The sequence below is a fragment of the Pelagibacterium mangrovi genome (assembly GCF_036662815.1).
Lineage (GTDB): Bacteria > Pseudomonadota > Alphaproteobacteria > Rhizobiales > Devosiaceae > Pelagibacterium > Pelagibacterium mangrovi.
The window spans coordinates 112,343-168,948 of record NZ_JBAFXA010000006.1; the positions used below are offsets into that span (position 1 = coordinate 112,343).

Here is a 56,606-nt window from a genome sequence, read left to right on the forward strand (position 1 = left end):
CGCTGGTGCGGCAGTTGCGCACGCGGTCGACTCTTGCGCCATCCCAATGAAAATCGAAATGATCGCCCTGGATCGGTGCCGCCATCAGGTCCGGCCAGAAGATGCCGACACATTCGCCGCCGGGGCAACGCACGCTGCGGTAAACCACGCCGTTGCTGCCTTCCCCGCGCAACTGCCTGCCCAGCGCCTGCGAGGGGGCGTAGTCGTCGGGCCGGTGACAATCTTCGCGTTCGCGCACATCGTGAAGCGCGAGATCCAAGGGGTTGACCAATATCCGGAACTGCGACGTCCACCCCGGCGTCTCATTGCTGGCGGCCATGGCCCTTCCGTGATGGTAGGCGACCTCGCGGATCGCCACCTCTTCCCTGTCGCCGGCGCTATAGACACCATAGGTTCCGTCGGTGAACCGGCCCGGCCTGTCGGTACTGACATGGACGAAGGGCGCCATGAGGAAGCTTGCGCCCGGCCCGCCCACGCGCCGCGCCGGCGGGATAAGATCGAGCCGGCCGATATGCTCCCAAATGCGCGGATTGGTCTTGGATTCGGCCGACGCCAGCGCCTCCCAGTCGGCGGGGTCGGCGATATCCTCGAAAAGATCGATAGGCGGGTGGATCGACCGGATGATCCTGTAGGCGCGGTCCCAGCGAATTTTCGCTATGGGAACACTCACCAGCCACCCCGTTCGGCGTCGAGATAAGACCGCACGCGCGCCAGCGCGAAGATGCTGCCCTCGGCCATGATGTCGACCGGCGCGCGGCCATTGAGCGCCGCATTGGGTTTGCCGACCCAGGCATAGCCCCGCTCCGGATCGGTAAACAGATAGCGCAGCCCCTTGTGGATGCCCATGAGCAGGGAGAGCCGCGTCGCCAGATCGCGATCGATCCGCCCCACTTCCCCCGCCTTCCAGCGCGCATAGGTGCGCGCCGCCAGGCCGCCGAGGATTTCCCGCGCCTTTGCGTCTGAAACATTCCAGCGGGCAAAGAGATTGACCACCGCCCGCGCCATCGCGGCAGCCTCGGTATCCGTGATCTGCGGCTGTTCCGGCGCCGCTACCGCTCGGGGAAGTTCATGCAACATCATCATTCACCTTTTGGCACAAAATAGGCGAAATGATGCCATTTGGCAAGAGCGCAGATAAAAGAACCCAAGCACGGGCGGTTTGGCTGACGGGATTGGTGTGGGGCGATAGGGTAGCCTCAAACTCAAGCTTGTCATTCCGGGATTTATTCCCGGAATCCAGCAGCGGCATTTCCATAGCCGCCAACGCCAACCGCTAAAACCGCAATTCCGACGTCACTTCCAGCGAGCGGTCGTCGCGCACCGCCACATCCGCCGCCGGCTGATGGGCCGCCAGCGTCCTGTCGCGTTCGCGGATGAGGCTGGCGATTTCATCCTCATGGGCCGCCAGCACCGCCGTCAGCCAACGGTTGACCAGATAAGAGGGACGCGGCATGTGCACGTCGAATTTTTCCAACAAGGTGATGGTCGGCTCGGCGTCGAGCCAATCGTCGCCCACCACCCATTGGTTCACCGTGAACAGCCGCACCAGTTTGCCATAGGGATCGACCCCGACCGCAATCAGGTGATGGATCGGTCCGCCGACGCCCTGGGGCCGAACGAAGCAATGGAAATGCCCATGTTCGGTGGCGCCATCCGGATCGTCGGCCGGATGGCTGTGATAGAACCATTGCGCGCCCGTCGCGGGATCGAACACGTCGTCCTTGGGGTAATGCGTCCATGTCGAAATGTCGGACGCGTCCCGCAGGGTTTCGGTCAACACCGTGAGCCCGCCCTTGGCGAGCACGGCTTCGCAGAAGGCGATTTCGCGCTGGGCCTGCTGGCGGGCATCACTCATCAGTCGACCACGAGATCGGGCGCCTCGGTGGCGCCTTCGGGCATCGGGGCCGGAGGCGGCGGAGGAGGCGCCAGTTGCGGTTCGGCCTGCGGCATGGGGGCCGGCGGTGGAGGCGGAGCCGCAAGCTGGCGTTCGCCTCCTTCGGGCATGGGCGCGGGCGGTGGCGGGGGTGCCGCCAGAGGCGCGCCCGCCGCGCATGGTGCAGCGGCAACCGGCGCACCGGCGGCACAGGGAGCCGCGGCGACCGGAGCGCCCGCCGCGCAGGGCGCACCGGCCGCGCAAGGGGCGGCGGGTCCAGCGGTCCCCGCCTCGCTCTGGGCTATGGGGTTTTCGGCCCGCGCGACCGGATGGGCGACATGGTCGGCAATGATCGCGGCGGTTCCGACGGCCAGCGCCGCGCCGAAAAGCAGGGTATTACGTCCGGTCATCATTTCTTGGCAAATCCATCGAGTCCAAACAGCGGGCGAGCCCAGATGCCGACCATCGAGCCGACAAAGGCACACAGGAACCACAGCCAGCCATGCAGGCTTCCCGAGGCGATGCCCGAAAACAGCGCGCCGATGTTGCAGCCGAAGGACAGGCGAGCGCCATAGCCCATCAGAATGCCGCCGACGGCGGCAGCCAGAAGCGAGCCGAACGGGATTTTCGCCTTGGGCGCGAACTTGCCGGCCAGCGCGGCGGCCAATCCGGCGCCCAGGATGATGCCGAAATCCATGACCGAGGTGTTGTCGGTCAGAACCGATGAATTGAGCGCCTGGGCCTGGGCCGGCCAGGTCCAGAACTCCCATGTGGCGACGGGAATGCCCGCCGCATCGGCGATCTTGGCGCCCCAGAGGCCAAACCCATAGGTGATCGACCAGGGGTGGCCTGCGACGAGCAGCGTCGCGATGTTGAGGATGGCCAGCATCAGCCCTGCCCCGACAAGCGGCCAGGGACCGTACAGCAGCCAGCTCCAGCCAGGACGGCGCGGTTCGGGCTCGCTTTCGAGATTGCCGTGTGCCCGTTTTTCAATAACCGCGCTCACGATGGCGACCAGCGAAAGACCGATCACCGTCACCCCGATTGCGGCGGGAAGCCCGAACTCGATACGCAGGTCGACGATGCCCATATTGGGCTGCAGCAGCCACCAGGGCAGATGTGCGGTGCCCAACACGGCACCCACGATAAAGAACGCCAGCGTCACCAGCATGCGCGCCGAACCGCCGCCCACCGTAAACAGCGTGCCCGATCCGCACCCGCCGCCGAGCTGCATCCCAAAACCGAAGATCGCGGCCCCGACGATGACCGACACCCCGACCGGACCAACGGCGCCGACCAGCGGCTGTCCGCCGAGATTTCCCGCTGCCAGCAGCGGCATCATGGCCAGCGCGGCCACACCGATCATCAGCATCTGGGCGCGCATGCCACGGCCGCGCTTTTCCACCACCATGCGACGCCAGCCGCCGGTAAAGCCGAAGGAGCCGTGATAGAGCGCGGCACCGAGCCCGCCGCCGATGAGGAACAGCGTCGCCTGGCGCAGGTCCACGAGATACCAGATGGCGATAAAGCCGAGCAGAAGGCCCAGTCCCGTCACCAGCGTCGGCGCGCGGTCGGAAACCGCCGCCGGGAGATAGCTGGGACGTTCGAGTGCGACGTCAGACATTTCGATCTTTCAGTAAAGGGTTATGTGCTTGAAATGAAAAACAGATGCCCCGAAATCCGGGGCATCTGCAAGGTCAAGGGAGAGTTTGACCGAACTATTCCACCGGACGGGCCGGATCGAGGGTCCATTCGGCCATCGAGCCATCGTACATGGCGGCCTTTTCGTTGCCGAGAATTTCGTGCAGCCCGAACCAGGCGACCGAAGCCCAGTGACCGGTGTTGCAGAAGGAAATGTTTTCCTCATCTGCACCCACGCCGACAGCTTCGAGCAACGCGGCAACCGTCTCGGGCTGCGCGAACCGGGCATATTCGGCGCTGTAGAATTCCGAATGGGGAATGTTGACCGAACCGGGGATGGTGCCGAGGGAAGCGACCACCGGGCTCTTGGACTGGCCTTCGAACTGCTCGACGGGCCGGCCATCGATCAGCGGCACGCCGTTTTCCAGAGCGGCCAGCACGTCATCGGTCGTCGCCCGCAGGCTTTCCTGCACATCGGCGACGAATTCCGCCGCCTCGGGTTCGGCGAGTTCGGCCACGCGTTCGCCGCCAGCCGCATCATATTGCCGCCAGCCGCCGTCGAGGATCGAAACCTCCTCATGGCCGAGATATTTGAAGGTCCAATAGACGCGCGTCGCGCCGCCGATTTCCGAGGAATCGGTGCCCCAGGGCACGATCACCACGTGATCGTCGTCATCGATGCCAAGACCGCCGATCAGTTCCGCCACCTCTTCGACGGGCGGGATCTGTCCCGGCACGCCCTGCACTTCGGTGCGCCAGCCGGCAGAGGCATAGGGCGCGACGACGGAATTGGCGATATAGGGCAGATCGCCCAGATCGGTGCCCTCGATATCGTCGCGGATGTCGACGATGACGAGGTTTTCGGCACCCGAATTGGCCTTGAGCCATTCGGCATCGACGAGCGGCCTGATTTCCGACTGGGCGACGGCCGGCGCGGCGAGGACCGCGGCTACGGCGAAGGCTGTGAACGCCAGACGCATTGATTTTCTCCCGGATGTGTTGTTGCCCGCATAATCGCGCAATGCCGGTCAAAGTGCGAGAACTGGGCGATCAAAATTGCCGCGTCGCGCAAAAAAGCCTGCCCTCAAATGCTCCCCAGTGAGCATGGCTTGCCCATGTTCCTGAAAACGCTACCGAACCGGTAGAGCTTGCGCCGGCAAAACAGGGTGCTAGAGAGGAACGATATTCCTCCCCACGGCCATCCATGCTCGCTCTCATTTTCTCAGCCCTGCTCCCCATCGCGCTCATCATCGCCCTGGGCCATCTGCTCAACCGCTTTGGTTTTCTGGGGGCGGCGTTCTGGCCGCAGGCCGAGCGGCTGGCCTATTTCATCCTCCTGCCGCTGCTCTTCGCGCACGGGCTTTATCGCGCCGATCTTTCCGGCGTGCCCATCCCGCTCATCGCCGCGGGCCTTGTCGGCCCTGCCGTCCTCGGAACGCTGGCGCTGCTCGCCGCCAACCGCCTCACCGGCTTCGATGGGCCTGTGCTCACCTCGGTGGTCCAGGGCGGGATACGGTTCAACAATTACGTCGGCGTCACGGCCGCCGTGGGCCTGCTCGGCGTATCGGGAGCAGCGCTCACCGCCGTCGCCAATGCCATTCTCGTGCCCACGGTCAACATCATCTGCGCCCTGGTCTTCGCCCGCTATGGCACGCGCCAGCCCAGCGCGCTTGGGGTCGTCAAATCCATCGCCCTCAACCCGCTGATCCTGGGCTGTCTCGCGGGCATCGTCCTGCGGCTGACCGGCATTGCGCTCCCCGCCGGCATCGAGGGCTTCATGCAGGCGATGGGTCAAGCCGCGCTGCCCATAGGCCTCCTCTGCGTGGGCGCGGCCCTCAACTGGGATGCGCTGGGGCGCGGGATCAAACCCGTTCTCGTCGCCACCGCCACCCGGTTCGTGCTGGTCCCCGCCATCACCGCCGCCATTTGCATCGCGGTCGGACTGACGGGTCCGGCGGCGCTGGTCGTGCTGCTGATCCAGTGCCTGCCCACCGCCTCGTCGGCCTATGTCATGGCGAGGCAATTGGGCGGCGACGCCCCTCTGATGGCCGGCATCATCGCCTTCCAGACCGTGGCCGGCGTCGTAACGGTGCCAATCACGCTGGTGCTGCTCGCCCCGATGATCGGCGCGGGTGTCTAGCTTGCATCTATCCTAACGGATCGACACATATCCGCCCTTGAGCCCATCCTTGGAATAAACGATCTGCCACAGATGCACCCAGCGCGCGCGGAACGCGGCGGCGCACATCAGCAGATAGTATCGCCACATGCGGTAGAACCGCTCGCCATACCGATCCTTGAGCTCAGGCCACGCCGCCTCGAAGCGCTCGTGCCAGACCATCAGCGTGCGGTCGTAATCGGCGCCGAAATTGTGCCAATCCTCCATGATCAGCTTGCCCTCGACAGCGCCCGTCACCTGCCGGGGCGATGGCAGCATGCCATTGGGGAAGATGTATTTTTCCAGCCACGGCTCGCCCGAGCTGCGCGTCAGGCTTCCGCCGATCGAGTGCAGCAGGAACAGCCCGTCATCGGGCAGCAGATCATGCACCTTGGAGAAATAGCTGTTGTAGTTCTTGAAGCCCACATGCTCGAACATCCCCACCGAAACGATGCGGTCGAAATGCCCGTCGAGCTCCATATAGTCCATCAGTCTGGTTTCGATCGGCAGATTGCCGCGAATGTCGTTGGCCAGCGCCATCTGCTCTTTCGAAACCGTGATCCCAACGCCCGAAACGCCATACCGTTCGGCGGCGAACTTGAGTAGTCCGCCCCAGCCCGATCCGATATCGAGGATACGCATCCCCTCCTTCAATCCAATCTTGCGGCAGATCAGGTCGAGCTTGGCTTCCTGCGCTTCCTCCAGCGTTTCGGCGTCACGCCAATAGCCGCATGAATAGATCATACGCGGATCGAGCATGCGCTTATAGAGGTCGTTGCCGATATCGTAATGTTTCTCGCCCACTTCGCGCACATTGAGTCGCTGCGGGTTGAGCAAAATGCCCTTGATGGCGAGGAACGCCAGGGCGAAATCGAACTTGATCTTGCTCTGAAGCTGTCCGGTTAACACGCGATAGAGAAACTGGTCGACAGCGCCGGCATCCCACCAACCGTCCATATACGCCTCGCCCAGTCCGAGCGAGCCCTGCGTCATCACGCGGTTATAGAGGCGATCGTCGTGCACCTGGATATCCCAGGGCCTGCTGCCGCCGATTTGGATGTCGATTTGAGAAAGAAGATCGGTGATAAAAGACTTGAACTTTGCAGACATGGGGCCCGCTCAAACAAATAGTGGCGCGCGAGAGCGCGGGGAGAAAAGACTCCCACCTCACTAAAATTTGCTCGCGTTGTCCAGTACCTATGGAACCCAGTCTTCGGCGGGCTCGCTCGTCCCCGAATAGCCGTCTTCATCATCGGCGGTTTCCAGAATACCGATGAGCTCGGCGACTTTTCCCGTCGGAAGATGGTCCCCGTCATTGACCAGGGCTTCGTCCGACTGAACCCAGGCCAGCGCCTTGGCGAGTTCGGCCGCACTGGCGTCGGTGGCGGCGATTTCGGCGGCAAGCTGGTTGTCGATCGGGCCGAGCAATTGCTCGATTTCCTCGCGCGTAATGGCCATCGCACTCTCCCTTGATGGCGTTCACTCCCATCCAATGCCCGAGCGGGCGAGCGGTTGCAAAACGACTGGCGTTCGGCGCTCCATCGAGTCACTCTCGCGCGGCCCAATGCAAAAATTTCGCCCGGCCTGTCGGCAATCGGCATCCGGAACCGTCCTCGGCTTACAGGGAGTTAAGCCATGCTCTATGCGATCCTTTGCTACAACGACGAAGCCGCCGTCGGCGGCTGGTCGAAAGCCCATGACGACAAGGTCATGGCAGACCTCCTTGCCGTTCAGAAACCGCTCGTGGAAGCGGGCAAGATGGGCCCCGTCGCCCGCCTGATGCCCACCACGGCCGCGACCACGCTGCGCAAGACGGCGGGCGAACCCATGGTTCTGGACGGACCTTTCGCCGAAACCAAGGAACAGTTCCTCGGTTTCTATGTCATCGACGCGGAAAGCCTCGAAGAGGTCGTGCAGGTGGTGCGCGACCTGGCCGAGGCCAATCCGGGCATGGGCTCCTATGAGATCCGCCCGGTCCGCGACTTCTTTCCCGGAGCCGCACCAAAGTGAACGACAAGGAAGCCGACTGGATAGGCCTGACCCTGGCAGGCGCCCGCCCCAGGGCGGTCGCTGCCCTCTACAGGTATTTCCGCAACCTCGACATGGCCGAGGAAGCGTTCCAGGAGGCTTCGCTTCGCGCCCTCAGGTCCTGGCCCAGGAACGGTCCGCCGCGCGATGCGGCGGCCTGGCTGATCCTCGTGGGCCGCAACAGCGGCATCGATACCGTCCGTCGCCAGGCCCGCTTCACCGAACTGCCCGACGAAGAGCGCATCTCGGACACTTCGGACGCCGAAACCGACATCGCCGACAGGATCGACGAATCCCATTACCGCGACGATATCCTGCGCCTGCTTTTCGTCTGCTGCCATCCGGACCTGCCGGCCACCCAGCAGATCGCGCTGGCCCTGCGCATCGTTTCGGGCCTGACCGTCAAGCAGATCGCCCGCGCGTTTCTGGTTTCCGACGCGGCCATGGAGCAGCGCATCACCCGCGCCAAGGCCCGCATCGCCAAATCCGGCGCCAGCTTCGAAACCCCTGACGCCGCCGACCGGGCCGAACGCGTGGGCGGGGTCGCGGCCATGGTCTATCTGGTCTTCAACGAGGGCTACACCTCTGCCGGCGAACGCGCCGACACCCGCAACACCTTTTCCGCCGAAGCCATCCGCCTGGGCCGATTGCTGCTCGGTCTGTTTCCCACCGAGCCCGAACTGATGGGCCTTCTGGCGCTCATGCTCATTCAGCAATCGCGCGACGCCGCCCGTTTCGATGCCGATGGCAACATCATCCTGCTCGACGATCAGGACCGCACGCTTTGGGATCGGCGCATGATCGACGAGGGCCTGGCGCTGATCGACAAGGCCATCCGCCATCGCAGCCCCGGCATCTTCCAGATCCAGGCCGCCATCGCCGCCCTCCACGCCCATGCCGCCAAGCCCGAGGATACCGATTGGGAGGAAATCGAGCTGCTTTATCGCACCCTCGAAACGCTCCAACCCTCTCCCGTCGTCACCCTCAACCGGGCCGTCGCGGTTTCCAGGCTCGCCGGCCCGCAAGCCGCGCTCGACCTCATCGAACCCCTGGCCGACGCGCTCGGCGGCTATTTCTACTTCCACGGCCTGCGCGGGGGATTGCTCAAGGATCTGGGCCGGATCGAGGAGGCCCGCACGGCTTTCGACATCGCCATCGCCCATGCCAACACCACGGCCGAGGCTGTCCATATCCGCGCCCATCTCGACAAGCTGGGCGGTCCACCCTCAGCGTAGGTAGAGATTCAATTGGTTCGCTTATCGATTCAGGTGTATCGTTTCCTGAATCCGGATTTCACCCTTAGCGATTGATTTTACATCGCTTTTTACATCTACTCGGGAGGAGGCCCAACATGAAGATCAACCCCTATCTCAACTTCGCCGGCGACTGCCGCGCCGCTTTCACCTTCTATCAATCCGTCTTCGGCGGCGATCTCGAACTCACCGCCCACAAGGATACGCCCTCGGCCGAACACGTCCCCGCCGAGATGCAGAACCAGATCATGCATGGCACCCTGAAAATCGGCGACGCCATCCTCATGGGTTCCGACGCCCCGATGGCCAGCGCCAATTCCTTTTCGGGCACCTACATCTCGGTCCACCCCGACGCCGTCGAAGACGCCGACCGTATGTTCGCCGCGCTCAAGGAGGGGGGAACCGTCGAAATGGATCTCGAACAAACCTTCTGGGCCAAACGCTTCGGCATGCTCCGCGACTGCTGGGGCGTGAAGTGGATGTTCAACGTGGAGTGAGGTTGGCGTGTGGGGCAGCCTCAGAGCCCCACACAACCGCCAGAAGCATGCCCCGACCCTTCCCACACCCCCACCGCTGTCACCCCGGGTTTATCCCGGGGCAAGGTACGCTCGCCGCCCTCAGCTTCTTCTCCAACACGTACCAAGTGCCCCCCCAGCCGCGCCGCGCTCGCCGCACTTTTCCTTTTTTGGGGAAAGAACCGACCCCGGCGCGCATACCTCGCCCCGGGATAAACCCGGGGTGACAAGCGAGTGTTTGAGGCAAGACTAGGGGTGGGCAACGCCGGGTGCTTGACGCACTGCTCTGCCCCCTCTCCAGCCTGTCATTCCGGGATTCATTCCCGGAATCCAGCTTCAGCCCCGCCACTCGCTTCACCGTCAAGACCATCCACCCCGCAGCACCGGCCCCAGTTCCCCTTCTCCCCTTGAGGGAGAAGGTGGGCCGGCGAAGCCGGGTCGGATGAGGGGTGCGCTGAGCCTGCGCCAAACGCCCTCTTCAAAAACTTATCCCCGCTCCCTAAACCCGCGCCATACTCCCCCTCACGACCCCGCGCTTATGGACGCAAGCGCAACGAACGTTTGGGCGGGATCGGTTCGGGTCCGTTGGCGGTCGCGTCAGCGGAGGCAGAAACGTTCCCAGCGCCGACCCACGGCACGGTCGAGGGTGTACTGGCGAAAGCCAGCGGGGATTGGCCCCAGCATGAGAGAACGACCAGGCCCAAAACCCCGGATGCATGGGGCGATGACCGCTTCATACTAACTACCAAAGCACGAGGCGCTCATCGCCCCATGCCGTCTTAAAATCGTTCACAACCGCAGCGGGCACCGCGTGCGGGGCATCGGCACGCCTTACCCGCCATCCTTCCAGCGGATGCGATAAAGGTCGAAGCGGCGATCGCGGAGGTTGCGCACCGCGCCCTGTGCCCGTGCCCATTGCAACGTCGAGACGTTGAGATCGGCGACCACCACCATCTCCACATTCTCACTCGCCTCCGCCGCGATGCCGTCACGGGCGAAAGGCATGTCCGAGGGCGTGTAGATGGCCGAATGGGCATAGTTGATGTCGAGATTGTCGACATTGGCGAGATTGCCGGTGATCCCCGAGGTCACCACATAACACTGGTTCTCGATGGTTCGCGCCTGGCAGCAATATTTCACCCGCAGATGCCCCTGCCGAGTGTCGGTGCAATAGGGCACGAACATGATCCGCGCGCCCTGATCGGCCAGCCGCCGGGCCACTTCGGGGAATTCGCTGTCGTAGCAGATCATCACGCCGATCGGTCCGCAATCGGTGTCGATCACATCGACGGTGTCGCCACCGACGATGCCCCAATAGTCTCGCTCGTCGGGCGTCGGGTGCATCTTTTCCTGCGCGTGGATCGTGCCGTCGCGCAAAAAGACGTAACAGACGTTCTGGATGTCCTCATCCTCGGTGACCGTGGGGTGGGACCCGCCGATGATGTTGATGTTCCATTTGAGCGCCATCTGCTGCATGCGCTCGATGAATTGCGGGGTATATTCGGTCAGCCGCAGGATCGCGTCATGGGGCGGCAGTTCCGGTTCGCTCGACAGCAGCATGAGCGTGAAGAGCTCGGGAAAGACCAGGAAGTCCGATCCATAATCGGCCGCCACCTCGGCGAAATATTGCATGTGCTCGAAAAACGCATCGGCGTTTTCGAACCGGCGCGCTTCGAGCTGCACCGTCGTCACCCGCACCGTCTCACGGCTGCGCCGATGGGCGGGCCGGCTTTCGTCCTCCTCGTCATAGCGCGGATTGCGCCACACCATGAGCGCGGCGTGCCCGCCCGAGGCCTTGTCGTCGGGATGATAGTGGCGCAGCAGCATTTCGGGCTCGAACCCCAGCTTCATCTGGAAGCTGGCCACCGGATCGCGCACTTCCCGGTCCTTGACCGCCTGGAAATACTGGCTGATGCGCGGGTATTCCTTCTTGTTGCGCCGATACCCCGGCAGCCGCCCGCCAAACGCGATGCCCTTGAGCCAGAGTTCCTCGCACAGGCGCTGGCGCGCTTCATAGAGCCGGCGCCCGATCCGGTTGCGCTGCCGTCCCGGATCGACGCAAACCTCGACGCCATAGAGCCATTCGCCCTTGGCGTTGTGCAGGCTCGCATAGCCCGCACCCGTAATGTTCTCCCAGGTGTGCTGGCGGAAAATCTGCTTTTCGCTCAATTGCAGCGTTGCCGCATAGCCGACGATCTGGCCATCGAACACAGCCACGAATTGTCCCTCGGGAAAGGCGTTGATTTGTCCCCGGATCGTTCCGGGGAGGTAAGGTCCCTCCTCCGGATAGACCCGCTCGGTGAGCTTGATGATGGCCGGGATATCGCGAATCTTTGCAGTCCGCACCTCGAGGAGAGGTTTATCGGAGAGTTTGGGCACGGGGCGGAAACCTTCAGACAGAACAGTTCAAATGCTTTTTGCCGGCAGCGCGCCGGCCAATGCAAGCACAACGCGCCACCAATCCATTTGCTCCCCACCCTATTGTCGCATTTCCTCGGCCACCAGTTCCATCGCCCGCTCATGGATCGCGCGCCCATCGATCCCGACTGCCTCGGTTTCGGCGAACCAGTTGTCGATGGTCGCCTGCGCGGCCGTGCGCCAGCGCTCCGTCTCATCGGCGTCCAGCGTCACGATGGAATTTCCAGCGGCGACGGCTTCGTTTCGCGCCACCACATCGTCAGCGTCATTGGCCGCCCCGAACCGACCCGCCCATTCGATCCCCGAATTGGCATCGACCACCGCCTTGAGATCGTCCGGCAGTCGATCATACGCCTCCTGGTTCATGACGAAGGCAAAGGTCTGCGTATAAAGCCCGTGATCGCCCGAAAATTCGGTATGATGCCTTACGATCTCGCTGGTCCGCAGCGCCAGCGTCACCTGCCAGGGTATCGTCGTCGCGTCGATGGTCCCCCGCGAAAGCGCTTCGGGCACATCGGGAACCGGCATGCCGATGGGCTCGGCGCCAAAATCGGCCAGCATGGCGCTGATGACGCGCGACCCGCCCCGGATCTTCATTCCATTCAGATCCTCAAGCCTTTCGATCGGGTCCCGCGAATGGAACAGCCCCGGCCCGTGCGTGTGGACCGCGATCAGCCTGACGCCATCGAATTCGTCCATGGCGTTTTCCTCGACGAAGCGCTGGAACGCCCGCGAGGTGTCTTCGCCATTGGTCACCAGAAACGGCATCTCGAAAACCTCCGATTTTGGAAACCGGCCCGGCGTATATCCCAGCACCGTCCATGTGAGGTCCACGACGCCGTCCCGCGCCTGGTCGAAAAGATTGGCCGGCGCACCGCCCAGGATCATCGAGGGATAGAATTCGACGGCGATCCGGCCGCCCGACTGTTCCTCGACGGCTTCGGCCCACGGGATCAATCCTTCGCGCGGCACGCTGTCGGTCATGGGCAGGAAGTGATGCAGCCTGAGCGTAACCTCCTGCGCCGAAACGGGCATGACGAGGCCAACGCCGATCAGCGCCGCCGCAACAGATTTTCTGGTGAACATGAAAGGTCCCTGCATGCGCGGGACCAGCAAGGATGCCTCTCACCCTGTGCGAGTTCGATCCCGCTCCGGGTCCTGGACATGGCAACCCGGGCATCGGTTCCCCCGATGCCCGGATTTTCTAGCGCAAGCTTATTCGGCGCTCAACCGGAGAATTTCGCCGGCTTCGGCGTCGGTCACGAGATAGATCGCATCATCGGGACCCTGGACCACATCGCGTATCCGGTGGGGGAAGTCGTCGCCGAACAGGAATTCATCACCGACCACCTCTTCGCCTTCGAGATCGACGCGAATCAGGTCGGTCCCCGCCAACGCGCCGATAAAGCCGTCTCCCTGCCAGTCGGGGAACATGTCTCCCGTGTAGAACAGCAGACCGGAGGGAGCAGGCGAAGGCACCCAGGTCCGTTCGGCCGGAACGAGTTCCTCGGGAAGCTCTTCGGGCGGATTGATGGGATCACCGGAATATTCGGTCCCCTCGGTCAGCAACGGCCAACCGAAATTGCCACTCTCCACGACCTTGTTGAGCTCGTCACCACCGCGCGGCCCGTGCTCGGCCACCCAGAGCTGGCCGGTATCGGGATGCAGATCGGCACCCTGCATGTTGCGGTGTCCATAGCTCCAGATTTCGGGCAGCGCCCCCTCGGTATCGACGAACGGATTGTCATCGGGAACCGTGCCGTCGGGCAGAATGCGGATCACCTTGCCCAGATGCGAGCCGAGGTCCTGGGCCTGGACACGGAATTCGGCGTCCGAGCGTTCGCCGGTGGTGATGAACAGATATCCATCATTGTCGAAGGTCAGCCGCGAGCCAAAATGCAGCGTCGAGGGGATTTTGGGCTGCTGAGAGAAGATCACTTCGACGTCGGTCAGCTCGGACATGTCCTCGCTCAAGACGCCGCGCGCGACGGCGGTCGAATTGGTCCCCGCTTCCTCGCCGGCCTCGGCGAAGCTGAGGTAGACATAGCGATTGGTCTCGAACTCGGGATCGAGAGCGACATCGAGCAACCCGCCCTGTCCTTCGTAAACGACCTCGGGCACGCCCGCGATCGGATCGGAAATTTCGCCATCGGCGGTCACATGGCGCAGATTGCCGGGCCGCTCGGTCACCAGCATGCTGTCATCGGGCAGGAAGACCAATGCCCACGGAAATTCCAGCCCTTCAACGAAAGGCTCGAGCGTGACCGCTCCGTTTTCGGTTTCGTAAGTCTGGGCCACGGCGGGGGTTACCAGTGCCGTCGCGCATGCCAATGCAATAAGAGATTTTCTAAACATAATCGGCCTCCTCAAAGTTTATTACGAACACGCAATAAGGGAGGGCGGAAGTTTGTTCCGACAATGGCAATCACGAAAAATTCAGAGAAAAATCAATAGCTCGTGCCGCCTGCCCTGCCGAACCATGTCTCGTAATCGGAAACCAGCAGGTGGATTGGGTCCATATCCTCTTCGATGGCCGAGAACCGGCCGATCGGGTCGAGGAAGGTGTTGTCGGTACGGTCGTCATTGACGGTGGAAACCTCGCCTATGAGCACGTCCCCGCCCTCGCCCCAGAATTTGTGCCAATTGCCCGGCAGCAGGGTTACGCTCTCGCCGGGCGAGAGTTCGAGGATACCGCCGGCCGGCAGGACGCGGGCGACGCCGTCGGTGAAAACCGTTACCTCTCCGGTCGTATCGATCCCCGTTCCGGTTCCATCGTCATTATAAAGCTGGAGCGCGAGCGTCGCCCCGCCCCGGTTGATAATGTCCTCGGCCTTGATGGTATGCCGATGCATGGGGGAAATCTGATCCTGGCGCGAGATCATGATCTTTTCGGCATAGAGCATGCCGCGCCCCTTATCGAGATCGGCGGCGTCGCCATTGCGGACCGTGAACAGGAACAGACCCAAGGCGTCGAAATCGCCCTGGCCGTAATCGGTGACGTCCCAGCCGAGCCCCGCGGTAACGATATTGCCGATCTGGTCCTGCCGATCCTTCATTTCGGACGGCGTCCAATAGGCGAAGGGGGGCAGGATATAACCGAAGGAGCGGATAAACTCGTCGGCTTGGGAAATGATTTCGTTGACGCGCGACCGCTTCATTCGGGCTACTCCAGATGTAACTCAATAGGTCTGCGCCAAATGGCTGATCCTCAAGGTGTTTTTGAGATCGTCCAATGTCGGCGCCGCGCCTTTTCGAGGGGTGAAGCTAAGCGTAACGCCACGACCCGGCAAGAGCGTCACGCAGTTGTCCGAAAAATATCCAGCGCAATCGGTCTGGGCAGTGACAAAGAAGGCACAGGCGTCCGATTGCAGGGTCAGATGATGGCGGTTGCCCTCGCTGGTCCAACGGGCATTTATCCCCGCTTGGGGAAGATCGTAGTATTTGTAAGCGCGCGGGAAAAAGTCGTTGGTTCCGATAAGGACACCATCCCGGCCGCGCCATTCGAACAGCAGAAAGCCATCCTCTCCCACGGCTTCGAGCGGTACGCGAACCAGTTCGGACGCCGATTCAAGTCCGAGGGAAATGTCGAGTCGGTGCAAGGATTTGGCTTGGCCGTCCATGCCGACAAGAAAGATTTCCAGCGCGATGTCGCGGGCCGCCGGACCGTCGTTCATTCCCTTGAGCACGATCTCCTCGCCCTCGGGCACGGCAACGACATTGATGGGAGCGAAGAAGCGTTTGGCGAGATAATGAAGCAGCTTCCACTGCCCGCCATAATCGAGGCTCGACCAGCTTGCGACCGGCCAGATGTCGTTGATCTGCCAATAGAGCGTGCCCATGCAGCGCGGCTTGGTGGACCGCCAGAATTCAATTGCGGTCTTGATCGCCAGCCCCTGCTGGATCTGGGAGAGGAACACCATCTCCTCAAACCCTTTGGGAAAACGGAAATAGCGGCACATGGTTTCGAGAATGCGAGCATTGCCGCCATCGTTGCGCTGATGGGTTTCCATCACGGGAGAGGACGGATTGCGATCACCCGGTTCGGTGAAGCTCTCGATGATTTTCATCGAGGTGAAGGACTGGAAACCGAACTCGGACGCGAAGCGGGGCTGAACGGTGCGATAATGCTCGAACGGTTTGGCCGAGTGCCAGACGTCCCAGAAATGCATGTCGCCACGCGTATCGACATGCCATCCATCGGCGAAATCCATGTAGCCGAGCGAGGGAGAGGATGGCCAGAACCGGCGCTGCGGGTCCTCATCGGCCACGATGTCGGCAAGCAGCTTGCTCATGCGGTCGTAATTGGCCAGATGGCGGTCGCGGTTGGCTCGCGTTTCGGGATACCAGTTCAGCGACCCGATAACCTCGTTGTCGCCGCACCAGATGGCGATCGAGGCATGGTGGGAGAGCCGGCGCACCTGCTGGGTGATCTCGGTCGCCACGTCGGCGAGAAAAGGACGATCGGACGGATAGGGCATGCAGGAGAACATGAAATCCTGCCAGACCAGCAGGCCCAGTTCGTCGCAAAGATCGTAGAACCAATCGGGCTCATACTGCCCTCCACCCCAAACACGCAACATATTGTAATTCGCGGCCTTGGCGCTTTCGAGCAGGTCCCTAACCGTTTCCGGCGTGATGCGCGACGGGATGGCATCGGCGGGAATCCAGTTTGCGCCCATCATCGTGATGTCGCGGCCGTTGATGCGGCATTTGAAAGTGTGGTCGATGGCGTCGGGTTCGACCACCCATTGAAGCTCGCGCAGCCCGATCTTGCGGGTCGTCACCTCGCCGTCGACATTGCTGACGAGGTCATAAAGGGGCTGATCGCCCTGCCCGCTCGGCCACCAAAGACGCGGATCGTGAACGATCAGCGTATGCGTAAAGGCATTCTCGCCTTTGCGAAGCACAACCGGCCCACCGATATTTTGCCCGTCGAAGCTGTGAGTGAGCGTGATTTCACCATCTGCGAAAGCGTGAACGCGCGTCCTGATTTCCAGCCTCACGGCCCCGTTCTCGTGGTGCTGGTCCACCTGAACGCTTTCGGTGCGTGCGAGCCGCGTGCGGCGCAATTTCATGGTGCCGTAAACGCCGGTGGGCATGAGGCAGATGCCCCAATCCCAGCCGGCATGGCATGCGGTCTTGCGTACGAAATTGAGGTGGGCGACCTTCTGGTTCATCGCCGCGTAAGGGATCGCAAAAGGATGGGCGTCGGCACGGGCCTGGGCTACATCGGGCACTGCGGCGAATGCAATCGTCAGCGTGTTCTCGCCCGCGCGCACCTTGCCGGTGACGTCGATATCGTAGCGGATGAACTGGTTCTGCGTCGCGGCGATCGCTTCGCCGTTGAGCAGGACAGTGGCGATGCAATCGACCTCCGAGAGCGTCAGCGTCAAAAAGCCGTCCGCCATTTCAGCGGGCACGTCGAATGTGCGCTCGACGGTCCAAGGGGTTTCATACACCCAGGCGACAACCTCCTCATTCTGGCCGAAATAGGGATCGGGAATTTCACCGGCCTCGAGCAGCGCCGTATGCACGTCGCCCGGCAGGTCGATTTCCCCGCTCCAGCCGCGCTCGGGAGCAACAAGAGTGAAGCGCCCGCCGAGATCGATAGCGGTGTAATCGATTGCAACTTTGGAATGGACGTCGGCCATAGCGTGCTCCTCATTGCGCTGGGGGCTGATCGTAGGGCGCGGTTACGCGCCATCCAAGGGCCTTCTACTCCAGCCCAATGTGGCGTTAAATGGGAAATCGCCCCAAGCATGTGCGCAGGAGGAAGCCATGCCCAAGCCCGAACGCGACAATCCCGGCTTGCCGCACCTTCCGCCTACCTATCCGGTGGCTTTTCTGGCGTGCGCGATAGTGCTCGATTGGCTGTTTCCCGTATCGGTTCTGCCCGCGCCGACCCTCATTTCATTCCCGACCCTCGTCGGCGCGGTACTGGTCGCCGGCGGACTTGGGCTCGATGTCTGGGCCTATCGTGTGATGCAGGCCGCCGGGACACATGCCGAGCCATTCAAGCCGACCACGACGATAGTCTCCCATGGTCCGTTCAGCATCACCCGCAACCCGATGTATGTTGGCTTTCTGCTGACATATACCGGCCTTTCCATTGCCTTCGCGCTCGAATGGGGATTGCTCGGCCTGCCATTTTTGTGGCTCGTCCTGGATCGGGTGGTCGTCACGCGCGAGGAAACCTATCTCAGCCGCAAATTCGGGCCGACCTATGCGCATTATCTGACGCACACCCGACGCTGGCTCTGAACGGCTTATTCGGCTGCGTCGTCGAGATCGAGAAAGCCGCCCGACTGGCGTTCCCAGAGGCGTGCGTAATGGCCGCCCCGCTCCAGCAATTCCTCGTGGGTCCCTTCCTCCACAATCCGGCCGTGGTCGAGGATCACCAGCCGATCCATGGCCGCGATCGTCGAGAGCCGGTGGGCGATGGCGATGACGGTCTTGCCTTCCATGAGTCTATCGAGCTGGCTCTGGATCGCGGCTTCCACTTCGCTGTCGAGCGCCGAGGTCGCCTCGTCGAGGACCAGGATCGGGGCATCCTTGAGCAGGACCCTCGCGATGGCAATGCGCTGGCGCTGACCGCCCGAGAGCTTGACGCCGCGCTCGCCCACCTGGGCGTCGTAGCCGCTGCGACCACGATTATCCCTGAGGTCCATTATGAAATCATGGGCCTCGGCGCCTTTTGCTGCGGCGATCATTTCCGCCTCGGGCGCGCTAGGTTTACCGAACATGATGTTGGCCCGCACCGAACGATGCAGAAGCGCCGTATCCTGGGTAACCACGCCGATATTGGCGCGCAGGGATTCCTGGGTCACACCGGCAATATCCTGCCCGTCGATCAGAATACGGCCGCTCTCCACGTCGTAGAAGCGCAACAGCAGGTTGACCAGCGTCGATTTTCCGGCGCCCGAATGACCGACAAGCCCGATCTTCTCGCCCGGCGCGATGGAGAGGTTAATGCCCTCGATGATCCCGCCTTCGCGGCCGTAATGGAATTTCACGTTCTCGAAATTGACCGCCGCCCGGTTCACCTCGAGTGGCTCGGCATCTGGCGCGTCAACGAGATCGAGCGGTTGGGCGATGGTCTCCATCGCGTTCTGGGCGACACCGAAATGGCGCATCATGCCGTTGAGCTGCCCCATAAGCCGCATCTGCATCATGTTGAGGCGCAGGACGAGGCTCAGCGTAAAGGCGATCGCGCCCACGGTGATGGCGTTGGTCGACCAAAGCTGGATCGAAAGCGCGCCGAAGGCGGCGATCATCACCGCGCTCAACAGGCCCATGGCGGCGCGAAGCCCCGTGACGAGGCGGGCCAGCCGGGTCGCCGAATTCAGGAACCGCTCGAAGCCCTTCTTGACGTAGGTGTCGTTGTCCTCGGCGTTGCCGAACAGGCGCAGCGTCTGGATATTGGCAAAACTGTCGGTGATGCGCCCGTTGAGGATGGACGCGTTTTCGGCATTCTCTGCCGCCCGATTACGCATGCGGGGCACGAAATAACGCGCCATGGCCAGCACAATGCCGATCCAGATTACGACGAGCGCCGCCATGCGCCAGTCGAGCTGGGCGAAAAGGAAGATCGTGGTGCCGGCGAAGATGGTCAGCGCCCATCCGATCTGGATGACGCTTGCGACGAAATCATTAAGCGATTGGGCTGCCTGGGACACTTTGGTGACCAGCCGACCGGCGAAATCGTCGTTGAAGAAGCGAACCGACTGGCGGGAAACATAGGCATAGGTCTGCCAGCGCACCATCGTGGTAAAGCCGCGCCCGATGGTTTGTTCTTCGACAAGCGCCTGCAAGGCGGGCGCAATGAAGCGACCGATCACCACGACGCCGACCATGATGGCCAGTTCGGTCCCATGGTCGGCGATGAACCCGCTCCAGCCGCTCGCGGCATCGCTCGATTCCATGAGATCGATGAGCCGGCCCATATAGAAAAAGAACAGGGCTTCGAACAGCGAGGTCAGCCCGGTAAAGACCAGCACCGCCAGATAGGGCGCCTTCGCCTGGCTGATATAATACCACAGGAATGCCCAGATCGTGTCAGGCGGCTGCACGTCGCCCTTGTGGTCGAACGGATCGATCCAGGTCTCGAAAACCTTGGAAATACGGGCGGGAAGGCTGAGAGAGTCCTGCTTCATATCGGTCAAAATAAGAACCCTTTCAGGATATATCAAGATATATCTTTAACCCGACCCGCCCGTCTCGTTCATTGTGCCGCGACCTCCTCGACATCCGCATCGATAAAGCCGCCGGACTGCCGTGCCCAAAGCCTTGCATACGTACCGCCGGTTTCCACCAGTTCGGCATGCGTGCCCTGCTCGACCACCCTGCCCTCTTCAAGGACGATCAGCCGATCCATCGCCGCGATGGTCGAGAGCCGGTGGGCGATAGCGATAACGGTCTTGCCCTCCATCAGCATATCGAGCTGGCTCTGGATAGCGGCTTCCACTTCCGAATCGAGCGCCGACGTCGCCTCGTCCAACACCAGGATCGGTGCATCCTTGAGCAGAACGCGCGCAATCGCAATGCGTTGCCGCTGCCCGCCGGAAAGCTTGACGCCCCGTTCGCCCACATGGGCATCATATCCGGTGCGCCCCTTGGCATCGGCGAGGCCCAGGATGAAGTCATGGGCTTCGGCCTGCCGCGCGGCGGCGAACATTTCCTCGTCCGTCGCATCGGGCCGGCCGTATTTGATGTTTTCGCGGACCGAACGATGCAGGAGTGAGGTGTCCTGCGTCACCACCCCGATATTGGCGCGAAGCGAATCCTGGGCAACGGAGGCGATGTCCGTTCCATCGATCAGCACGTGCCCACTTTGACGGTCATAGAAGCGCAGAAGCAGGTTGACGATTGTGGATTTCCCCGCGCCCGAACGCCCCACCAGTCCGATCTTTTCTCCGGGGCGGACGTGCAGGTTCAGCCCTTCGATGACCTTGGTGGAGGACGCGTCACCCTTCTTGCCGTAGTTGAAGGCGACATCCTGAAACGCGATATCGCCCTTCACCCGCTCCAGACGCGGAGCGTTGGGTTCGTCGGCAACGATGGCGGGCAGCGAGAGCGAATTGATGCCGTCCCGCACCGTGCCGATATTTTCGAACAGCGCGGACATTTCCCACATGATCCACTGGCTCATGCCCTGGAAGCGCATGACGATGGCAGCGGCAGCGGCCACCGCACCGGCGGTTACAGTATCGCCGAGCCACAACCAGATGCCCACGAAGCCCACGGCAAACAGAAGCAGCCCATTGAGTATCGTGATCGCCTGATTGAGGATGGTGATGTATCGCATCTGACCGTGGACGGTCTGCAGGAACTCATCCATTGCCTCGCGGGAATAGCTCTCCTCGCGGCTCGAATGGGAGAAGAGTTTCACCGTCGCGATATTGGTATAGCTGTCCACGATTCGCCCGGTCATCATCGACCGCGCGTCCGCCTGCCTTTCCGAGATACGGCCCAGTTTTGGAACGTAATAGTAGAGCAGTCCCGCATAGGCGACGACCCAGACGACAAAGGGGATGGCCAGCCAGATGTTGTTCATCGCGGCGAGGACGACCGCGCCAACGAAGTAAACGACGACGTAATTGAGCACGTCGAGCAGTTTCATCACCGTTTCGCGGACCGCGAGTGCCGTCTGCATCACCTTAGTGGCGATACGACCCGCGAACTCGTCCTGGAAATAGCTCATCGACTGGCGAATGAGATACCGGTGCGCCATCCAACGAATGCGTTGGGGGAAATTTCCCAGCAACGTCTGGTGAATGATGAGGTTCGAGATAAGCCCGAGCGCAGGCAGAACGACGAGTACGAAAACGCTCATCCACAACAGCGTCATGCCCTCATCGGCCAGAAATGTTTCCTTGTCGGCGTCGGAGAGCCAGTCGATGACGCTGCCCAGAAAGCCGAACAGGGCGATTTCGCCCAACGCGCCGAGCGTGGTGAGGATCGCCATAATGGCGAGCGGCAGCTTAACGCCTTCGGTGTAGTGCAGGCAGAAGGCGAGCAGCGACCTGGGCGGTTGCGCGGGCGCCTGCGGCGGATAGGGATTGAGAAGGTTTTCGAACCAGCGGAACATCGGAATTACCCGAGGGAAGAGAAACGGCATCGCCGCCCGCGCCTTCCCACATGCGCCGACGGAAATCGATCGAATAATTTAACAAGCTAAGACTTGATAAATTCACCGACGGCGATCGTCAAGTCACGCTTTGAGTGCAAGGACGGTTTTGCCCGCGCCGATCCGACACAGATCGACGGCGTCGCGGGCCGAACAGACTACCATCTTGGAGCGCGAGTCGCATGGCATTGGCGTGACAGACGCCCCAAACCCGGGCTGTCCACAGGCCCGATCATCATGGTTAACAAAGTGGAAATATTTTTCACAGGCCCTAAGTGACTCTGCCGACTCCATAATTCCGGCTTCGCACCGAGGCGGCAAAAAATGCCTATGGACAAGAGTCAATGAGCTGATTCAAAGTCTTAGCATCACTCAATCGGTGGGGGCAGCCACGTAAGACTGGTTGGTTCGAGCATGGGATCGGCGGACACATCCGGCGTCAGCGCAAAGGGATTCGAGGCAGCGCCGAACGGCGCGTCCGGCTGGACGTTGGCGTTGCCCCAGGTTTCGTTTCCCACGCTTGCGGTTCTGATCGTCACCATCGCCTCCGCCGGGTGCTTTCTGGCCTATGACATCGTGCGGACCGAAGCCGATCTCCGCGAGCGGGCCGCACTCGTCGCGGCATTGGCGGCTACCCAAATCGATCCCGGCCAATTCGACACCCTTTCCGACGAAGCGATCGCCATTCCCCCTGCATTGGCCAGTGACGCCCATGTGGAAGTCAGGGACGAGGACGGCGCGCTCGTTTTCAGCACCTTAGCGCAGTCCAGCACCGGCACTTCCGAACTCGCGGACTATATAGGGGCCAATGCAGCCCTGCCCGGTAGGCGGGGAGACATCGCCGTTTTCCTCCCGAGGGCATCGATACTGGGCGATCTGGCTCTGCGACACGGCTGGATCGTTGCGGCGCTCCTTGCCGGCCTTTTCCTGCTGTTTCGCTCATCGAACCGAGGTTTTCACCGCTTCGCCGCGCCTGCCATCGAGGCCGTGCCCTATGGGCTGGCGCATTGGAGCGAAGATGGACGGCTGGTTTGCATCAATCCCGCCTTTGCCCGGCTACTGCAGCTTCAACCGTCCCAGACCGCGCCGGGAATACCCTATTCGGCGATTACCCGTACGATCGCGGGCAAAATCTCGGCGCGGCCAGTCCTCGATATGGCACGTCAGCGGGTCGTCGAGGTCGAGCGCGGCGACGGCTCCGTGCTCATGCTCGATGAGCGCCCCTGCCCTTCGGGTGGGTTCGTCACCATCGTCACCGATATCACCGAGCGCAAGGCCGCCGACCGCATGCTGGGAGCCATCCGCGAGGAGCAGCGCACGCTCGCCCGGCGCTTTCACGAGGAAAAGATCAGGGCCGAAGCGTCGAGCCGCGCCAAGACCAGCTTTCTGGCGCATCTGTCCCATGATATCCGGACGCCGCTCAACCACATCATCGGCTTTGCGGACATGATCCGGCTCGAAACCTTCGGACCGCTGGGCGATGCGAAATACAAATCCTATGTTTCCGACATCAAGCGCGCCGGCGAAAAGCTGCTCGAATCCTTTGGTGAAATCCTTGAATTCGCCGAACTTGAAGGCGGGCGTAAATCGCTGAAAAACGATCCGGTTTCGCTCAACGAGCTGCTTTCTGGTTGTTCGGCCCGCTTTGCGAACCGCGCGTCACAAGCGGGCGTCCGCCTCCAGATCGCCGGCGAAGCGAGAGGATGGCTTTCCGCCGATCGGCATTATCTCGATCGCATGTTGGCCAATCTCATTGAAAACGCGCTGCGCTTCACGCCGCAAGGCGGACTGATCCGGGTCGCTGCATGGCCAGCCGACGATGGCGTGGTGCTCGAAGTCACCGATACCGGCGCCGGGATGACTGAAGAGCAGATGTCGCGCCTCTCCCAACCCTTCGCGCTTTCGGATGCCGCATTCACCCGCACCCATAACGGCATTGGGCTGGGCATCGCCATTGCCCGTGCCATCGCCGAGCAGAGTGGCGGACGGCTGGCCATCGATTCTCTCGAAGGCATCGGCACCACTGTCGCCATCTCCCTGCCCCTGGCGCGTGACGTCGAAATACCCGATGCGCCGATGGCCATCATGTCGGCACGTGCCGCCTAGCCCTTCATCCGCGCATAGAATTTCGCCGCCGCGGCGCTCACTTCTCCCCGCATGACGTCGATATCGACCTCCAGCCGCGAGAATTCGGGATAGTTGGCTCGCCTCGCCACCAGCTCCCGGAATGCGGGCGTCCATCCTTCGTCCTTGAGCGGATCGACGAGGCAGGCGCTCATCAATTGCAGTATGTTGCTGTAGGTCGCGTGGATTTCCGCCAGCCGCTCGCCCTCGGGCAGGATTGCGGTTTCGCTCAGGCGCAGCAGCGCCCGCGCCGGCGGCGCTTGCGGAATGGCGAGCGTTTTGCCTTCGAGAAGTTGCGCGGTCTGGGCGATGAATTCGAGATCGACCAGCCCGCCCTCATGGAGCTTGAGGTCGAAGGGATGGCGCGGCGGCCGCTCCTTGGCCATAAGCGCACGCATCTCGATCACATCGGCAACGATCTTTTCGCGGTCGCGCGGCAGCACCATGATCTGCGTGATTTCGTCATCGACGGTTTGTGGCAGATCGGCATCACCGATGAACAGCCGTGCCCGGGTCAAGGCCAGATGCTCCCACGTCCAGGCCTCGTCGCGCTGGTAGGAGCGGAAGCGACGAAGGCTCGTCGCCAGCGGCCCGGAATTGCCGGAAGGCCGGAGGCGCATGTCCGCCTCATAGAGCACCCCTTCGGCGGTCGGCGCCGAAATGGCCGCGATCAGGCGCTGAGTGAGGCGGGTGAAATATGTCGAAACATCAAGCGCGCGCTCACCGTCCGAACCGGCGCTCCCTTCCGGCACGTCGTACAGCAGAATGAAATCGAGGTCCGACGTCAACGTCATTTCCCGGCTGGCCATCTTGCCGAAGGCGAGCAACCCCACTCGCGCACCGGCGATCACCCCGTAGCGCCCGGCAAAGTCCTCACGCACGGCGGCGAACAGCCGGGCCAGCAGCGTTTCGGCCAATGCCGTAAATTGCCGCCCCGCCTGCTCGGCCGACAAAGTTCCCCCCACCAGCCCCGCCGCGATCAGGAATTTCTGCTCCTGCCCGATGATGCGGGCCCGATCGATCAAATCCTCGAAACTGCGCGCCTCGGCCAGGAAAATATCCACGCTGGCGATATGGGAATCCGAGGTCGCGATGTCTCCGGTAAACGACGGATCGATAAGACCGTCGACGACATGGGCGCGATGGATCACTGCCTCGGCCAACCGGGGCGCGGACGACATGAAATCGAGCAGGAGCTGGCGCAAATAGGCATGGTTGCGCAACAGCGCGAACATCTGCACGCCGGCCGGCAGGCGCGTCAGAAAATCGTTGAACCGCGCAAAGGCCACGTCGGCATTGCCGCTTTCGGAAAACGTCTTGAGCAGCCCAGGGATAAGCTCGGTCAGATGCTCGCGCGCCTTGGCTGCCCGCGTCGCCGCATAGCCGCCATAGTGCCATTTGCGGATCGTCGCCGAGACGGCAGCCGGATCGGAAAACCCCAGATTGGCCAACGTCTCGAGCGTATCGGGGTCATCGTCGCTGCCTGTGAAAACGAGATTTCCCAATTCTCCCGAAAGGCTCTCTCCTTCCGAAAAGAGCTCCGCGTAATATTCGGACACGCGGGCCAGCGCCGCTCGATAATCGGTCTCGAACCGATCGGGCGCTTCATAACCCATCAGCAAGGCGATATCGGCGACGCCCTCTTCCGTCTCGGGCATCACATGGGTCTGCTCGTCCCGCAACATCTGCAGTCGATTTTCGACGGCCCGGAGAAACCAATAGGTCTCTTCGAGATCATACGCCGTCTCCGCGCCGATCCACTTGCCCGCGACAAGGGCGGCCAGCGCCTCGGCAGTCGGGCGCACCCGCAGATCGGGGTCGCGTCCGCCGGCAATCAATTGCTGGGTCTGGACGAAGAACTCGATTTCGCGAATGCCGCCGCGCCCGAGCTTGACGTTATGGCCAAGCACACGCTCGACACCCACCTTACGGTGAATATTGATCTGGCGCTTCATGGCCTGAATATCGGCGATCATCGCGAAATCGAGATGCTTGCGCCAGACGAAGGGCGAGAGCTCCTTGAGGAACTGCTTCCCCAGCGACAGGTCGCCCGCACAGGGCCTTGCCTTGATCCAGGCCGCCCGTTCCCAGTTCTGCCCCCGCGATTCATAGTACCCCAGCGCGGCATCGACCGAGATCGCCACGGGCGTCGAACCGGGGTCGGGGCGAAGGCGCACATCGGTGCGGAATACATAACCATCCGCCGTACGATCCTGCATGATCGCCACCAGCCGGCGAACCAGACGCACATAGAATTTGTTGTGGTCCGCATCCTCGGGGAGCACGCCGCGATACGGATCGTAAAAGGCGACGATATCGATGTCCGAGGAATAGTTGAGTTCCTGTCCCCCATGCTTGCCAAGGGCAAAGATGGCGAGGCCGGAATGGGCGGCATCGGCCTTTTCCGGGGTCAATGCCAGTTTGCCCTCGGCAGCGGCTTCGGCCATGAGAAAATCGATCGCCGCCTGCAAGGCCGCATCGGCGAGATCGGACATGCAGCGCGTGGTCTCTCGCGCCGACCAGACGCCGCCGATTTCGGCGACGGCCGACAGCAGCGCGCCACGCGCCTTGCCCACCCGCAGGCGTCTGGACAACTCCTCCTCATCGGAGAGCCCGGCACCGCGCATGTCCTCGATCAGCGCGGCAAAGGCCTCACCGGGCTCGCTTTGCAGCGCTGCGGCGAACCATTGCGAATGTTTCACCGCAAGATCGCGCAGATAAGGCGCCGTCGTAAAGATCGGCGCGAGTGCCGGAGCGGCAACTTCGATCGCGGCCCGCTCGTCGCCGTCCAGGATATCGGAAAGAACGGCGACATCCGTTTGCGCTGGCAATGGACGCAGGCTTTTGCCCAATGCCGTCATGATGCAATCCTAGACCGGAAAGGTGATGACGGCCCGTGCGCCGGGCGCGTTGTCCTCGAAGCGGATGTCGCCCCCATGCAGCCGGACGACGGCGGAAACCAGGGCAAGCCCGAGCCCCGCGCCGGGCTCGGTGCGGCTTTCCTCAAGCCGGGCAAACCGCTCGAAAACCCGCTTGCGCTCGCCCTCCGGTATGCCCGGGCCTCTATCGGCGACTTCAATGACGATCCTCCCGGGCTCCCGCCTGGCGGCAAGCAAGATGCCGCCGTCTTCCTTGGCGTCCTTGCCGTATTTTATGGCATTTTCGACAAGGTTCACAAGGGCTTGCCCGATCAGCTCACGGTTGGCTTCGAGCCTTATCCCCGGTTCGATTTGCGTTTCGAGGCTGATCCCGGCATCTTCGGCGACCGGCGTATAAAGCTCGGCCACGTCAGCCGCCGCTTCGCTGATATCGATGTTGGAAAACGCGCCGCTGGGCGTCCCCGCTTCGGCCCGCGCGATCAGCAGCAGCGCGTTGAAGGTGCGGATGAGCTGATCGGATTCGGCGATAGTGGTTTCGAGCGCATTGCGCTGGGCCGCCGGATCGGCATTTTCGCGCAGGGCCGCTTCGGCCTTGTTGCGCAGGCGCGTCAGCGGCGTCTTGAGATCGTGGGCGACATTGTCGGTGACTTCCTTGAGCCCGATCATCAGCCGCTCGATCCTTTGGAGCATGGCGTTGAGGCTGGTCGCCACCGCGTCGAACTCGTCATTGCGCCCGGTCACCGGCACGCGCTCGGAGAGATTGCCGGAAATGATCTTGTTCGACGTACCCGTAATGCCGTCGATCCGCCGCAGCACGTAGCGCACAGTAAACCCGCCAGCCAGCACCGAAAGCAAGATGATCCCGATCACCCCGGCAAAGAACGTGCGCAGGATGATGGCGTTGAACCCCCGCCGCTCCCCCACGTCCCGGCCGATCACCAGCCGCAGGCCATTGGGCAGTTCCAGCGATTCAACAATTGCGGTACCTTGCGTCTGGACCATATTTTCCGGCCCGCCATAGATCTCCCGTCCCCGCTCATAGGTCAGCTCGAACCGACCCCTTTCGACCAGCACGGCCGGCGGAAAGTCGGTGACGTTGCCCGCGATCATGATCCCGGTGGGGTCGCCAAGATAGTAGATGCCCGGTCCCGGCCGATCGGCCAGCCGCTGCACTGCAAAGGCAACGGCGCGCACGCCCGCCTGGCTGGAGAGGAGACGAATCTGCGCGATCTCGCGTTCGACGGCACGGAATTGCTCGCGCTGGAGCTGCACCGTGCTTTGATAGGCGATCAACGCCAGCAGAACGATTGCAAAGCCCACGAAGATGGCGATGAACATCGCCGTGAGCCGGACGGTCGTTGTCCGCCACAGATTGCGTAAACGAAACGGGCGCGGCGGCGCGTCAGTCACGGATCACATATCCCGCGCCGCGCACGGTCTGCAGCAATTGGTGCTGATGGCCCTTGTCCACCTTGCCGCGCAGGCGGGACATGTGCACGTCGATCACATTGGTCTGGGGGTCGAAGTGATAGTCCCAGACGTTTTCGAGCAGCATGGTGCGGGTCACGACCCGACCGGCGTTTTTCATGAGATATTCGAGCAGACGGAACTCGCGCGGTTGCAGCACGATGGTTTCGCCGCCCCGCTCGACCTTGCGCGACAGCCTGTCGAGCACGAGGTCGCCCACCTGATAGGAGGTCGCGGCCTCGCTGGGTGCGCTTCTTCGCGCCATCACTTCGATGCGGGCAAGAAGTTCGGAAAAGGCATAGGGCTTGACGAGGTAATCGTCGCCGCCGGCGCGCAATCCGGTCACGCGGTCATCGACTTCGCCCAGCGCCGACAGGATGAGCACGGGCGTCTGATCATCTTCCGCCCGAAGGGATTCGATGATCGAAAGTCCGTCGCGGCGCGGCAGCATGCGGTCGATGATCAGAACGTCGTATTCCATGGCCGAGGCCATGGCAAAGCCCGTCTCGCCATCGCTGGCGTGATGGGCGATGTGGCCGCATTCGTCGAGCGCCTGGATAAGGTAGGACGCCGCTTCGCGATCGTCTTCAATGACTAGGATTTTCATCGATTTGCGCCCCGGTGCCCGAACGTCCCGGCATCCGCGCTGCCGGGAACGCGATTGGCGAAAGCCGTGGGGGCCGACCGCGTGGCCGGCCCCCAACGGTCCTATTCTTCTTGCTCTACCGCTTCGAGCGGGATGCCGATGAAGCGGACCACACCGTCGCGGGCGATGCGCAGCGAAACCGCCGACTTGCCCGCCTCGCGCGCCGCATCGAGAGCGGCGACAAGGTCTTCAGTCGTCGACACCACGCCGCCATTGGCCTGCTCGATCACATCGCCCGGCATCACACCGCGTTCGGCGGCGGGACTGTTGGGATCGACCGCCTCGACGATAAGGCCGTCGCCATCGGGGTTGGGAGCAACGGCAACGCCGATATAGGACGCAGCGGCTTCAGGTGCCGTCGGCTCTTCCTGCTCAGGCGATTCAGGCGCGCCCTCTTCGTCCTCGAGGCGTTCGAGGTTGACGGTGATATCGAGTTCCTCGCCGCTCCGGATCACGCCGAGCTCGACATCGGAGCCGGGCGAGCGCTGGGAGATGACGCGGGAAAGCTCGCGTGCGGATTCGACGCCTTCGCCGTCGACCGACACGATGACGTCGCCCGATTCGATACCCGCATTGGCGGCCGGAGCGCCCTCGATGGGCTGGGTGACCAGCGCGCCATTGGTGTTGGCCAATCCAAGTGCTTCGGCGAGATCGTCATTGAGATCCTGCAGCGAAACACCCAGGAAGCCACGGGTCACGAAGCCATTTTCCTGCAACTGCGAAATAACGCTCTGCGCAAGCTGCGCGGGAATGGCGAAGGCGATGCCCACATTGCCGCCCGAAGGCGAGAAGATCGCGGTGTTGACGCCGACGACCTTGCCTTCGGTATTGAAGGACGGCCCGCCCGAATTGCCGCGGTTGACCGCCGCGTCGATCTGCAGGAAGTCGTCGTAATAGGATGCGTTGATATCGCGGCCACGGGCCGAAACGATACCTGCCGTCACCGTACCACCAAGACCGAAGGGATTACCCACGGCGACGACCCAGTCGCCCACCCGGGCTTCATCGGTCGCAAACTCGACGAACGGCAGGTCGCTGCGTTCTTCGCGGATCTTGAGCAGCGCCAGATCGGTGCGCGGATCGGTGCCCACCACATCGGCGGCCAGTTCGGTGTCGTCCTCGAGCAGGACCGACACTTCGGTCGCATCCTGAACCACGTGATTGTTGGTCACGATGTAGCCGTCAGCGGAAATGATGAAGCCCGAACCCATGGCCTGCATGAATTCACGCGGCCTGTTGGGGCGCTCGTTGGGGGCGTTGAATGGCTCTTCGAACTGTTCGAAGAAGCGGCGCAGCGGATGGTCTTCGGGAAGATCGGGGAATTCGAACTGGAAGTTCGGGCCGCCGCGCCCCTGAATCTGCTGCATGGGCGCTTCGACGCTCACCTGCACCGAAACGACGGCAGGCGACACGGATTCGACCAGATCGGCAAAACCGCTCATGGGCGGACCGCCGACCTCGGCGCCAACCTGCTGGGCCTGGGCAGACTGGGGATAGACGAAGCCGGCGCTGAGTGTACCGGCCGCGGCAACCATCGCCAGCGCAGAGGCGGCGACCAGCTTACGGGTCGGTGTAGAAAGCAATTTGGCCATGGAAAAGTCCTCTCTCATACACACCTTGGTTTCCGGTGTTGCAGTGTATGTAGTAAGTCGCGTCTTTCCGCTCAGTTGCGCCTACATTAAAACTTCGTAATGGAGCGGGCGGAAGTGTGGCTGTGAAAGAGGCTCCTTATCGACGCCCCTCAGCTCTTGCGCAACTTTTCGAGCGCTCTGCTCTCCTCGACCGACAATCCCGCCGGCGCCGGTATGGGTTTGCGTCGCCGCACGGCCCAGATGACCAACGCGATCAGGCCTCCGACCAGCAGGATCGGCGTTGCGATCCACAAGATGATGGTATGGCCGGCAAAGACCGGGCTGAGCAGCACGAATTCCCCGTAGCGAGCCACGACGAAATCATAAACCTCGGTGTCGGTATCCCCTTCCACCAGCCGCTCGCGGACCAGAACCCGCAAATCGCGAGCCAGTTCGGCATCGGAATCATCGATGGACTGGTTCTGGCAGACGAGGCAGCGCAGATTGGCGGAAATCGAACGCGCCCTCTGCTCGAGCACTGGATCGCCCAGAACCTCATCTGGCTGGACCGCTCCCGCCGCGAGCGGCACGAGCAAAGCCCCGAACATGACCAATACCGCAAGCAGACGCTTCATTCGGCGGGCTCCATTGTCCGCTTCTTCGCCCCTGCGGGCGCTCCGATACGCATGCGGCGATCGCTCAGCGACAGGAACCCGGCGCCCGCCATGATGATCGTGCCCAGCCAGATGAGCAGCACATAGGGCTTGTGCCAGAGCCGCACCACGCGGCCATCCTCGCCGAAGCGCTCACCGAACTGCACATACATCTGGCTGAAGCCATAGGTGCGGATGCCCGCCTCGGTGGTGGGTGTGCCGCTCACCGCGTAGAGGCGACGTTCCGAGGTCACCGGACGCTCTCCGCCCCAGGGCGAGGCAATGATGAAATTCCCCCGCTCGGCTGTGAAATTGGGCCCGCTGAGCTGCGCTTCGCCTTCATAGGTTATGGTGTAGCCGGCGATATCCATGGCTTGACCCGGGCGCATGGAGGTCACGATTTCGGTCTGGAACGCAGTGGCGCAAACGATGCCGATGACCGAGACGCCAACGCCGAAATGGGCGATCGCCGTCGACCAGGCGGTGCGCGGCAGGCCTTTGAGCCGGGCCCAGCTCTGATCGAGCTTGACCCGCCCTATCGCCGCGCGATCGGCAAGTTCGGCGATGGCCCCGACCATCACCCATATGCCGATGCCGAGCCCGATGGGGGCAAGCGAAACCGGGAAGCCCATGAAGCCGAAGACCAGAAGCGTCAGCACCAGCGTCGTGATGATCGCGAAGATCAGCCGTTGGCCGACGGCGGCGAGATCGCCGCGCTTCCACGCAAGGAACGGTCCTACCGGTATCAACAGCAGCAAGGGCACCATCAACGCCCCAAAGGTCAGGTCGAAGAAGGGAGCACCCACAGTGATGCGCTGGCCGGTGAGCGATTCCAGCACCAGCGGATAGAGCGTGCCGATCAGCACGCCTGCCGCTGCCGCCGAAAGAAACAGATTGTTGAGGATCAACGCGCCTTCACGGCTGATCGGGGCAAAGAGCCCACCCTGGCGCAGCGCGGAAGCGCGCAGCGCAAAGAGCGCGAACGCCCCGCCGATGAACAGGCCGAGAATGGTGAGAATGACCATGCCGCGCGTGGGATCGGAGGCAAAGGAGTGGACCGAGGTCAGAATGCCCGAGCGCACGAGGAAGGTGCCGAGCAGGCTGAGCGAAAAGGTGATGATGGCCAGAAAGATCGTCCAGATCTTGAGCGCGTTGCGCTTTTCCATGACGATAGCGGAATGGAGCAACGCCGTGCCCGACAGCCAGGGCATGAAGCTGGCATTTTCCACCGGGTCCCAGAACCACCAGCCGCCCCAACCCAGTTCGTAATAGGCCCAATACGAGCCCATGGCGATGCCAAGGGTCAGGAAGGCCCAGCTCGCCAGCGTCCAGGGCCGCACCCAGCGCGCCCAGGCCGCATCGATCCGGCCCGAGACCAGGGCGGCGATGGCGAAGGAAAAGCAGATCGAGAAGCCCACATAGCCCAGATAGAGCAGCGGGGGATGGATCGCGAGCCCGAGATCCTGGAGCACGGGGTTGAGTTCGGTGCCGTCGAACGGAGCTGGATCGGCGCGCTGGAACGGGTTGGATGTAAACAGCACGAAGCCGGAAAACGCCGCGACCATCAACCCCTGGTTGGACAGCACGAGGGTCTTGAGGTCATTGGGCAAATTGCGCCCGAACGCGGCCACCGCCGCCCCGAACAGCACGAGGATAAGCACGAAGAGCAGCATCGAGCCCTCGTGGTTCCCCCACACGCTGGTGATCTTGTACAGCATGGGCTGGAGCGAATGCGAATGAGCCACGGCAAGCTGCAGCGAAAAATCGGAAGCAGCGAAGGCCTGGATCAGCGCCGCAAAAGCCAGCCCGACCAGCGCGAACTGCAAAATTGCGGCTTGCGACACGAACCGCTGGGCCAATTCTCCCCCGCGCCAGAAGGTGAACCCGATGCCCGCTTGCGCTATGGCGAGGACGAAGGCGAGGATAAGCGCGAAATGTCCCAGCTCGATCGTCATGCCGATTATCCTTCCTCGCCCTGCCATACGCCCTGCTCGCGCAGGGAGTCGGCCACTTCGCGGGGCATGTAGGTTTCGTCGTGCTTGGCCAGCACATTGGTCGCAAGAAACGTTCCGTCGGGCTGCAGGCTTCCCTCGGCCACCACCCCCTGCCCCTCGCGGAACAGATCGGGCAGAATGCCGGTATAGTGAGCCGTCATCTGGCCGGCGCCGTCATGGACGACGAAGGTATTGTCCTCGCCCTGCTGCTGCCAGCTCCCTTCGAGCACCAGCCCGCCGAGCCTGATCGGGGTGCCCGGAGACAGGCCCGCCTCGGTGATTTCGGTGGGAGAATAAAAGAACACGATCTGGTCGCGCAGCGCGGTCAGGATCAATCCTGCCGCCAGTGCGAGCACCAGCCCCAGGCCGGCGATGATGCCGAGGCGCTTCTGTTTGCGTGTCCAGGCCATTTCTACTCCGTCAATCCAATCTCGCGCCCGAAATCCTCGAGCGCAACCCGGTCCTGTCCCGAAAGTTCGTCGAGGGCGCGGTCGAGGTCTTCGCGCGCGGCGTCCTCGCCATCGAGTTCGATCCGCGAGCGGACGAGCTGCATCCACTCGTCGGCCGAGCCGCCCTCACTATAGAGCCGCGCCGCCAATCCATCCACCATTCCGCGAATCATCACGTCCATGGTTGCATCGGGCTCGCTGTCGCCCAGCGTCCGGCCGGTCAGCCCGGCCTGGGCGGTCGCCAGTCCGGTACGCGCGGTATCGACCCAGGCTTCTTCGCCCGTCGCGAGCGCCAGCAGCTCCTCCCAAAGCGAAACGGCTTCCTCGTATTCACCGGTGCCCGTCAGTACGCCCGCCAGATAGAACCGCGAACGCACATGGACCGGATCGGCAGCCACCGCACGGCGCAGCAACTCGAGCGCTTCGTCTGTCGGCTGGCCATTATTGGCCATGATCAGCGCTTCCGCCAGACTCGATTCGCGGTCGGCGGTCGGGGTTTCGAGGGCGAGAATTCGCCGCCAGGCATTGGCGGCTTCGGCGAAGCGCCCCTGCTCCATATAGATGGGCGCCAGCACCAGCCAGCCGCGCACATCGTTGGGCGTCTGGACCATCTGCGCTTCGACAGTGGCGATTGCCGTTTCGAGATCGATCTGGGCCTCGGCCGGCAGATCGCGCCCGTCCAGCGGTGCCGCGGGCAGGTCGGAGCGTCCCAGCCAGGCATAGAGCCCAAGGCTCACCACCGCGACCACAGGCAGTGCGACCATGACGATGGATCGGCCACTGCCCAGTTTGCTGGGCTGCGGGTTGTCCTTTTCGAAGCGGATGACCTCCCGCGCCAATTCGGCCCGCGCCGCCGTCGCCTCGCCTTCCGACAGGCGGCCGGCGGCGAGATCAACTTCGATTCCATCGAGCTGGTCGCGGAAAAAGGCACGCGAAGCCTCCTTGCCCTCGGCCAGCGGCTTTGCCCGGCCAAGGCCACGCATGCTTGACGCCAGCACGCCGACGATGACGGCCACCAGCAATATCGCGAAAATCCAGAACAAGTGCGAGGCTAACCCTTGAAAACCAATGAGATACCGTTTCTATAGGCCAAACCCGCGCGGATATAGTCCGGAATTGGCGCGCTTTTGTGCCGCACCCCGGCTTGATGACCGCGCGGCAGGTTGAGAGGCCGGCCCGACACATATGACCGAGCAATCGAAAACCATTGCCGTGGTCGGCGCCTCGCCGTTTGCCTGGCTTCTAGCAGGCCTTTTGGCCGCTGACCACTCACGAGCAATTGTGCTGCTCAGCCCCGCGCTCAATCCGCACAGCCTGCAATCGATGCCCTCATTGTCGCTGGCGCCGGTGACCCGCCCCGAACTCTGGTCGCTGCTGCGTGCCAACACCCGGCCGACTGTCCGGCGACTGGCTCGCCTTGCGCCCGGCATCGCCGAACGGATCGATTTGCGCCTTTCGGCCCAGTCGGCGGATGCCGCAATCGCGCTCAACCACATGTATCGCACGGCCGAAGGCTTCCGCTTCCCCGTCGATCCACCCGTCCGGTCCGGTTCAGCCACCGCACTGACGCTGCGCGACGTTCGGCTGTTCAATCCCACGCCACTTCGTTCCGTTGCGGGTCGATGGCTGGCGTCGTCCAACGTCGCCGTGCTCAATTCGGTCGGCGCCCTCAAGCTCAAGCGCGACGGCAGCGCGACGTTCGGGGCGACCGCGATCGATCAGGTCGTCCTCGCCGATGACGGCGCGATCCTCGACTGGCTCGATCCCGAGGAGATCGCCCATTTCGCACGGGTCGAGACATGGGTGGGCATCGAAACGGCGCCCCAGCGCCACGCGCGCCACCGCGCCGGGATAGACCTCGATACCGGCGCGATCTTCGCCCAATCGGGCGACGGCATCGTCCGTGCAACCGCCCGCGACGACGATGCGCGCGGGCTCGACCGCATCGCCTCCGCCTTCCATTCCGATCCCGCCCCGCGCCTCGCGGCGTTGACGCACTTTTCGCGCCTTCTGTCCCATGACGGCGCTCCGGCGATCGGCCCCACGCGGCGTGGCCGCCTGTTCGTCGTAGCAGGGCTGGGCGTTCTCGATGTCGTACTCGCCCCCCTCCTCGCCGCCATCATTTCGGAATCCGCAAGCGGGGTGGAAACCGAATGGGCGGCGGCGCACGGTGCCGAGAGGCGTCAACCGCGCCGGGAGATCGCCGAGTTCGTCGCCGGACACGTACCGGGGCACGCGGCATGAGCAATCCCGCACGGCTCGTCGGCGAGCTTCCGCCCGAATTTTCCCGCCCCGCGATCGACCGGTCGCGTCCCCTCCGTTTCCGGATCAACGGACTTAGGGTTTCGGGGTTTGAGGGCGACTCGGTGCTGTCCGCGCTTCTGGCAAGCGGGTTCCGCTCCGCCGGAGCGTTTGCCTCCCACCCCATTGCGCTCGACGAGCATACGGCGCCCGCTATCGTTCTTTCCGGCAATGAGGGACGCCCCGACCTCGCCATGCCCATGGCGCTGTGTCCTGCGGTCGATGGCGCGTCCTTTGTAACGCTTGGTCCCGGACCGAACGCGCCCGCGTCCCTGCTCAGCCGCCTTCTCCTGAAACGACACGATTCTCTCGGCCTTCTCTACCGGTCCGGTTCGTCAGAGCCGGGCGGCTGGATCGATATGCCTGCGTCGCGTCGTATCACCGCCGATGTCGCTGTCGTGGGAGGCGGCGTGGCTGGCCTCTCTGCTGCCCTCGCCGCCGCACAGCGCGGCCTGCGGGTCTGCCTCGTGGAAAAGGAAGCAACGCTCGGCGGGCTGTCGGTCTTTTTCGGCAAAGCCGATGGCGAACCCGCGCCCGAGGACATGATCAGCGATCTGGCCGCGCGCATCGGTGCGTCCGGTCTGGTCACGCTGCTTTTGGGCACCTTGGCGTTCGATCTCGTTGACCGCCGCATCGAGGCTATCCGCGTCACAAAAAACGGATCGGTGCCGCAACCCGAGCGGATATCGATCGCCGCCGAAACAATTGTCCTCGCCACGGGCACGGTTGGCCGTATTCCGATCTTTTCCGGCAACCGTCTCCCCGAGATTGTCGAAGCCAGCTTCGCCTGGCGCATGGCCGCGCGTTACAATGTGTGGCCGGGCGACAACGCGCTGATCCACACCGCGACCAATGTGGGTTATCGCATGGCGCTACTGGGCGCGGCGAGCGGCAAGACCATCCTGCGGGCCGGCGATCCGCGCATTGATCCCCAGACCCGCTTCATCGAATTCTGCAAGGCCTATGGCTATCGCCTTGGCTGGGGCGTCGCTGTCGAAGAGGTTCAACCAACGGGAAAGGGATTGCTGGTCACCAGCGCCGACGCCGAAACCGGTGCCTTGGGCGAGACGCCCACGCTATGCGACCGCCTCATCGTTTCAGGGGGTTGGCAACCCGATCTCGACCTTTGGGTAAAGTCCAAAGGTGTCGTCGCATGGGACGCGGCAACGCAACGTCTCGTCCCGTCCGGCACGGTGAACCACGTCGTTCTCGCCGGAAGCGCCGCGGGCTATTTGAGCCTTGCCGGGTGTGTCGATCATGGACGCATCGCTTTGGAGGTCGCGCTTGGCGGCCTTGATCGCCCCGCGCCCGATCCCCGGATCGATCCCATATTCGAAACGCCCGACGGCCCCCTGACTCTTGCTAACCCGGCGCGACCCGGCAACCCGCCCGCCTTTGTCGCCGCCGGCGCCACGCGCACGCTCGAAACACGGACGGGACGCGGCTGGAGCAAATTATTGCTGGCGCAGGGCAAAGCCGGCGCCCCCTGGGGGCCGCTCACCTTGCCCGAAGTCGCGGGCGCTGTCGTTGCCGGCCAATTCAACCCCGATCATCTACCCCAGCTCTGCGCCGAGCGCTGCGTGCTGCCGCGCACTCTTGCGGCCGCCGAGCCGCCGCATCCGCCCAATCGTCACGTTCAAGACGGATTGCCGGCCTATCTCGAACACCGCTTCGCGAACGGACAGGCCGAGTGGGTTCTGGCCCTGGACCAGCAGCGGCGGTTCGATCCGGGCTGTCTGATTTTCGCCAACACCGATCATCGCTCCCCGCTCGACGCGATTGGCCTCGTTCTTTCCGGAGAAGCCGGTGCCACTAGGGCGCTGATCGCGGAAGGGCGGATGAAACAGGGCGACACAGTCTATATCCGCGACGGACAGGCGGCGCTCGGCGCCCGTCTCGACCGGCGCTTATAGCTGGGCCGTCCGCCGTCCGGCGTTGTCGCGCGCCCGGCGCAGGATATCGGCATATTCGGCATTGTAGCGGATTTCGGCCATCTTGATGCCCGCCTCCACCCGCTCGCGCACCGCCGCATCGCCGGGGTTGACCCGAAAATTGTCCAGCGCGCGCGTCACCAGAACCTCGACCGCCTGCCCGGTATCGGCCCAAGCCTGATCCAAAAGCGCGTTGACGGCCAGAGAATCGCGCGATTGGCGCACCGCCATCAGCAGATAGAGACCATTGAGCGCCGCAAGCACATGCTCGGCATCCACCCTGTCATTGCCATCGCGCGGCCGGCGCAGCGCCTGGGTGACGTTGATGGTGATTTCCTTCATCGGCCGTTCCAGCCGCTCGGAAAGCTTGGCTGTGAGGTCGGAGATGATCGTGCCCCAGGGCGAACGCCGTTCGATCTCGATCGTGTGGTTGATCGCGCGCATCAGCCGATGAAACCGCTCGATGGCCCGGCAGGCGAAATCGATATCGGAAAACAGATTGGGCTGGCTCGCCAGCCTCCCGATCTGCCCCTGGGCGTGGCTCATGATCGCTTCGACCAACGGGCCATAGCCGGCATTGACGATATGGGCTTCCGAATTTCCGCCCGCTATGGCGACCGCTGCCGCCATGGCCCGGCCGGGGTTGGCCATATGCCCCACCATGGCCTGCATCCAGAGCGCACGCGTTATGGGGTTGTTGATGGTGATCGATTGGAGCGCGGAAGCAAGCGTGGCCTCGTCGGCGATCGTCCCGACAGCCACTCCAAACCTTTCCGCCTGGATCAGCAAAGGCCGCCGGCGCATGGCCATGATCACGCTCGCCAGTCGCCTGCGCGCCTCCTCGCCCCCCATCTGCATGGTGTTGCGGCGTTCAAGGTCGCGGTCGCCCTTTTCGGCATCCGCATTGGCCTTGAGTTTGGCCAGCAAGTCGGGAAGCAACAGGTCGAACGTTTCGAGAGGGTCACCGCCATCCGCAACGATCTCCCCCAGCCGCTCGGCCTCGGACTGTGCGATATCGCGCGCGATCCACGTCCATATCCCGATCGCTGCATCCCGTTCTATTGAACCGGCAAAGGCATGATAGGCCGGCGGCTCGGCGAGCACACCCGACAGGACGCCGAGAAACGCATCGCGCGCGGCGTCGGCCCGACGCTGCCCCGTCGCGGAACCACGCAACTGCGTCTTGTCGCCAGGGATTTTGTCGGCAAGGGGCATGAAATCAACCGGCTAGTGCAAGGGATTAAGTCCCGACCCTATCGCGGGTCGGTAAAAAAACCTTTGTCCCACACAAAAAAGGGCGCCGCTTCCAGCGACGCCCCGTTTTTTCCGGATATGTGGCTGGCTTTACGCCGTCACGCCCCAGGCGCCATCAACCTCGCGGCACGCGGTGCCAGAGCGGGTATAGGTCTGCCCATTGAGCGTCACCCGATGCGAGAACTCGCGGCAGTCGAGATTGTTGACGCGAACATAGGGCCCCACCGACACCTGCCCGGAAGCGCCACCCGAGGACCAGCTCCGCGGAGCCCCGGGACGGCCGAACTGCAGGGCGTAGAACTGGGCGTCGTTGGCCGCGCTACGCTGGGCCGAGCTGAGCTGGCCGAGCACCGAGCCGTCGATATAGTCGTAGCTGCCCGGATCGAGCCGTGCCTGCTGAATGGGGGCGCTGTCGGTCGGCTGTACCACATCGGGTAAGGGGTTGGTCAGCACTGTCGGCTGGGGCATGGCAGTCTGGCCGGGCGTCTGGAAATTCGTCGTCCGGCTACAGCCGGCCACCACCAGCGCCAGCGAAACAAGTGCAATCGCCCTCAACATTTTCATTTCGCAATACCCTTTCAAAAACGGACGTATTCGGTCCTTGTTAGCTCTCTTATTGCCCATTAGGGCCAAATTGCGGTTAGGTGCGTGCTGGCCGCGCCGCCGGTAGCCGCAGGGTTGCATTCAGCCCCCCCATCGCCGACCGACCCAACGTCAAATCTCCGCCGTAGATGTCTACCAGTTCCTTGACGATATCGAGTCCCAGCCCGCTTCCCGGTGTTTTTTCGTCCAGCCTGACACCCCGGCGCAACACTTGCGCCGCCTGTGCGTCCGTCAGGCCCGGTCCATTATCTTCAACGACAATCGTGACGCTCCGGTTCCGCGCTTCCCCGGTTTCGCGCGCCGAAAGCCGCACCTCCGAATGCGTCCATTTGCAGGCGTTGTCGAGCAGATTGCCCGCCATTTCCTCCAGATCGCCCTCGTCCCCCCGAAACCACGGCACCGACGCGGGGATATCGACGGCAATGTCGCATCGGTCGTGGAGCTTGGCCATGACGCGTCCGAGACGTTCGAGCACCGCGCGGGTGTCGGCGCGCTTGCCCACCACGCTGGACCGCGCCGCCAGCCGCGCCTTGTCGAGATAGGTCGCCACGATGCGGCTCATATTATCGGTTTCGTGCAGCACCGATTTGGCCAGCGCCGTCTCGCCGCCGTCGGCTTCGTTGCGCAGCACCGCCAGGGGCGTTTTCAGCCCATGGGCAAGATTGCCCACCTGGGCCCGCGCCCGTTCGATGATCTGGGTATTGGATCGCAGCAATTCGTTGAGCTCTTCGGCCAGTGGCGCGATCTCCTGGGGATACGCCCCCTCGACTGTCGGCTTGTCGCCCTCGCGCACCGCCTCGATCGCCTCGCGCAGCCGTTCGATGGGCCGCAGGGCAAAGCGCGCGATCATGCCGCTCATGGCCGCGAGGATGATCCCCACTACCGCCAGCACTATGATCGCCTGTCCCCGGAAGGCATCGACCCTGCCTTCCACGTCGGAATAATTCCCCGTGACGGTGATCACGAACCGCCCCATGTCGTCGAGCGTGATCCAGCGCTCGACCGAGCGCAGCGTCTGCCCGTAATCGTCGGCGATCAGCCCCGAACGCGTGCCCCGAGGGCTGAACGCGTCCGTCAGTTCGGGCAGCACGGTCCCAACCATGGATGGAGAAAAATTGACCAGCGCCCCGGCCTCGTCGCGCACCTGCCAATACCAGCCCGAGGTGGGCCGCGAAAAACGCGTATCGGCCAGCTCGATGTCGCTCGAAGCCGGCGAATTGGCCTGCAGCGTCTGCCCGACCAACGATGAAATCTGGAAATCGAGGCTTTCGTTGAGGTCCCTGTCGAGCGCCTGGGAATAGAGCTCGGTCAAGAGCAGCGCCGTCGCCACCAGCGCGACGATCAGCCAGCCGGCCGAAAGCCAGAACAGCCGGAAGGCTATCGAGCCCTTTTTCATCAATCCGCCAGAATCTGGTATCCGAGACCCCGGATGGTCTGGATCAAATCGTCGGGCAGTTTCTTGCGCAGGCGACCCACGAACACTTCGATCGTATTGGAATCGCGATCGAAATCCTGATCGTAGAGGTGTTCGGTCAGCTCCGTGCGCGAAATCACCTTGCCCCGATGCATCATCAAATAGGCGAGCAGGCGGAATTCATGGCTGGTGAGCTTGATCGCCTGCCCTTCAACGGTCACCCGCCCCGCCTTGGTGTCGAGCCTCACCGGACCCGCGGTGATTTCATTGGATGCATGTCCGGCCGCCCGGCGCACCAACGCGCGCAGCCGCGCCAGCACCTCTTCCATGTGGAAGGGCTTGGCCACATAGTCGTCGGCGCCCGCGTCGATCCCCTGCACCTTGTCGCTCCAGCGGTCGCGCGCGGTGAGCAGCAGCACCGGCATCATCCTGTTTTCCCGCCGCCAGGCTTCAAGCACCGAAATACCATCCATGCGCGGCAGGCCGATATCGAGTACCACGGCGTCATAGGGCTCGGTCTCCCCGAGAAAATGCCCCTCTTCGCCATCGGTCGCGCTGTCGACAACATAACCGGCATCGGTCAGCGCCTGGCAAATCTGCCTGTTGAGATTTTCGTCGTCCTCGACAACAAGGATACGCATGTTCGCCGCCCGCCCTTTAACCGATTACCGCGCGCTTACCGTGAGATTGCGTGCCTGGCCATTGGCCTCGAGCACGGCCAGCACATAGACCGGCGACCCGCCCTGCTCGCACACCTTGACGCTGAGCACTTCCGTGGAAGGGTCGATCCCCTCGCGCGAGAGCACCGCCGCCACCGGCTGGATACGCCCTTCGGCGAGCGCCGCTTGGATGGCCGAATTGTCCCAGCACGCCTCCTGCGCCCCCACAGGCATCGCGCCGAGCGGAAACAGAAGGCCAAGAGCCAGGACCAGCGATGCGAGTCGGGAGAAAACGGTGCTTTTCATGGCGCCAGTTTTACAGGCCGATTGCTGAACTGCAAATGAATGGTGTCAAAGCGTAGAAATTCCGTCGAAGGGGTGGATGAGAAGCGCGCCGAGTCTCCGCCACATCGAAGCTGGAAACTCGGCACGCCGAACCGTTAGGCCTTTCCCAAATCCCCCTTCAGCCCGCGCCGCAGGAAGATCACCGCGAACGCTTCCATGATCATCTGCGGCCCCGAATAATCGCCGAAGGCCGGCACTTCGATCCCGAGCGCCTGCGCGACGCCGACGGCCAGCATGAGCAGGCCGACGATATAGGTCTTGTATCCATCGAGAAAAACCATGTCATTGACTCCATCTGTTGATTGATAAGGAAGTTGAAGCGCGATATCGGCCAGCGCCGTCGCGCGGATATCGGCGACCCGGCTCGTCCAGCCGCGCCCGAACTGCGCCCAATGGGCCAGCCGCTGGAGAAGCCCCATCCGCTGGTCGCAGATCGCCTCGATCAGCGCCCTCGGATCGCGCTTTGCCACGGCGGCGAGCGTCACCGGGCCGACAAATCCGTCCGCGACCACCCCCACCAGCGCCTGCAGCGTCTTGACCGCCCGCTCCGGTCCGGAATTGACTGCATAGTCGAACACCGCCAGATCGACGCCGGCCGGCAGCGCTCCCGCCTTGCACCGATCCCAGTAAAGCGCCTTGTAGATCGAGGACGCCTCGCTCCGCGTCAGCGCCGCGACCTCCGATTTGGGCAAATCCCACCACGGATCGATCCCGCGCCATCGGGCCAGCGTCTTGTGGGTGATGCCCATGTTTGTGGCTCCACCGGGGTCCGAGGGATGGTCGGCGTAGCCGCCCTCGTGTTTCAAAATCTGCGCAAGGCAATGGGCCCAGCGTGAAGCCGGCATGGCGTTTCCTCCTCGTGATCCGAATAACTCAGCCGTTGTTGGAAAAGGACAATTCGATCCAGTCGGCCCCGCGCCGCACCAGCAATAGGCTGTCCTCGAAATTGTCGAGCACGCGGTTGCCCCCAAGCTTGAGGTTGCCCACCCCGTCCCTGAAGGTGAGAGTTCGCCCCGCCGTGCCGATGACGATCAGCATCGCCCCGTCGAACCCGCCCGAAATCATATCGATTTCGTCGCTCGTCCCGCTTTGGGGCAAGGGCACCACATATCCCGTCTCCGCCGCCAGCACGCCCCCCGCGACAGCGGGAAAGCTCACCGCGCAACCGGCGAAACTGCCGAACGTCACGAATCCCGTGCTCGCACCCAGCGTCATGCCGGTGGTGAAGGTCGCGCCATCGCCGCTCACCTTGAAGGCGAAATCGTCATTGCCCGAGAGCCCGATTTCGGCCCGTCCCGACCACCCGGACTGAAAGATCAGCGTGGCGCTGTTGGCTGCCGTTTCCTTGTTGAGGGTCAGCCGCACATCGCCATTGCCGCCTTCGCCAACAGGAACGGCGGTAAAAAGCGCCGCTTCCGAGCGCACGGCCAGCCTGTTGGTTCCGTCCGGCTCGGTCCCCACGCCCAACGCGTCGACCCCGTTCAGCAAGGGCCGCCACTCGCCCCGGCGATACACCACCGGCCGGCCCACGCCCTTTTCCCAGCCCAGCCATCCCTCGGCCGGCGCCATGAACCGCCACCCGCCTTGGGTCCAGGCCGCAAGCTCGCCATCATGGCCCTGCCACGCCCCCGTCGCCGCCGCGCCGATCCCGAAAACCGCACCCGCCTCCGGCTCCCCCGGCGGCACGGTTTCCGCCAGCCCATCGAGCCGCAATTGCACCATGGCGTCGAGCACCAGCAGCGCCTCGTTATGGGTGACGTGCTTTTGCGCCTGGTCGGGCGCGATCAGCGGCAGGCCCAGCCGCGCTGTCCCAGTCATGAAAATTCTCCCTGTGCCCTATGTCCCGGTCCCAGCACCGGACTAACTTGCTTGACGGCGAACCCGAACCCCTCTGGCAACGCCCCGAAATCGGCGATCTGATCGGCAGCGGCATAGACCGCCCTCGCCCCGCCCACGGTCATCGTCCGCACCACCGTCTCCCCGTCGAGGATCGACACCCGATATGTCTCGGGCGAGACATCGAGTGGCACGTCTCCGAAGGTCCAACCATTGCCCTCGATGCGGCTGCGCCGTATCCAGCTCAACGCCAAATCCCCGGTCTGCGCATCGCGAACCGCCCTCAGATGCACCGGCGCCAGCGGCAACGCCGCCCCGATATCCACATCGACGTTCAATTCGCTCCCTTCCGCATCGCGAAGGCCCGCATAGGCCCTCGCCGATCGCGTATCGCCCAGCGAACCTTGCGGCGCCGCCATCCGCAGGCAATGCCGGTCGAGCACCATCACCCGATTGCCGATTCCAGCCGCACCGCCACGCGTCGCATCGAGTCCGCGCAGCAGCCCCGTCAGCCGATAGGTCGAGGGCGCGACCAGTTCCGCCCGCTCGAAGCCGATCACCTCCCAGTGCCCCGCATCGGTCCGAACCGCCAGCCGGTTCGCCGAAGCCAGCACCGCGTCCCGCTCGGCGGACGCCAGATGGCCGCCGTAAAGCCGCACATACGCCGCCCCGCTCCGATCCCAGATGCCGTGAACACCGTCCGCCAACCCTTGGGTCAATTCCCCAAGCGTCCCGCGCCCCGTCAGAACGCCCAGTTCGGCGCCCGTCCCGGCCTCGCGCAAGCTCACCGCCCCCGGCCAGGGATCGGCGAAACCTGCCGCCACCAGCTCGGTCCCGCCGTCCCGCGCCGGCAGATGCGCCACCGCGATAACCGGCATGACGGCAATCGGTGGCCGGATTTGCGGCACCCGCCGCGCCGGCGCCGAAATCGTCCCGATCACCGTCTCGCCGCCCGCCGAGGCCGACAGCCGCCGCACCTCTCCATCGCGCACGGCACCAACCACGAACGGCCCATCGGTCACGCCCTCGACCGCGATCATATCCCCCGCTTCGAACGCCATCCGCGAGGGCGGCAGTGCAAACTCCACCTCGTCGCCGCCCGTGCGCATGGCCCGCAGCATCGCCTCGGCAACGCTCCGTGCATCGCCGGCGTCGAGCACCAGCCCGGTCTCGACCCCGCCATTGCGCTCGCCCCTGGGCGAGATCGCCAGCACCGAAGCTGTCTGATAATCGCGATCCCGGTCGAAATAGCTCAGCGCAAGCCGCCCGGTCATCTCCGCCGGATCGCCCCGCTTGCGCGACAGCAGCGGCCCATCGGCCACCGCCAGATCGTCGCGCGAAAGCCCCGCCACCGCGCGCCTGTCCCCGCGCTGCCACGCAATGCCGTCCTCCCGGTCCCGCACCGCCAACCCCAGCGCCTCGACCAGCCCCGCCGACGCATCGCGCAAACTCGCCACTGCCTCGACCCCCAGCCCCCGCACCAGCGGCGCCCCCGCATCGATCCGGCTGACCGTAACGCCAAATTCCTCAGCCATCGCCGCGAGCAATTCATCGGCCCCGGCCGATCCCAACCTGCCGTTCAGCCAGTGTCCCGTTTCGTAATTGATAGCGTCCGACCATACCTCCGCCATCCCCGGAAACGCCGGATAAGGCCGAGCGTCCCAGCACCAGATATAGATCCGGCTGGTATCGAGCATCCGCCTGCCATAGACCGGTGAAATCGGATTGTGCGCGCCCGCCGTCCGCCAGTAGCGATGGCTGGCCCTCAGCGCCTGCCGCTGGATCAGCGGATCGGGCGTCCCGGCCGAAAATGGCGGCCGCGCATCTTCCGAGCTCTTGGGGTCGCCGAACGCATTGGGCGCGTTCGCCCCCTTGTCCACCGCCCCGCACCCAAGCTCGGTCAACCAGATCGGCTTGGAACGGGGCACCCACGCCGTCCGCGCCGCCCTGCGCACACCCCCGATCCGGTTGTGATGCGGCTGGCTCCAGAAGCCCACGAGGTCTTTATACCGCCAGACCCAATCCTCCCCATGCGCCCCGTCGCCGATCGGAGTGCGCACCTGCGCCTCCCGATCCGCTGCCGAGGCATAGAACCAGTCATACCCCTCGCCGCCGGCAATATTGCCCTCGAGGTAATCGAGATCGTGCACGGACCCGGCCTTTGCCGCATCCAGATGCCCCTCCCCATCCCGCCAATCGGCGAGCGGCATGTAATTGTCGATCCCGATGGCGTCGATATTGGCGTCGGCCCAAAGCGGATCGAGGTGGAATATCTTGTCCCCCGGCGCGTCCTCCGGTTGCAGCCCGGAATATTCCGACCAGTCCGCCGCATAGGTGATCCTGGTCCCCGCCCCGACGATCCCGCGCACCTCCGCCGCCAAACCCCGCAGCGCATCGACGAACGGAAAGCTCTCAGCCGCCGAGCGCACCCAGCTCAGATGCCGCATCTCGGACCCGATCAGCATCGCATCGATCCCGCCCGCATCCCGCCCCAGTTCCGCGTAATGCAGGATCATCTCGCGATAGCCCTTGCCCATGAACGCGGCCACCTGCCCGGCAGCGGCGCCGGTCCCGTCCGGCGATCCGGCCATTCCCGCAGCCGGGTGGCAGGTGATCCGCCCCCGCCACGGATAGGCCGGCTGCCCCGCCGCCAGCGTGTAGGGATCGACAAGCCCGTTCCCATGCGGAATATCCATCATCACGAACGGATAGAGCGTCACCTTGAGCCCGCGTGCTTTCAGGTCCGCGATGGCCGCCCTCACCGCCCCGTCCGAAGGCGTCCCGCCATAGGCCGGCCCGCCCTGATGCGTGCTCACCACATTGGCCGCGCCCCGCGTCCGTCCCGCCACCGACCAGTCGACGCCCTCGACCTCTTTGCCGGTGCTTTCGACGCGCGGCTCCACCACGCATTCCCCGCACCGCAGATCGGTCCCGAACCAGGAAACCACCAGCCCCACATGTTCGAGGTTGGGACACAGCGCCACCAACTCATCGATCGAGATATCCCAATCCGAGCGCGCCCCGCTCAAATGGCAGTTTTCAGCCTCGCTCCGCCCCGGCCCCAGCACGCGAACCCGCGGGCGCGGATCGTAGCCGAATTCGGTGGAGCCGGGGATCACGCACACCGCGCGAACATCGCGCTCCAGATCCCCCACCGGCCGGCAGATTTCCACCGAGATATTGGGAATACGATTGCCGAACGGGGTCAAATCCAGCCGTTCGAACACAAGATAGCAGAGCCCGCGATACGCCGGCGCCGCCCCTTGCCGCGCCACGATGAACCCGTCCGGCTGCTGGTCCCGCGTCCCGCGATAAAACCGGATATCGAGCCCCTCGGTCTCCAGCAGTTTACCATCGGCCCAGATCCGCCCCAGATGCGCCACCTCGCCCTCGCACAAGGCCAGCGCGAAGCTCGCCGCGATCGCATCCTCCTCCGCCCCTCGCCCGAACCCCTTGATCCCCACGCTCTCGGCCGCGATCCGTTCGAGCTCGGTCGCCCAGATGATATTGCCCGACACCCGGCTCCAGCCATAGATGCGCGGGATCGCCCCGCCCTCGCTCGATCCGGTGAGCCGGACATCGCTGCGGACCGTCGCGGGCCGCTCGCCGAAAATCGCGCTGTCGACGGCGCTCCCCGCCAGCGCCCCCAGCGCCCGGCCAATGGTCGCCCCGACCGGCCCGCCAATGGCCCCGCCGACCATCTGGCCGGCGAATGAAAGCGCAAGTGTCGCCATGAGATTTCTTTCGATTGATTAGAATTCGGCCCGAACACGGCCCCCAACTCAGCCTGAACCAGCGCTTACGGGAACGAAAACACCCCCGCCACCCGCCGCGCCCAGCTCTCCCCCATCGCCGCCTCGACCACCCCGAGATGCTCCTGGGCATGGACGAACCGCCCCGCCCCCACCATCACCCCGCAATGGCGCGCCGGCAGGTGCCGCATCAGCCGGAACAGCACAATATTCCCCGCCTCCGCCGGCCCATCCCTGGCAATCAGATACCGCCGCGCGCCCACTTCCAGCGCATCGCCGATCCCCGGATCGCGCCAATCGGCACAATAGGCCGGCACCGGCCCCGGCTCGTCCCCATGCAGCGTCCGCCAGATTCCCCGCACCAACCCCAGGCAATCGGCCCCCGCGCCCCGCAACGCGCCCTGATGCCGATAGGGCGTCCCGATCCACCGCCGCGCCTCGGCGGCCACCGCCTCGCCCCGCGTCACGGCACGATCCTCCCGCCATCCAGCCGGTCCCCGCTTCCGGGATAGCGCAGCACGAAATCATTGCCCGGAATGTGCGGAAAACCCTGAAAGTTTACCGCATTGCCGAACTTGCCCCCGCAGGTCGCGAACTGCTTGTCACACCCGGCATAAACAGTGAGCGTATCGCCCACCTCCACCCAATCCGCCACCGGACGGCCAAAGCTCAACCGCGCCCCCTCCTGCCGCGCCACAATATCCTCGATCCCCGCCCGCTTCCCCGAAGTCCACTTCGCGACACCCTGTCCAAACCATCCCGCCGCGAACCCCTCCAGCCCGCTCAGCTCAACGCTCGCCGCATCGATCTTGTCGACCACCGTAACCTCGGCCCGATACCCCGCTTGCCCGAGGTCGACCCCGCACCGCCCATCCCCCAGCCGCGCGTCGCAGACATGCTGATAGAGCCGCCCCCTCGGCACGTTCATCGCGTGCTGTCCCGAGCGCAGCTCCGCCCGAAACACCCCATCCTCGCGCGTAATCTCCCCGATCGTATCGATCCGGATCAGCGCCCGCTCCCCCGGCTCTCTCCAGTTCACCCGCCAGCTTTCCACCCGCGCGCCGTCATACCGCCCCAGCGCGATATCATCCTCCGATATCGCCTCGGCATGGAGCACCCCGAGCACTTCGGAAGTCTGCGTCTGCGCCCCCAACCTCTGCACCGTCTCCCCGCCATCGAGCCCATGCGCGGGCCCATAATCGACCCCGCCAAAGGCGAGCTTGATGTCATGATCGGTAAAGCCGAGCACCACCCCATTGCTCCGCACGATCTTCCAGCACCAGGCGAGCGTCGTCGCCCCGCTGGCCAGATGGCCGGCAAACCCTTCCTCGAACCGTCTCATTCGCCGATCACCTCGATCACCGGAATATTGGGAATCACCGCCGCATCGAAACCGCTGAGTTCCACGTCCAGCCGGTCGGTATCGAACCGCACCGGCACGTCGAATGCGAACCCCGCCACGACCACCGCGCCACTCGCCGGCGGCGCCTCCAGCGTCACCACCCCCGTCAGCGGATCGACGTCGAACGCGGCCGTCACTCCGTCCACCTCCACCCTCACGCTCCCCACCACCGGCTTGGTGATCGGCCGCAGATACGGATCGAACCCCGCCCCATATCGCTTGGTGAGCTGAAACGCAGTCCGCTCCCCATCCCCCACCCCGATCTCCTGACCGCTCGCCTCCCAATCCAGCCCATCGCGCCACAAAAACGAATGAAATCGCCCCCGCCGCTCCTCGAAGAAGTCGAGCACGGCGCGCATGTCGTCCCGCGATTTGACCCCATACCCGGCATTATACCTCCGCCGCGCATGCGCCCACCGGCTGTTGCGCTCCTCGCGCCCCGACGCCAGCGTCACCACATCCGTCGCCCGCCCCGGCCCACCCTGCGCCCCCAGCGCAATATCGAGCGGAAACCGCACCTGATGAAATGCCATGATATCTTCCCCAACGTGTTCCCGTGATGCCCTCAAACACCAGCCCCGGTACCCTTCTCCCCTTGAGGGAGAAGGTGGATCGCCCGAAGGGCGAGACGGATGAGGGGTGCGCAGAGCTTCAACAAGCATCGCAGTGAGTTATGCAAACTCAGCGCACCCCATGGCTCTCTTTGCGTGCCCCTCGGTTTTCGCTGAAACGCTACCCCAGCTCCCCTTCTCCCCTGGTGGGAGACTTCGAGCCGTCCTTTGGCCAATCGTGCCAGTGGCACGATTGGAGGCGAGAAGGCCATGAGAGCTAGCTCGAATGGCAGGCCGGCGAAGCGGTCGGATGAGGGGGCGCTGAGCTTCAACAAGTACAAACGCAGGAAACTAACTCCCCCGCGTCCCCCGTCGCACCGCCCGCAGCAGCATGGCACTCACCTCCGCCTCCGCCGCCGCAAAGCTACGCGCATCGCTCGCCGTGACGTTGAAATTGACCGTCACCACCCCGCCGCCACCAGACGCAACCCCCAACCGCCCATCAGCCCCCCGCCGCAGCGGCAAAATCGCCTCCGGGCCCGCCTCCCCGGCCACGCCCCACTGCCCCGCCATGGGAAAATAACTCGGCGCCGACAGCACCCCACCCTTGGCAAAAGGCTTGACGCTCGCCAGCGCCGGATTGAACCCGGCAAACAGCCCCTCGATCCCCCCGCTCACCAGATCCCCCAACGGACGCAGCGCCGCCTTGAGCGCCACGTCCGCGAACGCCCGCCCGATATCGCCGAGCAGCGCCCGCAGCGAGCGCCCCTCCATCATCGCCCCGCGCAGCGAGCGCGTCAGGCTCGAGCCCACCGCCGAACCCAGATCGCGAATGCGTTCGAGCTCGACCGAAACATCGGCCATCTCCGCCTCGAACCGTTCCCCGAACACTTCCGTCATCGCCCCTCTCCATCCGGATGCAGTGCCATCAGCCTCTCAAGCCCCTCGCGCCCCAGCGGCGCACTCACACCACGCCCGCTCACCCCGGCATGGGCCGCCGCCATCTCGCGCGGCGTCATCGCCCAGAACTCCCGCGGCGAAAGCCGCAGCGTCCCCAGCCCGAACGCCATCACCTCATCCCAGGGAAATCCGCTCACGCCGCCTCCCCGAACGTCGCCCGAAGCAGCCGCACGCAAATCTCCGCCGCCCCTTTGAGCCCGCCATCGATCGAAAGCCGCGCCAGATCCTCGTCGCTGACCGCATTGCCCGCGCCGCGCAGCCCGGCCCCCAAAATCGCCGTCAGATCCCGCGCCGAAACCCGTCCCCCGGCGAACCGTTCGACCAGTCCGTTGAGATCGCCCGCCTGCAACCGCGCCTCCAGTTCCGCCAGCGCGCCGAGCGTCAGGCACAGCGTCCGCCTTTCGCCGCCGATCACGGCGTCGATTTCACCCCTCCGGGCATTGGCCATCACCGCCTCCTAAATCGCGCTGAAGCTGATTTCACCGGCGCTTTCCAGCGCCAGTTCGAACGTCACCTCGCCCGCGTGATCGCCGGCAAATTCCAGCGCCACGATCTGGAACGGCCCCTCGACCACCCCGAAATCGGGCAGGATCAGCTGCCAATCGCGGATCGTGCCGGCAAAAAACAGCGCCCGCACCGCCGCGTCCGACGCCCGATCCTTGAATATCCCCGATCCCGAGATCGACGCTCTCTTGATCCCGCCCCCTTGAAGCAATTCCCGCCACCGCCCGGCGCTCTCCGCATCGGTCGTATCGACGCTCGCCGCGTTGAAGGCGATCTGCTTGGTCCGCAACCCCGCCACCGTCGCAAAGCTCCCCACCCCTTCGGAATCGAGCTTCAACAACATGTCCTTGCCGCTCTGGGCCGTCATGGTTCATCCTTTTCGAAATTACAGTTTTCGTCCCCGGGCAAGCGCTGCGCACTTCTCACCCCCGAGGGGAGAGGGGCTCCAGCAGAAACGCTGCCCGGAGCTACCCTTCTCCCCTTGAGGGAGAAGGTGGATCGGTCGAAGGCCGAGACGGATGAGGGGTGCGCTGAGCCCCAACGCCAGACGAGGCATCCGTTCAACCTCAGCGCCCCCTCATCCCCGCCCCTCTCCTTGCAAACGCCCGCAACTCTAGCAGAAACGCTGCCACAGGCTCCCCTTCTCCCCTTGAGGGAGAAGGTGCCCCGAAGGGGCGGATGAGGGGTGCGCATCGGCAACGCCGATGCGTCAGCCGCCAGGCTGACACCAACTCCCCCTCACCCCACCGGCTCGGAAAACAATCGCAGCTCCACCGCCGCCCTTGCCCGTCCCGTGGAAAAATCGATCGCCGTCTCCGTGCGCACATGCCGCCGATGGGTCAGCACATGCCCGCTCGGGCTCACCGCCCCCATCACCGCCACCCGCTCGATCCGGTCGGCGATCCGCAGCGCGGCGGATCGCGACGGCTGCGGGCTCCAGCAATGGATCGTCAGCCGGTGCTCCATGCCCGGCGTTTCGTCCCCATCCCGAGGCACAGCGTCGTGACGCAGAATGGTCACGTAAGGCGGCTGCCTGCCCCTCGGTGGGGCATCGAAAACCGCCCCTTCCCCGATCAGCAGCCCAAGCGGCGCATCGGCCGCCCAGGCCGAAACCAACGCGGTCTGAATGGCTTCGAGCGCCGTCATCCCACCACCGCCGTTTCCAGGCACAGGCAGGAAAGATACGCCCGCCGCCCGTTGATATCCTCGGCCTCGACCACCTCCAGCGCCCGTCCGCGATAGACGATCCTGTCGCCCGGCCTCACATCCTTGCGAAACCGCAGCGTCACCGCATGCGTCGAGGTCGCGGCGCGCCCATCGCCCGCGCGCATGATCCGCGCCGAGCGCGACCGCACCCGGGCCCACACCGAGGTCACCGGCAAGAACAGCGTCTCGTGCCCGCCATCGGGCATCGCCACCATCTCGCGGCGCTGGATCTGCACCCGGTCCCTCAACGTGCCGACCGGCGGCACATCGCCCCTCACAGCCGCACCCGACGATAAGCGCCGACCAGCCGCTCGAATCCGGCCGGCACCGCTGCCCCGGCCCCGCTCACTGGCACGGCGTCGCGGTTCTCGTACCAATAGGCCACCAGCGTCCTGATCGACTGCACCAGATCGGCCGGCACCGCTTCAGGCCCGGTCCCGAACCCGGCGAGATAGTCAATCTCGATCCCCATGCGCTCGCGCAGCACCGGCGCCCCAACCACACGCGCCGGACAAATGATCCGCGCCGGGTTGGCCTGCCCATCGGGCAAAAACTGTTCTATCTCGATCTGCCGCCCTTCGCCATCGGCGCCATAGGCACGGATTTCGGTCACCGCGATCATCGGCGAAACCGGCAGCCTGATCGCGCGGTCGGGCGGCCAGCCATCGAGCACCACGCGCCAGCTCTGCTCCAGCAGCGCCCGGCCCGTCAGGCTCTCAACATGCACTCGCGCCGCCACGATCAGCGCCTCGATCAGCCCGTCCTCGGCCTCATCCTCAACCCGCAAATGCGCCTTCATCCGCGCAAGCGAAACCGGCTCCTGGGCGGGTCCCGCCAGAAGGTAAGAAGTCATCTTTGTTCTCTTTTGATTTTGTGGGCGGAAGGCTGCCGGTATTGCCGGCAACCAGCTCAGCGCACCCCTCACCCCGGCCCTCTCCCTCAAGGGGAGAGGGGGGCTCCTAATTGCAGCGATCGAGCTTTCCCCAGCACTGCCAAGGGCTACCCTTCTCCCCTTGAGGGATTGAGGAATGTCCCGTAGGGCAAATCTCTCCGGTGGAGAGATTTGAATGACGAAAGTGGGCCGGCGAAGCCGGGTCGGATGAAGGGTGCGCAGCGCCTGCAACACCCCCCAAAGCCAGCATCCAACTACACCGCCCCAAACTTCAACAACTTGATCGCATCGTAATCCGCGATCCCCCCACCCACGCGCTTGGTCGTATAAAACAGCACGTACGGCTTGGCCGAATACGGATCGCGCAGAATGTTCACCCCCTGTCGATCGACGATCAGATACCCGCGCCGGAAATCGCCAAAGGCGACCGAAAAGCTGTCGCCATCGATGTCCGGCATGTCCTCGGCCTCGACCAGCCCGAACCCCATCAGGCTGGCGCGTCCGTCCGGCGATGCCGCCGGCTGCCAGATATAATTGCCGTCAGCGTCCTTCAGTTTACGCACCGCACCCTGCGTGCGGCGGTTCATCAGCCAGGTCGCGTTCTGGCGATAGCCGGCCTTGAGCGCATAGACCAGATCGACGAGACGGTCGGACGGGTCGATCGGGTCGAACCCCGCATCGGTGCCCGTCGCCACATATCCCAGCTTCTCCCAGGCCCAACCGCCCTCGGCCACCGTATCCGCCGAGAGAAACCCCGAAGGTTTATTCACCCCATCGCCCAGGATGAACGCAGCGGTTTCCTGCTCGGCGAACGCCGCGTTCACCTCCTCGGCGATCCACTGGCCCACATCCACCGCCGCATCGTCGAGAAACGCCTGCGTCGCCGCCGGCATGGCGTAGAGTTCGGTGGTGGGAAACGTCAGCTCATCGATCACCTGCGAACTGGTCTGGCTGCGCGCCGCCGTCTCACCCACCCAGCCGACCTGCGGCCCGGTCACCGTAATCGGCTTTTTATAAACCGAGCCCGACACCTGCCGCACCCCGCAGATCGCGCGCATCGGCGACACCGCCGTCAATTGCTTGACGATCTCGGTTTCGGTTTCCGCCGGCACCAGATAGCCGCCATCGGGGTTCGATCCCACCGAAAGCGCCTTTTCCTCGCCGCGCTTCACATAGGCCGAAAACGCGTCCTTATACTCATCGCCCCCGACGCGCCGCCCGCCTTCCAGCGCCGGCCGGGCCTTCTCCACCGCCACCCGGTCGAGCGCCGATTTGTGCCCGTCGAGAATGGCATTGAGCCGATCGAGCTTGCCCTCAAGCAACGTATCGGCGCTGCCACGCTTCTCCAGTTCGCCCAGGCGCCGGTCGTTGGTCGATTTGAACTCCTCGAACGCCGACATGAACTCGGCGAACAACCCGTTCACGTCCCCAACCGGCATCGCCGCCACCTTTGTCTCAAGGCGCGGTTCGCTATTTTTAGACATCGATTTTCCCTTAGTTGTTGATCTTCAACCTTGCCCCACCACCACTCTGTCATTCCGGGATTTATTCCCGGAATCCAGCAGCAGCCCCTCCCCACACACAGCACGTGTGGAAGCGCTCACTGGACCCCGGGAACAAGCCCCGGGGTGACAGGCACAAGGTCGGGGACGAACCCCGGATACCTACGATTTCAACAGTCTCGTCGCCGCCCCGAGCGTTGCGGCCAGTCGTGCGGTTCCCCCGCCCGGCGCGGCGGAAATCCGCGCCGCATCCATCATCGGAAAGGTGACGATGGAGATTTCCCACAGGTCCACGGCCCACAGCCGCCGCGTTCCGGTCCTGTCTTCGCGGGTCGCCCGCACCGCGCGGAACCCGATTGAAAGCCCGTCGATTGCCCGTCCGGCGATCAACGCCCGAAGGCTCGCCGCGCGCGGCACTCCGTCGATCAGCCGCCCCGAAACCCTGAGCCCGAACCCGTCCTCGACGATCTCGTCCCAAAGCCCCACCGGCTCCTTCGGGTCGTGCTGAAACAACAGCCTGACCCTCTCGCTCCCGCGTGTCCTCAGGCTGTCGCGAAAAGCGCCGGGCATCACCATGTCCCCGCCCCCATCGACCCGCCCGAACACCGAGGCATAGCCCGAAAACCGGCCATCGCCATCGATGGCCACCGTCATCGTGCCGTCTCCGTCTTGCCGCCCGCCGCCTTGGTCGGGCGCCGCGCGAGCGTTCCCGCCAGGTTCCAGGCGAACTGCCTGAACACCTGGGTCGCTTCATTGTGCGGTGTCTTGGTCGTCTTGCGTCTCCTCATCGGTCCTTCCCCCTGAACAGCAGATTGAGCTGGGCGATTTCGGTCACAAAGGTATTGAACCTAAGATTGGCCGCCGAAAGCTCCTTGAGCAGCTTCAGCACCGCCAAGCTCGCCCCACCCGCCCACAAAAACAGCGCCACATGCGCCAGATCGCCCTTGGCGAGCACCGTTGAAATGATCTCGTCCATCGTCTTTCCTTCCTCGCTCAGCACTCGCCAAGCGCTCCCCTTCTCCCCTTGAGGGAGACTTCGAGCCGTCCTTTGGCCAATCATGCCAGTGGCACGATTGGAGGCGAGAAGGCCATGAGAGCTATGCTCGAATGGCGGGCCGCGAAGCGGTCGGATGAGGGGTGCGCATCGACCCAGCCGATGCGTCAGCCGCAAGGCTGACACCGAGGCCTACCGCCTCCCAAACCCCAACAACTCCCGCTTCTCATCATCGGTGAGGAAACTCGCATTCCCCACCCGCTCCCAATCCTTCGCCCGATCTGCCGCCAAGGCCTCGACCATGTCGAAATCGGCCACCAGCTCCACCCCGCCGAAGGCCGGCGCCAGCCAGTGGCTCAGCCTCCCCACCACAGCGTTGACCAGCGGTATCACCGTCTGCCGCCACAGCACCCGGCTCGCCTCCGCGTAATTGGCGTAGGTATTGTCCCCCGGAATCCCCAGCAGCATCGGCGGCACCCCGAACGCCAGCGCGATCTCCCGCGCCGCCGCGTTCTTGGCTTCGAGGAAATCCATGTCGCGCGGCGTCAGCGCGATGGCCTTCCAGTCCAGCCCACCCTCCAGCACCATGGGCCGCCCCGCATTGAGCGCCCCGGTGAACCCTTCCTCGAGTTCCCCCTTGAGCCGCTGATATTGATCCTCGGTCAGATTCCCCGCCGCCGCGTTATAGACCAGCGCCCCCGACGG

General features: G+C 63.9%; 55 protein-coding genes (2 of these 55 running past the window's edge). 8 read left to right on the top strand and 47 right to left on the bottom strand.

Features of this window, described 5'->3' with window-relative positions; genetic code table 11:
• The 7 genes from V4T21_RS11765 to V4T21_RS11795 form a co-directional block, all read right to left on the bottom strand.
• A protein-coding gene (locus V4T21_RS11765; RefSeq protein ID WP_332716857.1) for an RES family NAD+ phosphorylase crosses the window boundary here: on the bottom strand, window positions 1-670 show its 5' portion. The gene continues 17 nt to the left of window position 1, outside the view; the window shows 670 of its 687 coding nt (coding positions 1-670); the start codon lies at window positions 668-670; the stop codon falls past the left edge of the window.
• Entirely contained in the window at window positions 667-1,077 is a 411-nt protein-coding gene (locus tag V4T21_RS11770; RefSeq protein WP_332717474.1) for an antitoxin Xre-like helix-turn-helix domain-containing protein, read from the bottom strand. Before V4T21_RS11770 ends, V4T21_RS11765 begins: the two co-directional genes overlap by 4 nt.
• Window positions 1,067-1,255: a hypothetical protein gene (locus tag V4T21_RS11775; RefSeq protein ID WP_332716859.1), complete on the bottom strand. Its 189-nt coding sequence runs from the start codon at window positions 1,253-1,255 to the stop codon at window positions 1,067-1,069. Before V4T21_RS11775 ends, V4T21_RS11770 begins: the two co-directional genes overlap by 11 nt.
• A gap of 18 nt (window positions 1,256-1,273) precedes the next feature.
• On the bottom strand, window positions 1,274-1,855 hold the full coding sequence (locus tag V4T21_RS11780) for a DUF6969 family protein (protein ID WP_440589651.1): 582 nt from the start codon (window positions 1,853-1,855) through the stop codon (window positions 1,274-1,276).
• Entirely contained in the window at window positions 1,855-2,286 is a 432-nt protein-coding gene (locus tag V4T21_RS11785; RefSeq protein WP_332717485.1) for a hypothetical protein, read from the bottom strand. Before V4T21_RS11785 ends, V4T21_RS11780 begins: the two co-directional genes overlap by 1 nt.
• Window positions 2,283-3,497: a YeeE/YedE family protein gene (locus V4T21_RS11790; RefSeq protein WP_332716862.1), complete on the bottom strand. Its 1,215-nt coding sequence runs from the start codon at window positions 3,495-3,497 to the stop codon at window positions 2,283-2,285. Before V4T21_RS11790 ends, V4T21_RS11785 begins: the two co-directional genes overlap by 4 nt.
• 94 nt (window positions 3,498-3,591) lie before the next feature.
• The gene (locus tag V4T21_RS11795; protein ID WP_332716864.1) at window positions 3,592-4,494 is read right to left on the bottom strand and encodes a sulfurtransferase; all 903 of its coding nucleotides are present in this window, start codon (window positions 4,492-4,494) and stop codon (window positions 3,592-3,594) included.
• Window positions 4,495-4,718: 224 nt separating this feature from the next.
• Here V4T21_RS11795 and V4T21_RS11800 point away from each other — a divergent pair, with 224 nt between their 5' ends.
• A complete protein-coding gene (locus V4T21_RS11800) occupies window positions 4,719-5,654 on the top strand; it encodes an AEC family transporter (protein ID WP_332716868.1) in 936 nt (311 codons plus the stop codon).
• 12 nt (window positions 5,655-5,666) lie between these two features.
• On the opposite strand, the gene cfa is transcribed toward V4T21_RS11800, so the two are convergent.
• The gene (gene cfa / locus V4T21_RS11805) at window positions 5,667-6,782 is read right to left on the bottom strand and encodes a cyclopropane fatty acyl phospholipid synthase (protein ID WP_332716871.1); all 1,116 of its coding nucleotides are present in this window, start codon (window positions 6,780-6,782) and stop codon (window positions 5,667-5,669) included.
• An 87-nt stretch (window positions 6,783-6,869) separates the two neighbouring features.
• On the bottom strand, window positions 6,870-7,130 hold the full coding sequence (locus V4T21_RS11810) for a hypothetical protein (RefSeq protein ID WP_332716874.1): 261 nt from the start codon (window positions 7,128-7,130) through the stop codon (window positions 6,870-6,872).
• 177 nt (window positions 7,131-7,307) lie between these two features.
• Here V4T21_RS11810 and V4T21_RS11815 point away from each other — a divergent pair, with 177 nt between their 5' ends.
• The 3 genes from V4T21_RS11815 to V4T21_RS11825 all read left to right on the top strand — a co-directional run bounded on the left by V4T21_RS11815 (window position 7,308) and on the right by V4T21_RS11825 (window position 9,450).
• A complete protein-coding gene (locus tag V4T21_RS11815; protein WP_332716876.1) occupies window positions 7,308-7,682 on the top strand; it encodes a YciI family protein in 375 nt (124 codons plus the stop codon).
• On the top strand, window positions 7,679-8,935 hold the full coding sequence (locus tag V4T21_RS11820) for an RNA polymerase sigma factor (RefSeq protein WP_332716878.1): 1,257 nt from the start codon (window positions 7,679-7,681) through the stop codon (window positions 8,933-8,935). Before V4T21_RS11815 ends, V4T21_RS11820 begins: the two co-directional genes overlap by 4 nt.
• Before the next feature lie 116 nt (window positions 8,936-9,051).
• Entirely contained in the window at window positions 9,052-9,450 is a 399-nt protein-coding gene (locus tag V4T21_RS11825; RefSeq protein WP_332716881.1) for a VOC family protein, read from the top strand.
• A gap of 849 nt (window positions 9,451-10,299) precedes the next feature.
• On the opposite strand, the gene V4T21_RS11830 is transcribed toward V4T21_RS11825, so the two are convergent.
• The 5 genes from V4T21_RS11830 to V4T21_RS11850 form a co-directional block, all read right to left on the bottom strand.
• Window positions 10,300-11,847: a GNAT family N-acetyltransferase gene (locus V4T21_RS11830; RefSeq protein ID WP_332716884.1), complete on the bottom strand. Its 1,548-nt coding sequence runs from the start codon at window positions 11,845-11,847 to the stop codon at window positions 10,300-10,302.
• A 99-nt stretch (window positions 11,848-11,946) separates the two neighbouring features.
• Window positions 11,947-12,972 (bottom strand): TRAP transporter substrate-binding protein, encoded by a 1,026-nt coding sequence (locus tag V4T21_RS11835; protein ID WP_332716887.1) that lies wholly within the window; start codon window positions 12,970-12,972, stop codon window positions 11,947-11,949.
• A 129-nt stretch (window positions 12,973-13,101) separates the two neighbouring features.
• Complete coding sequence (locus V4T21_RS11840) at window positions 13,102-14,241, bottom strand: PQQ-dependent sugar dehydrogenase (RefSeq protein WP_332716890.1); 1,140 nt, start codon at window positions 14,239-14,241, stop codon at window positions 13,102-13,104.
• A gap of 92 nt (window positions 14,242-14,333) precedes the next feature.
• Complete coding sequence (locus tag V4T21_RS11845) at window positions 14,334-15,044, bottom strand: D-lyxose/D-mannose family sugar isomerase (protein ID WP_332716892.1); 711 nt, start codon at window positions 15,042-15,044, stop codon at window positions 14,334-14,336.
• Between the two features lie 21 nt (window positions 15,045-15,065).
• Window positions 15,066-17,537 (bottom strand): beta-mannosidase, encoded by a 2,472-nt coding sequence (locus V4T21_RS11850; RefSeq protein WP_332716894.1) that lies wholly within the window; start codon window positions 17,535-17,537, stop codon window positions 15,066-15,068.
• Between the two features lie 127 nt (window positions 17,538-17,664).
• Between V4T21_RS11850 and V4T21_RS11855 the strand changes: the two genes are divergently transcribed.
• On the top strand, window positions 17,665-18,147 hold the full coding sequence (locus V4T21_RS11855; RefSeq protein ID WP_332716896.1) for a methyltransferase family protein: 483 nt from the start codon (window positions 17,665-17,667) through the stop codon (window positions 18,145-18,147).
• Between the two features lie 5 nt (window positions 18,148-18,152).
• Here the strand turns inward: V4T21_RS11855 and V4T21_RS11860 are convergent, their stop codons facing one another.
• Window positions 18,153-20,039: an ABC transporter ATP-binding protein gene (locus V4T21_RS11860; protein WP_332717478.1), complete on the bottom strand. Its 1,887-nt coding sequence runs from the start codon at window positions 20,037-20,039 to the stop codon at window positions 18,153-18,155.
• Window positions 20,040-20,107: 68 nt separating this feature from the next.
• Window positions 20,108-21,973, bottom strand: a complete 1,866-nt coding sequence (locus V4T21_RS11865) for an ABC transporter ATP-binding protein (protein ID WP_332716899.1) — start codon at window positions 21,971-21,973, stop codon at window positions 20,108-20,110.
• Window positions 21,974-22,507: 534 nt separating this feature from the next.
• Between V4T21_RS11865 and V4T21_RS11870 the strand changes: the two genes are divergently transcribed.
• Window positions 22,508-24,118 carry a sensor histidine kinase gene (locus V4T21_RS11870; protein ID WP_332716901.1) on the top strand — a complete coding sequence of 537 codons (1,611 nt, stop codon included), beginning with the start codon at window positions 22,508-22,510 and terminating at the stop codon, window positions 24,116-24,118.
• On the opposite strand, the gene V4T21_RS11875 is transcribed toward V4T21_RS11870, so the two are convergent.
• The 8 genes from V4T21_RS11875 to ccmI form a co-directional block, all read right to left on the bottom strand.
• Window positions 24,115-26,997 carry a bifunctional [glutamine synthetase] adenylyltransferase/[glutamine synthetase]-adenylyl-L-tyrosine phosphorylase gene (locus V4T21_RS11875; RefSeq protein WP_332716903.1) on the bottom strand — a complete coding sequence of 961 codons (2,883 nt, stop codon included), beginning with the start codon at window positions 26,995-26,997 and terminating at the stop codon, window positions 24,115-24,117. The two genes, V4T21_RS11870 and V4T21_RS11875, sit on opposite strands and share 4 nt — an antisense overlap.
• Before the next feature lie 9 nt (window positions 26,998-27,006).
• Window positions 27,007-28,425, bottom strand: a complete 1,419-nt coding sequence (locus tag V4T21_RS11880; RefSeq protein WP_332716905.1) for a sensor histidine kinase — start codon at window positions 28,423-28,425, stop codon at window positions 27,007-27,009.
• Entirely contained in the window at window positions 28,418-29,089 is a 672-nt protein-coding gene (locus V4T21_RS11885) for a winged helix-turn-helix domain-containing protein (RefSeq protein ID WP_332716907.1), read from the bottom strand. Before V4T21_RS11885 ends, V4T21_RS11880 begins: the two co-directional genes overlap by 8 nt.
• A 101-nt stretch (window positions 29,090-29,190) precedes the next feature.
• A complete protein-coding gene (locus V4T21_RS11890; RefSeq protein ID WP_332716909.1) occupies window positions 29,191-30,720 on the bottom strand; it encodes a Do family serine endopeptidase in 1,530 nt (509 codons plus the stop codon).
• A gap of 149 nt (window positions 30,721-30,869) precedes the next feature.
• On the bottom strand, window positions 30,870-31,334 hold the full coding sequence (locus tag V4T21_RS11895) for a cytochrome c-type biogenesis protein (protein ID WP_332716912.1): 465 nt from the start codon (window positions 31,332-31,334) through the stop codon (window positions 30,870-30,872).
• The gene (locus V4T21_RS11900; RefSeq protein WP_332716915.1) at window positions 31,331-33,307 is read right to left on the bottom strand and encodes a heme lyase CcmF/NrfE family subunit; all 1,977 of its coding nucleotides are present in this window, start codon (window positions 33,305-33,307) and stop codon (window positions 31,331-31,333) included. Before V4T21_RS11900 ends, V4T21_RS11895 begins: the two co-directional genes overlap by 4 nt.
• A 5-nt stretch (window positions 33,308-33,312) precedes the next feature.
• A complete protein-coding gene (gene ccmE / locus V4T21_RS11905) occupies window positions 33,313-33,756 on the bottom strand; it encodes a cytochrome c maturation protein CcmE (protein ID WP_332716918.1) in 444 nt (147 codons plus the stop codon).
• 2 nt (window positions 33,757-33,758) lie between these two features.
• Window positions 33,759-34,838: a c-type cytochrome biogenesis protein CcmI gene (ccmI, locus tag V4T21_RS11910; RefSeq protein WP_332716921.1), complete on the bottom strand. Its 1,080-nt coding sequence runs from the start codon at window positions 34,836-34,838 to the stop codon at window positions 33,759-33,761.
• A 142-nt stretch (window positions 34,839-34,980) separates the two neighbouring features.
• Between ccmI and V4T21_RS11915 the strand changes: the two genes are divergently transcribed.
• Together V4T21_RS11915 and V4T21_RS11920 are read left to right on the top strand one after the other, a co-directional pair.
• Window positions 34,981-36,039, top strand: a complete 1,059-nt coding sequence (locus tag V4T21_RS11915; RefSeq protein ID WP_332716924.1) for a hypothetical protein — start codon at window positions 34,981-34,983, stop codon at window positions 36,037-36,039.
• Window positions 36,036-38,009 carry an FAD-dependent oxidoreductase gene (locus tag V4T21_RS11920; protein WP_332716927.1) on the top strand — a complete coding sequence of 658 codons (1,974 nt, stop codon included), beginning with the start codon at window positions 36,036-36,038 and terminating at the stop codon, window positions 38,007-38,009. Before V4T21_RS11915 ends, V4T21_RS11920 begins: the two co-directional genes overlap by 4 nt.
• On the opposite strand, the gene V4T21_RS11925 is transcribed toward V4T21_RS11920, so the two are convergent.
• The 23 genes from V4T21_RS11925 to V4T21_RS12035 form a co-directional block, all read right to left on the bottom strand.
• The gene (locus V4T21_RS11925) at window positions 38,004-39,242 is read right to left on the bottom strand and encodes a hypothetical protein (protein ID WP_332716930.1); all 1,239 of its coding nucleotides are present in this window, start codon (window positions 39,240-39,242) and stop codon (window positions 38,004-38,006) included. The two genes, V4T21_RS11920 and V4T21_RS11925, sit on opposite strands and share 6 nt — an antisense overlap.
• Window positions 39,243-39,371: 129 nt before the next feature.
• Window positions 39,372-39,845, bottom strand: coding sequence for a hypothetical protein (locus tag V4T21_RS11930; RefSeq protein ID WP_332716933.1), 474 nt, complete (start codon window positions 39,843-39,845; stop codon window positions 39,372-39,374).
• Between the two features lie 76 nt (window positions 39,846-39,921).
• Window positions 39,922-41,280 (bottom strand): ATP-binding protein, encoded by a 1,359-nt coding sequence (locus V4T21_RS11935; RefSeq protein WP_332716936.1) that lies wholly within the window; start codon window positions 41,278-41,280, stop codon window positions 39,922-39,924.
• Window positions 41,280-41,939: a response regulator transcription factor gene (locus tag V4T21_RS11940; RefSeq protein WP_332716939.1), complete on the bottom strand. Its 660-nt coding sequence runs from the start codon at window positions 41,937-41,939 to the stop codon at window positions 41,280-41,282. Before V4T21_RS11940 ends, V4T21_RS11935 begins: the two co-directional genes overlap by 1 nt.
• A 24-nt stretch (window positions 41,940-41,963) precedes the next feature.
• Window positions 41,964-42,263, bottom strand: a complete 300-nt coding sequence (locus V4T21_RS11945) for a hypothetical protein (RefSeq protein ID WP_332716942.1) — start codon at window positions 42,261-42,263, stop codon at window positions 41,964-41,966.
• A 134-nt stretch (window positions 42,264-42,397) separates the two neighbouring features.
• Complete coding sequence (locus V4T21_RS11950; protein ID WP_332716945.1) at window positions 42,398-43,147, bottom strand: glycoside hydrolase family 108 protein; 750 nt, start codon at window positions 43,145-43,147, stop codon at window positions 42,398-42,400.
• Between the two features lie 28 nt (window positions 43,148-43,175).
• A complete protein-coding gene (locus V4T21_RS11955; protein WP_332716948.1) occupies window positions 43,176-44,120 on the bottom strand; it encodes a DUF2793 domain-containing protein in 945 nt (314 codons plus the stop codon).
• Entirely contained in the window at window positions 44,117-47,872 is a 3,756-nt protein-coding gene (locus V4T21_RS11960; protein WP_332716951.1) for a baseplate multidomain protein megatron, read from the bottom strand. Before V4T21_RS11960 ends, V4T21_RS11955 begins: the two co-directional genes overlap by 4 nt.
• Before the next feature lie 65 nt (window positions 47,873-47,937).
• On the bottom strand, window positions 47,938-48,357 hold the full coding sequence (locus tag V4T21_RS11965) for an NlpC/P60 family protein (protein ID WP_332716954.1): 420 nt from the start codon (window positions 48,355-48,357) through the stop codon (window positions 47,938-47,940).
• Window positions 48,354-49,232: a phage/gene transfer agent baseplate hub protein gene (locus V4T21_RS11970; RefSeq protein WP_332716956.1), complete on the bottom strand. Its 879-nt coding sequence runs from the start codon at window positions 49,230-49,232 to the stop codon at window positions 48,354-48,356. Before V4T21_RS11970 ends, V4T21_RS11965 begins: the two co-directional genes overlap by 4 nt.
• Window positions 49,229-49,825, bottom strand: a complete 597-nt coding sequence (locus V4T21_RS11975; RefSeq protein ID WP_332716959.1) for a phage distal tail protein, Rcc01695 family — start codon at window positions 49,823-49,825, stop codon at window positions 49,229-49,231. Before V4T21_RS11975 ends, V4T21_RS11970 begins: the two co-directional genes overlap by 4 nt.
• 369 nt (window positions 49,826-50,194) lie before the next feature.
• A complete protein-coding gene (locus tag V4T21_RS11980) occupies window positions 50,195-50,743 on the bottom strand; it encodes a phage tail tape measure protein (protein ID WP_332716962.1) in 549 nt (182 codons plus the stop codon).
• Window positions 50,740-50,940: a rcc01693 family protein gene (locus V4T21_RS11985; RefSeq protein ID WP_332716964.1), complete on the bottom strand. Its 201-nt coding sequence runs from the start codon at window positions 50,938-50,940 to the stop codon at window positions 50,740-50,742. The genes V4T21_RS11980 and V4T21_RS11985 overlap by 4 nt, the downstream gene beginning before the upstream one ends.
• Entirely contained in the window at window positions 50,937-51,251 is a 315-nt protein-coding gene (locus V4T21_RS11990) for a gene transfer agent family protein (protein WP_332716966.1), read from the bottom strand. Before V4T21_RS11990 ends, V4T21_RS11985 begins: the two co-directional genes overlap by 4 nt.
• Before the next feature lie 9 nt (window positions 51,252-51,260).
• A complete protein-coding gene (locus V4T21_RS11995; RefSeq protein ID WP_332716968.1) occupies window positions 51,261-51,674 on the bottom strand; it encodes a phage major tail protein, TP901-1 family in 414 nt (137 codons plus the stop codon).
• A 371-nt stretch (window positions 51,675-52,045) separates the two neighbouring features.
• A complete protein-coding gene (locus V4T21_RS12000) occupies window positions 52,046-52,453 on the bottom strand; it encodes a DUF3168 domain-containing protein (protein WP_332716970.1) in 408 nt (135 codons plus the stop codon).
• The gene (locus tag V4T21_RS12005; RefSeq protein WP_440589652.1) at window positions 52,450-52,791 is read right to left on the bottom strand and encodes a phage head closure protein; all 342 of its coding nucleotides are present in this window, start codon (window positions 52,789-52,791) and stop codon (window positions 52,450-52,452) included. The genes V4T21_RS12000 and V4T21_RS12005 overlap by 4 nt, the downstream gene beginning before the upstream one ends.
• A complete protein-coding gene (locus V4T21_RS12010) occupies window positions 52,788-53,366 on the bottom strand; it encodes a head-tail connector protein (RefSeq protein WP_332716975.1) in 579 nt (192 codons plus the stop codon). Before V4T21_RS12010 ends, V4T21_RS12005 begins: the two co-directional genes overlap by 4 nt.
• A 293-nt stretch (window positions 53,367-53,659) precedes the next feature.
• Complete coding sequence (locus V4T21_RS12015) at window positions 53,660-54,889, bottom strand: phage major capsid protein (protein ID WP_332716978.1); 1,230 nt, start codon at window positions 54,887-54,889, stop codon at window positions 53,660-53,662.
• 180 nt (window positions 54,890-55,069) lie between these two features.
• Entirely contained in the window at window positions 55,070-55,561 is a 492-nt protein-coding gene (locus V4T21_RS12020) for an HK97 family phage prohead protease (protein WP_332716980.1), read from the bottom strand.
• On the bottom strand, window positions 55,558-55,695 hold the full coding sequence (locus V4T21_RS12025; protein ID WP_332716982.1) for a hypothetical protein: 138 nt from the start codon (window positions 55,693-55,695) through the stop codon (window positions 55,558-55,560). The genes V4T21_RS12020 and V4T21_RS12025 overlap by 4 nt, the downstream gene beginning before the upstream one ends.
• Window positions 55,692-55,883, bottom strand: coding sequence for a hypothetical protein (locus tag V4T21_RS12030; RefSeq protein ID WP_332716985.1), 192 nt, complete (start codon window positions 55,881-55,883; stop codon window positions 55,692-55,694). The genes V4T21_RS12025 and V4T21_RS12030 overlap by 4 nt, the downstream gene beginning before the upstream one ends.
• 210 nt (window positions 55,884-56,093) lie before the next feature.
• On the bottom strand, window positions 56,094-56,606 hold the final stretch of the coding sequence (locus V4T21_RS12035; protein WP_332716987.1) for a phage portal protein. It continues 645 nt past the right edge of the window; 513 of the gene's 1,158 nt are visible here — the last part of the coding sequence; its start codon lies off the right edge, out of view — the gene reads right to left on this strand; it ends in the stop codon at window positions 56,094-56,096.

Bases quoted from the DNA above. Each gene is read 5' to 3' on its own strand.
- V4T21_RS12000 (WP_332716970.1), bottom strand. From the start codon at position 52,453: ATGACGGCGCTCGAAGCCATTCAGACCGCGTTGGTTTCGGCCTGGGCG.
- V4T21_RS11945 (WP_332716942.1), bottom strand. From the start codon at position 42,263: ATGAAAAGCACCGTTTTCTCCCGACTCGCATCGCTGGTCCTGGCTCTT.
- V4T21_RS11980 (WP_332716962.1), bottom strand. From the start codon at position 50,743: ATGACGGAAGTGTTCGGGGAACGGTTCGAGGCGGAGATGGCCGATGTT.
- V4T21_RS11840 (WP_332716890.1), bottom strand. From the start codon at position 14,241: ATGTTTAGAAAATCTCTTATTGCATTGGCATGCGCGACGGCACTGGTA.
- V4T21_RS11960 (WP_332716951.1), bottom strand. From the start codon at position 47,872: ATGGCGACACTTGCGCTTTCATTCGCCGGCCAGATGGTCGGCGGGGCC.
- V4T21_RS11995 (WP_332716968.1), bottom strand. From the start codon at position 51,674: ATGACGGCCCAGAGCGGCAAGGACATGTTGTTGAAGCTCGATTCCGAA.
- V4T21_RS11890 (WP_332716909.1), bottom strand. From the start codon at position 30,720: ATGGCCAAATTGCTTTCTACACCGACCCGTAAGCTGGTCGCCGCCTCT.
- V4T21_RS11990 (WP_332716966.1), bottom strand. From the start codon at position 51,251: ATGGCCAATGCCCGGAGGGGTGAAATCGACGCCGTGATCGGCGGCGAA.
- V4T21_RS11865 (WP_332716899.1), bottom strand. From the start codon at position 21,973: ATGTTCCGCTGGTTCGAAAACCTTCTCAATCCCTATCCGCCGCAGGCG.
- V4T21_RS11895 (WP_332716912.1), bottom strand. From the start codon at position 31,334: ATGAAGCGTCTGCTTGCGGTATTGGTCATGTTCGGGGCTTTGCTCGTG.
- ccmE (WP_332716918.1), bottom strand. From the start codon at position 33,756: ATGGCCTGGACACGCAAACAGAAGCGCCTCGGCATCATCGCCGGCCTG.
- V4T21_RS11915 (WP_332716924.1), top strand. From the start codon at position 34,981: ATGACCGAGCAATCGAAAACCATTGCCGTGGTCGGCGCCTCGCCGTTT.
- V4T21_RS11950 (WP_332716945.1), bottom strand. From the start codon at position 43,147: ATGCCGGCTTCACGCTGGGCCCATTGCCTTGCGCAGATTTTGAAACAC.
- V4T21_RS12010 (WP_332716975.1), bottom strand. From the start codon at position 53,366: ATGACTTCTTACCTTCTGGCGGGACCCGCCCAGGAGCCGGTTTCGCTT.
- V4T21_RS11975 (WP_332716959.1), bottom strand. From the start codon at position 49,825: ATGGCATTTCATCAGGTGCGGTTTCCGCTCGATATTGCGCTGGGGGCG.
- V4T21_RS12030 (WP_332716985.1), bottom strand. From the start codon at position 55,883: ATGGACGAGATCATTTCAACGGTGCTCGCCAAGGGCGATCTGGCGCAT.
- V4T21_RS12025 (WP_332716982.1), bottom strand. From the start codon at position 55,695: ATGAGGAGACGCAAGACGACCAAGACACCGCACAATGAAGCGACCCAG.
- V4T21_RS11850 (WP_332716894.1), bottom strand. From the start codon at position 17,537: ATGGCCGACGTCCATTCCAAAGTTGCAATCGATTACACCGCTATCGAT.
- V4T21_RS11815 (WP_332716876.1), top strand. From the start codon at position 7,308: ATGCTCTATGCGATCCTTTGCTACAACGACGAAGCCGCCGTCGGCGGC.
- V4T21_RS11770 (WP_332717474.1), bottom strand. From the start codon at position 1,077: ATGTTGCATGAACTTCCCCGAGCGGTAGCGGCGCCGGAACAGCCGCAG.
- V4T21_RS11920 (WP_332716927.1), top strand. From the start codon at position 36,036: ATGAGCAATCCCGCACGGCTCGTCGGCGAGCTTCCGCCCGAATTTTCC.
- V4T21_RS11825 (WP_332716881.1), top strand. From the start codon at position 9,052: ATGAAGATCAACCCCTATCTCAACTTCGCCGGCGACTGCCGCGCCGCT.
- V4T21_RS11940 (WP_332716939.1), bottom strand. From the start codon at position 41,939: ATGCGTATCCTTGTTGTCGAGGACGACGAAAATCTCAACAGGCAGATT.
- V4T21_RS11855 (WP_332716896.1), top strand. From the start codon at position 17,665: ATGCCCAAGCCCGAACGCGACAATCCCGGCTTGCCGCACCTTCCGCCT.
- V4T21_RS11795 (WP_332716864.1), bottom strand. From the start codon at position 4,494: ATGCGTCTGGCGTTCACAGCCTTCGCCGTAGCCGCGGTCCTCGCCGCG.
- V4T21_RS11900 (WP_332716915.1), bottom strand. From the start codon at position 33,307: ATGACGATCGAGCTGGGACATTTCGCGCTTATCCTCGCCTTCGTCCTC.
- V4T21_RS11800 (WP_332716868.1), top strand. From the start codon at position 4,719: ATGCTCGCTCTCATTTTCTCAGCCCTGCTCCCCATCGCGCTCATCATC.
- V4T21_RS11935 (WP_332716936.1), bottom strand. From the start codon at position 41,280: ATGAAAAAGGGCTCGATAGCCTTCCGGCTGTTCTGGCTTTCGGCCGGC.
- V4T21_RS12015 (WP_332716978.1), bottom strand. From the start codon at position 54,889: ATGTCTAAAAATAGCGAACCGCGCCTTGAGACAAAGGTGGCGGCGATG.
- V4T21_RS11955 (WP_332716948.1), bottom strand. From the start codon at position 44,120: ATGACTGGGACAGCGCGGCTGGGCCTGCCGCTGATCGCGCCCGACCAG.
- V4T21_RS11875 (WP_332716903.1), bottom strand. From the start codon at position 26,997: ATGACGGCATTGGGCAAAAGCCTGCGTCCATTGCCAGCGCAAACGGAT.
- V4T21_RS11785 (WP_332717485.1), bottom strand. From the start codon at position 2,286: ATGATGACCGGACGTAATACCCTGCTTTTCGGCGCGGCGCTGGCCGTC.
- V4T21_RS11810 (WP_332716874.1), bottom strand. From the start codon at position 7,130: ATGGCCATTACGCGCGAGGAAATCGAGCAATTGCTCGGCCCGATCGAC.
- V4T21_RS11930 (WP_332716933.1), bottom strand. From the start codon at position 39,845: ATGAAAATGTTGAGGGCGATTGCACTTGTTTCGCTGGCGCTGGTGGTG.
- V4T21_RS11925 (WP_332716930.1), bottom strand. From the start codon at position 39,242: ATGCCCCTTGCCGACAAAATCCCTGGCGACAAGACGCAGTTGCGTGGT.
- V4T21_RS11885 (WP_332716907.1), bottom strand. From the start codon at position 29,089: ATGAAAATCCTAGTCATTGAAGACGATCGCGAAGCGGCGTCCTACCTT.
- V4T21_RS11780 (WP_440589651.1), bottom strand. From the start codon at position 1,855: ATGAGTGATGCCCGCCAGCAGGCCCAGCGCGAAATCGCCTTCTGCGAA.
- V4T21_RS12020 (WP_332716980.1), bottom strand. From the start codon at position 55,561: ATGACGGTGGCCATCGATGGCGATGGCCGGTTTTCGGGCTATGCCTCG.
- V4T21_RS11970 (WP_332716956.1), bottom strand. From the start codon at position 49,232: ATGAGACGGTTCGAGGAAGGGTTTGCCGGCCATCTGGCCAGCGGGGCG.
- V4T21_RS11860 (WP_332717478.1), bottom strand. From the start codon at position 20,039: ATGAAGCAGGACTCTCTCAGCCTTCCCGCCCGTATTTCCAAGGTTTTC.
- V4T21_RS11790 (WP_332716862.1), bottom strand. From the start codon at position 3,497: ATGTCTGACGTCGCACTCGAACGTCCCAGCTATCTCCCGGCGGCGGTT.
- V4T21_RS11775 (WP_332716859.1), bottom strand. From the start codon at position 1,255: ATGGAAATGCCGCTGCTGGATTCCGGGAATAAATCCCGGAATGACAAG.
- V4T21_RS11845 (WP_332716892.1), bottom strand. From the start codon at position 15,044: ATGAAGCGGTCGCGCGTCAACGAAATCATTTCCCAAGCCGACGAGTTT.
- cfa (WP_332716871.1), bottom strand. From the start codon at position 6,782: ATGTCTGCAAAGTTCAAGTCTTTTATCACCGATCTTCTTTCTCAAATC.
- V4T21_RS11835 (WP_332716887.1), bottom strand. From the start codon at position 12,972: ATGTTCACCAGAAAATCTGTTGCGGCGGCGCTGATCGGCGTTGGCCTC.